General features: G+C 45.2%; 58 protein-coding genes and 2 tRNA genes (1 of these 60 running past the window's edge). 31 read left to right on the top strand and 29 right to left on the bottom strand.

Annotated elements, in window-relative coordinates:
- From OEV42_04650 to OEV42_04555, 20 genes are all read left to right on the top strand, one after another.
- On the top strand, positions 1–118 hold the 3' portion of the coding sequence (locus tag OEV42_04650) for a hypothetical protein (protein ID MDH3973551.1). Its footprint begins 137 nt before the window's first position; 118 of the gene's 255 nt are visible here — the last part of the coding sequence; the start codon falls outside the window, past its left edge; its stop codon occupies positions 116–118.
- Positions 119–329: 211 nt separating this feature from the next.
- A complete protein-coding gene (locus OEV42_04645) occupies positions 330–752 on the top strand; it encodes a hypothetical protein (protein ID MDH3973550.1) in 423 nt (140 codons plus the stop codon).
- Positions 753–1053: 301 nt separating this feature from the next.
- Positions 1054–2493, top strand: coding sequence for a phage tail sheath subtilisin-like domain-containing protein (locus OEV42_04640; GenBank protein ID MDH3973549.1), 1440 nt, complete (start codon positions 1054–1056; stop codon positions 2491–2493).
- 19 nt (positions 2494–2512) lie between these two features.
- Positions 2513–2905: a hypothetical protein gene (locus tag OEV42_04635; GenBank protein MDH3973548.1), complete on the top strand. Its 393-nt coding sequence runs from the start codon at positions 2513–2515 to the stop codon at positions 2903–2905.
- 9 nt (positions 2906–2914) lie between these two features.
- On the top strand, positions 2915–3739 hold the full coding sequence (locus OEV42_04630; GenBank protein ID MDH3973547.1) for a hypothetical protein: 825 nt from the start codon (positions 2915–2917) through the stop codon (positions 3737–3739).
- On the top strand, positions 3739–4998 hold the full coding sequence (locus OEV42_04625; protein MDH3973546.1) for a hypothetical protein: 1260 nt from the start codon (positions 3739–3741) through the stop codon (positions 4996–4998). Before OEV42_04630 ends, OEV42_04625 begins: the two co-directional genes overlap by 1 nt.
- 3 nt (positions 4999–5001) lie before the next feature.
- Positions 5002–6036, top strand: coding sequence for a hypothetical protein (locus OEV42_04620; protein ID MDH3973545.1), 1035 nt, complete (start codon positions 5002–5004; stop codon positions 6034–6036).
- A 56-nt stretch (positions 6037–6092) separates the two neighbouring features.
- The gene (locus tag OEV42_04615) at positions 6093–7622 is read left to right on the top strand and encodes a hypothetical protein (protein ID MDH3973544.1); all 1530 of its coding nucleotides are present in this window, start codon (positions 6093–6095) and stop codon (positions 7620–7622) included.
- On the top strand, positions 7609–8910 hold the full coding sequence (locus OEV42_04610; protein ID MDH3973543.1) for a peptidoglycan-binding protein: 1302 nt from the start codon (positions 7609–7611) through the stop codon (positions 8908–8910). The genes OEV42_04615 and OEV42_04610 overlap by 14 nt, the downstream gene beginning before the upstream one ends.
- A gap of 61 nt (positions 8911–8971) precedes the next feature.
- Complete coding sequence (locus OEV42_04605) at positions 8972–9607, top strand: phage baseplate assembly protein V (GenBank protein MDH3973542.1); 636 nt, start codon at positions 8972–8974, stop codon at positions 9605–9607.
- A 2-nt stretch (positions 9608–9609) separates the two neighbouring features.
- Positions 9610–10053: a hypothetical protein gene (locus OEV42_04600; protein MDH3973541.1), complete on the top strand. Its 444-nt coding sequence runs from the start codon at positions 9610–9612 to the stop codon at positions 10051–10053.
- 76 nt (positions 10054–10129) lie between these two features.
- Positions 10130–10351 (top strand): hypothetical protein, encoded by a 222-nt coding sequence (locus tag OEV42_04595; protein MDH3973540.1) that lies wholly within the window; start codon positions 10130–10132, stop codon positions 10349–10351.
- An 11-nt stretch (positions 10352–10362) separates the two neighbouring features.
- Positions 10363–10776, top strand: a complete 414-nt coding sequence (locus tag OEV42_04590; protein ID MDH3973539.1) for a DUF2634 domain-containing protein — start codon at positions 10363–10365, stop codon at positions 10774–10776.
- A gap of 66 nt (positions 10777–10842) precedes the next feature.
- The gene (locus OEV42_04585; GenBank protein ID MDH3973538.1) at positions 10843–11316 is read left to right on the top strand and encodes a hypothetical protein; all 474 of its coding nucleotides are present in this window, start codon (positions 10843–10845) and stop codon (positions 11314–11316) included.
- Positions 11317–11340: 24 nt separating this feature from the next.
- Positions 11341–12900: a hypothetical protein gene (locus OEV42_04580; protein ID MDH3973537.1), complete on the top strand. Its 1560-nt coding sequence runs from the start codon at positions 11341–11343 to the stop codon at positions 12898–12900.
- A 7-nt stretch (positions 12901–12907) separates the two neighbouring features.
- Positions 12908–14398 carry a baseplate J/gp47 family protein gene (locus tag OEV42_04575; protein ID MDH3973536.1) on the top strand — a complete coding sequence of 497 codons (1491 nt, stop codon included), beginning with the start codon at positions 12908–12910 and terminating at the stop codon, positions 14396–14398.
- Between the two features lie 41 nt (positions 14399–14439).
- On the top strand, positions 14440–15921 hold the full coding sequence (locus OEV42_04570; protein ID MDH3973535.1) for a hypothetical protein: 1482 nt from the start codon (positions 14440–14442) through the stop codon (positions 15919–15921).
- Complete coding sequence (locus OEV42_04565; GenBank protein ID MDH3973534.1) at positions 15914–16915, top strand: hypothetical protein; 1002 nt, start codon at positions 15914–15916, stop codon at positions 16913–16915. Before OEV42_04570 ends, OEV42_04565 begins: the two co-directional genes overlap by 8 nt.
- A 45-nt stretch (positions 16916–16960) precedes the next feature.
- Positions 16961–17218 (top strand): hypothetical protein, encoded by a 258-nt coding sequence (locus OEV42_04560; GenBank protein MDH3973533.1) that lies wholly within the window; start codon positions 16961–16963, stop codon positions 17216–17218.
- A 17-nt stretch (positions 17219–17235) separates the two neighbouring features.
- A complete protein-coding gene (locus OEV42_04555) occupies positions 17236–18024 on the top strand; it encodes a hypothetical protein (protein MDH3973532.1) in 789 nt (262 codons plus the stop codon).
- 133 nt (positions 18025–18157) lie between these two features.
- Here the strand turns inward: OEV42_04555 and OEV42_04550 are convergent.
- Positions 18158–18254 (bottom strand) — tRNA-Sec (locus OEV42_04550).
- A 153-nt stretch (positions 18255–18407) separates the two neighbouring features.
- On the opposite strand from OEV42_04550, the gene OEV42_04545 reads away from it, so the two are divergent.
- Entirely contained in the window at positions 18408–19922 is a 1515-nt protein-coding gene (locus tag OEV42_04545) for a 4Fe-4S binding protein (protein MDH3973531.1), read from the top strand.
- A gap of 118 nt (positions 19923–20040) precedes the next feature.
- On the opposite strand, the gene OEV42_04540 is transcribed toward OEV42_04545, so the two are convergent.
- The 5 genes from OEV42_04540 to OEV42_04520 all read right to left on the bottom strand — a co-directional run bounded on the left by OEV42_04540 (position 20041) and on the right by OEV42_04520 (position 26204).
- The gene (locus OEV42_04540; protein MDH3973530.1) at positions 20041–21393 is read right to left on the bottom strand and encodes a sensor domain-containing diguanylate cyclase; all 1353 of its coding nucleotides are present in this window, start codon (positions 21391–21393) and stop codon (positions 20041–20043) included.
- A 305-nt stretch (positions 21394–21698) separates the two neighbouring features.
- Complete coding sequence (locus OEV42_04535; protein ID MDH3973529.1) at positions 21699–23399, bottom strand: carbon starvation protein A; 1701 nt, start codon at positions 23397–23399, stop codon at positions 21699–21701.
- Positions 23400–23441: 42 nt separating this feature from the next.
- Entirely contained in the window at positions 23442–24299 is an 858-nt protein-coding gene (locus OEV42_04530) for a hypothetical protein (protein ID MDH3973528.1), read from the bottom strand.
- A 35-nt stretch (positions 24300–24334) separates the two neighbouring features.
- Positions 24335–24583: an RNA chaperone Hfq gene (hfq, locus tag OEV42_04525; protein ID MDH3973527.1), complete on the bottom strand. Its 249-nt coding sequence runs from the start codon at positions 24581–24583 to the stop codon at positions 24335–24337.
- Positions 24584–24692: 109 nt separating this feature from the next.
- Positions 24693–26204, bottom strand: coding sequence for a zinc-ribbon domain-containing protein (locus OEV42_04520; GenBank protein ID MDH3973526.1), 1512 nt, complete (start codon positions 26202–26204; stop codon positions 24693–24695).
- 179 nt (positions 26205–26383) lie between these two features.
- Here OEV42_04520 and gloA point away from each other — a divergent pair, with 179 nt between their 5' ends.
- Positions 26384–26761 (top strand): lactoylglutathione lyase, encoded by a 378-nt coding sequence (gene gloA, locus OEV42_04515; protein MDH3973525.1) that lies wholly within the window; start codon positions 26384–26386, stop codon positions 26759–26761.
- A gap of 24 nt (positions 26762–26785) precedes the next feature.
- Here the strand turns inward: gloA and OEV42_04510 are convergent, their stop codons facing one another.
- The 7 genes from OEV42_04510 to OEV42_04480 form a co-directional block, all read right to left on the bottom strand.
- A complete protein-coding gene (locus OEV42_04510) occupies positions 26786–27148 on the bottom strand; it encodes a Rap1a/Tai family immunity protein (GenBank protein ID MDH3973524.1) in 363 nt (120 codons plus the stop codon).
- Between the two features lie 59 nt (positions 27149–27207).
- The gene (gene cmoB, locus OEV42_04505) at positions 27208–28170 is read right to left on the bottom strand and encodes a tRNA 5-methoxyuridine(34)/uridine 5-oxyacetic acid(34) synthase CmoB (GenBank protein MDH3973523.1); all 963 of its coding nucleotides are present in this window, start codon (positions 28168–28170) and stop codon (positions 27208–27210) included.
- Positions 28163–28897: a carboxy-S-adenosyl-L-methionine synthase CmoA gene (gene cmoA / locus OEV42_04500; protein MDH3973522.1), complete on the bottom strand. Its 735-nt coding sequence runs from the start codon at positions 28895–28897 to the stop codon at positions 28163–28165. The genes cmoB and cmoA overlap by 8 nt, the downstream gene beginning before the upstream one ends.
- A gap of 165 nt (positions 28898–29062) precedes the next feature.
- Positions 29063–29428, bottom strand: a complete 366-nt coding sequence (locus tag OEV42_04495; GenBank protein MDH3973521.1) for a cupin domain-containing protein — start codon at positions 29426–29428, stop codon at positions 29063–29065.
- Between the two features lie 129 nt (positions 29429–29557).
- A complete protein-coding gene (locus OEV42_04490; GenBank protein MDH3973520.1) occupies positions 29558–30655 on the bottom strand; it encodes a tetratricopeptide repeat protein in 1098 nt (365 codons plus the stop codon).
- A gap of 59 nt (positions 30656–30714) precedes the next feature.
- A complete protein-coding gene (locus OEV42_04485; GenBank protein MDH3973519.1) occupies positions 30715–31257 on the bottom strand; it encodes a hypothetical protein in 543 nt (180 codons plus the stop codon).
- 242 nt (positions 31258–31499) lie between these two features.
- Positions 31500–33020: a sigma 54-interacting transcriptional regulator gene (locus OEV42_04480; protein MDH3973518.1), complete on the bottom strand. Its 1521-nt coding sequence runs from the start codon at positions 33018–33020 to the stop codon at positions 31500–31502.
- Between the two features lie 376 nt (positions 33021–33396).
- Between OEV42_04480 and OEV42_04475 the strand changes: the two genes are divergently transcribed.
- From OEV42_04475 to OEV42_04450, 6 genes are all read left to right on the top strand, one after another.
- Positions 33397–33792 carry a hypothetical protein gene (locus OEV42_04475; protein ID MDH3973517.1) on the top strand — a complete coding sequence of 132 codons (396 nt, stop codon included), beginning with the start codon at positions 33397–33399 and terminating at the stop codon, positions 33790–33792.
- Positions 33789–35135, top strand: a complete 1347-nt coding sequence (locus tag OEV42_04470) for a B12-binding domain-containing radical SAM protein (GenBank protein MDH3973516.1) — start codon at positions 33789–33791, stop codon at positions 35133–35135. The genes OEV42_04475 and OEV42_04470 overlap by 4 nt, the downstream gene beginning before the upstream one ends.
- Positions 35132–38581, top strand: coding sequence for an acyl-[ACP]--phospholipid O-acyltransferase (locus OEV42_04465; GenBank protein MDH3973515.1), 3450 nt, complete (start codon positions 35132–35134; stop codon positions 38579–38581). Before OEV42_04470 ends, OEV42_04465 begins: the two co-directional genes overlap by 4 nt.
- Positions 38578–39216, top strand: coding sequence for a dual specificity protein phosphatase family protein (locus OEV42_04460; GenBank protein MDH3973514.1), 639 nt, complete (start codon positions 38578–38580; stop codon positions 39214–39216). Before OEV42_04465 ends, OEV42_04460 begins: the two co-directional genes overlap by 4 nt.
- Before the next feature lie 10 nt (positions 39217–39226).
- Positions 39227–39976, top strand: a complete 750-nt coding sequence (locus OEV42_04455; protein MDH3973513.1) for an alkaline phytoceramidase — start codon at positions 39227–39229, stop codon at positions 39974–39976.
- 214 nt (positions 39977–40190) lie between these two features.
- A complete protein-coding gene (locus tag OEV42_04450) occupies positions 40191–41735 on the top strand; it encodes a YiiX/YebB-like N1pC/P60 family cysteine hydrolase (protein MDH3973512.1) in 1545 nt (514 codons plus the stop codon).
- A 39-nt stretch (positions 41736–41774) separates the two neighbouring features.
- On the opposite strand, the gene OEV42_04445 is transcribed toward OEV42_04450, so the two are convergent.
- From OEV42_04445 to OEV42_04430, 4 genes are read right to left on the bottom strand one after another with little or no spacing between them, the layout of a single operon-like run.
- Positions 41775–43184 carry a glycosyltransferase family 2 protein gene (locus OEV42_04445; protein ID MDH3973511.1) on the bottom strand — a complete coding sequence of 470 codons (1410 nt, stop codon included), beginning with the start codon at positions 43182–43184 and terminating at the stop codon, positions 41775–41777.
- Positions 43184–44260 (bottom strand): HEAT repeat domain-containing protein, encoded by a 1077-nt coding sequence (locus tag OEV42_04440; protein ID MDH3973510.1) that lies wholly within the window; start codon positions 44258–44260, stop codon positions 43184–43186. The genes OEV42_04445 and OEV42_04440 overlap by 1 nt, the downstream gene beginning before the upstream one ends.
- Positions 44217–44987 carry a YaiO family outer membrane beta-barrel protein gene (locus OEV42_04435; protein MDH3973509.1) on the bottom strand — a complete coding sequence of 257 codons (771 nt, stop codon included), beginning with the start codon at positions 44985–44987 and terminating at the stop codon, positions 44217–44219. Before OEV42_04435 ends, OEV42_04440 begins: the two co-directional genes overlap by 44 nt.
- A complete protein-coding gene (locus tag OEV42_04430) occupies positions 44984–45376 on the bottom strand; it encodes a response regulator transcription factor (protein MDH3973508.1) in 393 nt (130 codons plus the stop codon). The genes OEV42_04435 and OEV42_04430 overlap by 4 nt, the downstream gene beginning before the upstream one ends.
- A gap of 133 nt (positions 45377–45509) precedes the next feature.
- Here OEV42_04430 and OEV42_04425 point away from each other — a divergent pair, with 133 nt between their 5' ends.
- The 3 genes from OEV42_04425 (at position 45510) to OEV42_04415 (ending at position 48127) form a co-directional block, all read left to right on the top strand.
- Entirely contained in the window at positions 45510–46808 is a 1299-nt protein-coding gene (locus tag OEV42_04425) for a 1-acyl-sn-glycerol-3-phosphate acyltransferase (protein ID MDH3973507.1), read from the top strand.
- A gap of 115 nt (positions 46809–46923) precedes the next feature.
- Positions 46924–47853, top strand: a complete 930-nt coding sequence (locus tag OEV42_04420) for an alpha/beta hydrolase (GenBank protein ID MDH3973506.1) — start codon at positions 46924–46926, stop codon at positions 47851–47853.
- A 197-nt stretch (positions 47854–48050) separates the two neighbouring features.
- Positions 48051–48127 (top strand) — tRNA-Met (locus OEV42_04415).
- 6 nt (positions 48128–48133) lie between these two features.
- Here the strand turns inward: OEV42_04415 and OEV42_04410 are convergent.
- The 12 genes from OEV42_04410 to OEV42_04355 form a co-directional block, all read right to left on the bottom strand.
- On the bottom strand, positions 48134–49300 hold the full coding sequence (locus OEV42_04410; GenBank protein MDH3973505.1) for a site-specific integrase: 1167 nt from the start codon (positions 49298–49300) through the stop codon (positions 48134–48136).
- A 108-nt stretch (positions 49301–49408) separates the two neighbouring features.
- On the bottom strand, positions 49409–49849 hold the full coding sequence (locus OEV42_04405; GenBank protein ID MDH3973504.1) for a hypothetical protein: 441 nt from the start codon (positions 49847–49849) through the stop codon (positions 49409–49411).
- A gap of 29 nt (positions 49850–49878) precedes the next feature.
- Positions 49879–50070 carry a helix-turn-helix transcriptional regulator gene (locus OEV42_04400; protein ID MDH3973503.1) on the bottom strand — a complete coding sequence of 64 codons (192 nt, stop codon included), beginning with the start codon at positions 50068–50070 and terminating at the stop codon, positions 49879–49881.
- Between the two features lie 115 nt (positions 50071–50185).
- A complete protein-coding gene (locus OEV42_04395) occupies positions 50186–50500 on the bottom strand; it encodes a helix-turn-helix domain-containing protein (GenBank protein ID MDH3973502.1) in 315 nt (104 codons plus the stop codon).
- A 744-nt stretch (positions 50501–51244) separates the two neighbouring features.
- Positions 51245–51628 carry a hypothetical protein gene (locus OEV42_04390; GenBank protein MDH3973501.1) on the bottom strand — a complete coding sequence of 128 codons (384 nt, stop codon included), beginning with the start codon at positions 51626–51628 and terminating at the stop codon, positions 51245–51247.
- Between the two features lie 33 nt (positions 51629–51661).
- The gene (locus tag OEV42_04385) at positions 51662–51928 is read right to left on the bottom strand and encodes a DUF5659 domain-containing protein (protein ID MDH3973500.1); all 267 of its coding nucleotides are present in this window, start codon (positions 51926–51928) and stop codon (positions 51662–51664) included.
- 111 nt (positions 51929–52039) lie between these two features.
- A complete protein-coding gene (locus OEV42_04380) occupies positions 52040–52786 on the bottom strand; it encodes a hypothetical protein (protein MDH3973499.1) in 747 nt (248 codons plus the stop codon).
- 92 nt (positions 52787–52878) lie between these two features.
- Entirely contained in the window at positions 52879–53274 is a 396-nt protein-coding gene (locus OEV42_04375) for a transcription factor IIS helical bundle-like domain-containing protein (GenBank protein MDH3973498.1), read from the bottom strand.
- A gap of 366 nt (positions 53275–53640) precedes the next feature.
- Positions 53641–54687, bottom strand: coding sequence for a tyrosine-type recombinase/integrase (locus OEV42_04370; GenBank protein MDH3973497.1), 1047 nt, complete (start codon positions 54685–54687; stop codon positions 53641–53643).
- Positions 54688–54689: 2 nt separating this feature from the next.
- Positions 54690–55010, bottom strand: a complete 321-nt coding sequence (locus tag OEV42_04365; protein MDH3973496.1) for a helix-turn-helix domain-containing protein — start codon at positions 55008–55010, stop codon at positions 54690–54692.
- Between the two features lie 10 nt (positions 55011–55020).
- Positions 55021–55596, bottom strand: a complete 576-nt coding sequence (locus OEV42_04360; GenBank protein MDH3973495.1) for a hypothetical protein — start codon at positions 55594–55596, stop codon at positions 55021–55023.
- A gap of 27 nt (positions 55597–55623) precedes the next feature.
- Positions 55624–57671: hypothetical protein (locus tag OEV42_04355; GenBank protein MDH3973494.1), on the bottom strand; the 2048-nt coding region annotated here is incomplete at its 5' end.

Genomic DNA, 57671 nt, shown 5'->3' with positions numbered 1-57671 from the left:
TAATGCAAACCTACCGAATGGTCATAATCCTAATCCGGTTACACAGAACCTGTTAGGAATTCAAAATCAAGCTGATCAGCTGGATGCCGACCCTGGACAAAATTATAGAAATATATAAGTAATAATTTCAGGTGACGCTTCTACTAAAGGTTTTTGAACTTACATTTCTTTTTGGCATCAAGCCGGTCAGTTTAGGACTCCTTTTGTACCCACCATAATTAATTTTCCAAGGCAAAAGAAGCACCAAAACAGAGGGTACAATGAAAAATGGCGGGTATTACACACCTAAACATAATCTCTGCAGTATATAGAAAGTAAAGGAGATAATAATGATTCACTTACCAAAAAATAAAGTCATAAATTATTTGTTAATAGTGCTTTGGTGCGTTTCAAGTATTTTGATTGTTTCGTCAGTTGAGTCATCAGCTAACGAGATATCATGTGAAAGCCTTGATAAAGGCAAGCAAATACAAAGAGTAAAAGAAGAATGTGTAAAAGCTCATACAGAAATGAAAGAAATATGTGACGAGATAGAAAAATGCGATGACGATGACCTTGATAATGAAAAGCTGGATAAAATTCAAAAATTTAACGTTTGTATTGAGTCCAGAAAAGACGTGATGGAATTTTTCGATGGCCGCTATTTTACCAATAAATTTATAAGGGCAAATAAGAAGGATATAGAAAAAGCCCGAAGAGGTCACCAAAAGCAGATCAGCAACCTTGAGAATGCTATAGAAAACTGCGAATAGATTCGAAGGGTGGCAGAGCCCACCCGAAAAAAACCTTAACTATGGGACCGGAAAATGTGACGGTTGTACCGGCTCAATAATCAGGTAGTTTTCATCCGGAAACTATAATAAATAAAGCTATGTTTTCAATTCGGAAAGGAGGGATTTTTTGCAAGGTCAAGGAAATCAAGGGTTTGCGCGGAGATGTACTACTGTACATCGCACAAGCAAAGCCGAAGATTGACGCAGAGATTGCGAAAAAGCACCCTTTCCGGATGAAAACTAGGTAACATTTTAGAGTTTATGAAAAGGAGGTTAAAAGATGACCAGGATAATACCCGGTGTTCAGGTTGCTGTCGTTAAGGAAGTAGTTCCACCCCAGCTTGCGCCGTCTGGGGTGCTGGGCCTCATCGGCATAACCGAGAAGGTTCCCGATGAGACCGAACGGGCTTCAAGTTGGAGCCGTTTTGTTGAAGTATTCGGGCCGGGCAGCGCCTATAGCATGCCTGAAGCGAAACAGGCGCTGCAAAACGGCGTTTTTGAACTGGTTGTAATTCCAGTTGGAAAAGATAAAGGAACAAAGGCTGCTGTCCAAATTTACGCAGATAAAGATAAAAAGAAAAAAGCCTTTAAGCTGGTGGCCAGAGCGGCAGGGCCCTGGGCCAATGATCTAAAGGTGAAAATTACTTCACGTAAAACAGCTGACGATAAGAACGTCTTTGATCTGGAGATGGAGAGACCCGGTTCAGGCGAGTTTGAAATGCATCGAAACCTGAGCATGAGTCCTTCCATAGGAAAAGAGGCGAATCCACGTTATGTCGGCACAGTTTTAAAAGATGTTACAGACAAATCAGGTAATGTAACAACTTATGGCGCATCTGCCATCGTAACAATTGAAGATATTCAGGACAAAGTACAAATTCAAGAAAATCTGCAACCCGATGATGTTGTATACAAGCTTTCAGGAGGTGCAGATGCAGGAGAGAAGGACTACTGTGATGCCCTGAAAGCGCTGGTAAACGAACCGGATGTGGACATGGTACTTGCCTCCATACAGGACGCAGGAGTAAAAGCAGAAAAGGCCATCAAGATCAACAGCGAGATTATCGCCCACTGCCAGGTAATGAGCGAGGACAGCAAGGGGCGCATCGGTTTTGGCCAGGTAAAGCGTGACATGAAGCCCAAAGAGATGGTGGAAATGGCCTCCAACCTGGTTTCCGACCGATTCGTCCTGCTGGCGCCTTATGGTGTGGCCGGCGCCGTGGCCGGAATGATCGGGGGCCTCAATTATTATTACTCTCCCACCTTTAAGAATGTCTCAGGTCTCGGGGCCTATTCCTCAGGGCTTGGGCTGGAAGATCAGCGCACATTGCTCAAAGGAAATGTCGTTCCTGTTGTGAAAGAGCGTGGCCGGGGCATCATTGTCCTTCGTGGACTCACAACCGACGGGGACCAGATCAGTGTTCGCCGTGTGGCAGACAGGGCCGTTCGCGGCGTCAAGATGATTGGCGAGCTATTTATCGGCCGCTTAAATACAGAAGATGGCCGCGGCGCTTTGAAGCAAAAACTGATTGAATTCCTTGTGCAGATGGAAAAGGAAAATGCCATTGTGCCGTCGACAGACGGTTTAGACCCTGCTTTCAAAGTGGATGTTTATTCATCACAGGCCGATTTTGCAAAGGGAATTGTGAGAGTGGATATGGCCGTCCGTCCCGTCCGCGCTATTGATTTTATTTATGCCACCGTACTTGTACAGGTTTGATTAAGGAGGTAATTGAGATATGCCAACCGTATTTTCAGCAAATAAAAGCAATCTTCTCGTTGATGGAGAAATCATCGAGGGTTTGCAATCATTGGCCTTTCGCGTTGTAACGGAGCGCGATGATATTCGGGCCGTCGGCAGCAGTGAACGGATCGATGTCAACTTCGGTCTGCGCACTGTTCAGGGTGAAATTATCATTCATTCTGCCGACCCGCTTCTTGATGTCCATCTCGAAAAACAAACTAAATTCCAACTCATTGCCAATCTGAAAAAACGGGATGGTGATGATGGCGCCAAACGCACCTATTCCTTTGATGACTGCTTTGTCGAATCCAAGTCTTTAAGTATGAGCGCAAGCAGCACGGCAGCCACTACTTATCTCTTTAGCGCTACACGTGTCAGAGAAGAGTAGGATTTCATCATGGGGGCAGCGACACAAACAATTGTAGTGGATGGATGTTCCTATGCCGTTTCTTTTACCGGTTTCCATGAACCGATGGAGGTTTCAATAAAAAAGGGGAAATCCTTTACCTTTCTACCCTGGACCTATGGTGACCATCTGAAGGCATTGCGGCAAAGCATAATCCCTGTGGCTAAGGGGCTGGAACTTTCAAGGGACCGGTTTTGCCGGCTTGTTCTGTCCCGCTGCTGCCCTGATTCGGATAGCAGCGATGGTCTGGCCGGTCTGGCTCTCTGGTGGGCCGGCGGCGTTGAAACTGATGAGACCTTGTCTGCTGAATCGAATAGAGACGGTTGGCTCGATCTGGGACCAACGCGAGTTCGATTAAAGAGCTGGAGCAATGCCGAACGGTTTCAGGCCTTGTCGGACTGTTTGATCGATGACGAAGGGGGAGAGTCCATCGATGCAGTTGCTTACCTCGATGCAATGGTTCGCGCCAGTATCGAAAAGATGGAACCGCCAATGGATCCCGGCGAACTGGATCCTGCTGCTGCCGCCAGATTAATGACGGCAGCCGTTAATCTCAATGCGCCTGAACAACTCCTGCCGCAATCGGTCCTGGACGGTGATTCAAAGATTCTGTCAGGACATGCGCGAGCTACCGTGAAGTTATGCGCATCTCTCGGCTGGACACCCTCCCGGGTCTGGGCAACACCCGCCGCCGAGGTTGATCGCCTGATAGCGCTCATTGATTTGATGGAACCTGAGGAGCCTGCTCAACACCCGCAATCATCGGGCCTGAGCCAATATGCCGATGCCGTTGTATTCCACTTTGAGGACGACTGATGACTGACAATTTCCATATTTCGAGTGAAAATCTCGTTGCCCGACTGCTGGAGCCCTTTCGCCGCTCTCTCCATGAGGCTGTGGGGCTCATGGATCGGGAGATTGATGAGGACCGTATCATGGAAGGGGAAGAATATATCAATGATGCCCTAAACCATCGGCAAGAGGCATTGACTCAAACTGCCGGTAGCTGCGCCCCTCCTGTGCCTGGCAATGGTCTCTCCCCGGAGAGGCTGGAATTACTTTCTCATAACGAAAAGTGTATTTCAAAAGAACTCATGACGGCTGAAAGCCAAAACCTTCAGAGCAATGCTAATGAAGCCTTTAGGCGGCAAAACGGTCAAAAAGAAACACCCTTATCTGTTCCTTCCTCTCCACCTGAAAGGAAGGGCTCTCCTCCTTCGGATAACCCTTCTGAAAGTAAGCCTTCACCGGGCCTAAAAAACTTTCGGCCATTAAAAAAAGGAGGGGGGAAAACTGAAATACTTCAATCTGCAGGTGATGATTCCAGACTTAATTGCCAAAACAGCCCGTCTTTAGTCCCCCAAAAGGACGGTTCTCAATGGCTTCCTTACAGGGTTCCCGTATTACCGCCTCTTTCCGGTCTTTCTGAAAATGTTTCCGGACAAGGCGCGCCTCTTTCAAAAATAAACAATATAGAGAAAACAAATTCCAACTTTCAACAGGGCCGGCGGCGTGACATTCCGGCCGTAACCGACAGAATTGAGACTCAAATCGAGTTTAAGGAAGGGGCATTGAATAATAATAAGATAAATAGCCGGCCGGAAAACCGTAAACAACCCAACAGGCCTGTGGGTGTTCCCTTAAAGCCGGTCCCTGTTTTAAAAAAAGAGAACGCCAATAATATAAACGGGATAACTCAGCCCTTACTTCCTCCGGGGGCAGACCATCGGGCGAGTCAGGTATCAACAGGCAACACCGCAAATAATCTGTTAACACCTTCCACCCGCCCGGCCCGCTCAACACCGGAAATTCGGCAACAATCGGAAGGCATTGCAAAAGGGATTGAACCCGTGCTGGAAAAGGCCTATGACCTTACGCAACAGTTCTTTCCGGCGGTACCTGAATCGGATTTTTCTGAAGATAGCACAACGGGAGGCCGCGTTAACAACACCTTTAATGTCAATGTATCAATGTCGTCGGACAGTGGCCTCACCATGAGTCAGCAGGACGATCTGGAAGGGGCTCTCGTCCATATCCTTAGGTTGGCAGCCAGGCGGCAGGGGCTGGAGGTATAAACAATGCCCCTTGATTTGAGTTATACCGTAACCATCGGTTCTCAACAGGCCGGCAGTAACAGTAAGGAAGGAGATCGCCTGCTTAAGGGATTGTCAACCCGTTTGGGCATGGACGGCGGTTGTGGATGCTGCATTGTTGAACTGGCAGATGTTGAATATGAGCCGCCCCTTCCCGGTGATGCCCTTACGGTAGAACTCGATGGCGGTGATGGGCCCATTCGTGTCTTTACGGGGGAAGTAGACACCGTGAAAAGGACAGCTGCCACCCAGTGTATTACCGCTTTTGACAGCATGATTAAACTGGGGCAACTGGAAATAGAGTCCGCTTATGAAGAGATGACCATCACCGACATTGTCGGCGATATGATCGGCCAGGCCGGCATTGCGCCGGGCAAACTGGATGAATGCCCCGGCCTGCCGTCATTTATCGTGTTCAAAGGCCCCGGCGCTCTCCATCATGTAAAGTCACTGGCCCGGTTATGTGGCCGGGACGTTTATTCCGACGGTCAGGGAGAGATCAACTTTACAGGGCCGGAAACAACGGGAAAAGAGCATAGTTTTGAATATGGGCTTAACGTGCTGGAAGTGGCCCTGGAAAAAGTTCCTGCCCTGCAAGACAGCATCGAGGTCTTGGGAGAGGGGGCCGCCGGCGCCGAGGGAGCAGATAAATATTTCTGGCTGACCCATGATCTTTCATCAGTGCAGCACAACGCTGAAATTGATGATGAAGGTAACGTGACATCAGGTAAATCCGGTGATTTCCCTCTTCGGGAAACGCAGGCCATACTTCGTTCCGGTGAAGCCGTTGAAACGATTGCCCAGGCCCGCATGAAGGCCGTTGCTGCGCGACTCCTTTCCGGCTTTATCAAGGTTTACGGCAGTCCTGCTGTCATGCCCGGTGACAGGGCTGTCATTAGCGGACTGCCGGATAACTATAACATTGCCCAGGCTTTTTCCGGCGGCAAAGGACTTCGGGTCAGAAATGTGAGGCATCAGTTAAACCTTCAAAGTGGTTTCATAACATTTATTGAATTTTAGGGATTTGTAATTAAGAAAGCCGATTATTACAAAAAAGAGCTATTGACCATTAAATTATGAGTATTCGAATCGGAAAAGTGGAATTGGCCGGTGTTCAGGATGTTTACACTGAAGAGAGCCACAATCTTGTTGAACAGCGAGTCCCGGACCAACAGGGGAGCGTGTTTCAGGATCTGGGGCGGGAACCGCTTACTCTTATTCTGGAAGGCCTTCTCTTCGGTTCGGATGTACTGCCCGATCTGGAGAAATTGCGTCAGGCACAGGAAAAAGCCGATCCCCTGCCCATGGCTGCCGATATCGCCGTCGGCACGGAGTTGACGGACGTTATCATCGAAGATCTAAAGGTTCGGCAGGTGGCCGGTTATGCATCGCGGTACCGATTTTATTTGCGATTGCGCGAATATATTGAACCACCCCAGTCGCAGGCTCAGGCCGACGCTGCTGTAGACGACGCTGTTGCTGCCGATGCCGACAATTGGGCCGAGGATTCCATGGCCGCATCTGCTGTGCTGGAAAATCCCGCCCATCTTTCCGGCGCCCTGGCAGAAAATCCGGAATTGCTCGATCACATGAACGCCGATGACCTGGCAGGGGCATTGGCAGATAATGTGGACTCACTCTCCGCTGATGATTTGGGTGGCACCTTTAAAGCGGTAGGCGCCCTTGATCCCGACAAAATGGGGGGAATGCTTACAGGCCTTAAGGAAAAAGGCGCCCTTGGCGGTTTAATGGAAAAATTTGCAGCTGCCGGCAAAAGTTTGAAAGAGATACTCTCAGGTATTGATTTGCAGGGAATTGTAAAAGGGATGGTGGCGCTATTTACTGTCGGCACTGAATTGATAGGCCTCTTGAAAGAGGTGTGGAAGGATATGCAGGACGTCTGGAAGAACATGAGCGGTCAAAATATTATGTCGGGCCTGGAGGCTTTTTTGAAAACGGCAGTAGAAGAACTGGAAAAGCTGATCCGTGCTATTACGAAACTGGTTCAATCTCTGAATAAGGTCGTTATCGCCTTTAAACCCCAAAAAGAGGGTGATCCATCACCAATTACAGCCTTAAAAGATCTAAATTGTGGAACAGTGGTTATAAAAATACTGACGCCTGTTATAGAAACACTTCGTAAAATCGAAGATGCCCTCGCCTGGATCGGCGCTCAAGTAATCCAGTTGGCAGGCGTCTCGGCCCTTCTTGGAACGATGCGACCGGTACTGGCTGGCGGCGTCCGGTTAATTGAGGACATTGGAGATCAGGCAATGACTATTGGCGCAGCCGATAAAGAGGGTATGGGTGGACTTAAAAGTTCGGTTTCAAGCGCAGGAAGCTCATTTTATAATGTGCTGGAAAAGGGTCAGACAACACTGGACAGTTTGCTGGAAACAGGTGAGAGCTTGCTTGGTTCCGATCTTGACAGCACAATTTTCCCATTAAAACAGGCTTTTGGGGAATTACGTGTAAATATTACCGCCTTTAAGCGTGAATTTGAACGTCCATCAGGGGGAGAAAGTCAACTGCAACCATCAACGATGCAACAGGCTACAGCAGAAGGCAGACCAAAACAAATAGAGGAGAAAAATGATGCTAACTGAAAATGAAAATCAAACAGAAAATGAAAATCAAGTGGAAGCAACCGAGACAACGGACGAGACAGCAACATCGGACAGCACTGCAATCGTTCTGCGAGGCAACACCCTGCCGGCAAGCGATGAACAACTGAAAACACAAAATGCGCTGGAAGCCGTAGCAAAAGGAGATGAGCATGTTAATGCCTTTACAGCCATCGCTTTGATGCTCGGCAATATGCGAAAAGATCTGGAGGGTGTTAAGCGTGCAGGACAACTGCCACGCTGGATGCGTGTGGTCCGGGTGCGCGAATTCAAGGGGGACGACGCCACCAACATGATCACAAATTACGGCGTGATTCCCATTACCGGTGGTTTTATCCAGGTCATTGGATTTCTGGCCGAGTTGACGCTAAAAGCCCAGGAATTGCTGACTCAGGCCGACGGCGGGAAGGCCCTCTTAGAAGTTGGTGCCGGTATGATTAAAACCGCTGCCAGCGATCCTTTCTTTAATGCCGTAACAGAAACGGTGGGAATCGAAAATCCGGGCGCAAATCCCCTCAAAACGATTGGTCCCGTAGTGGACAAGGCAATGAATATTATTGACAAGATTCCTGATCCGGAAGATGTGAATATCATTGCAAAAGAACTGTATCTCTTACTGGCAGTGGAGCAACTTGAATTGCCATTTGATGCTCAGGGAAATGTGGATACGAGCAAACTGCCTGCTGCAGAGACGCTGCATGTCGATTTAAACAGGACAGGAAAGGTCCGGTTGATGGGCTGGGGACTTGATCAGGGCATACCCTTTGGCGGCCTTTCGGGCAGCATAAAAGTTAACCGCCTCGGCAGCCGGCGTATCTGGGAAGCGGCCAACGCGGCGGACCTTCCCGAAAAGAGCTTGCTTGAATGGCCCCACCAGGATAATAAAATTCCAATCTATGAATTTAACTACGGTGAAGATTCTGCTGCAGAAATAGCTGAACCTCAAAAAAATGACATTGAGGAAGCCAACGCTCTTCTCACAAAACTGGAATATCCCAGAGATATCGGTTTTGATGAATCTGTTTTTAACAGCGCCTTTGCCCAACGCCTTCGTAAATTTCAGAAAATGAACGCCCTTGTTGTTAATGGCCGCCTTGATAATTCCACCATTAATCGACTGATGAACCTGGATTTTGAAAAGAAGATGTTAAAGAGAGCCAAAAAATATGATGCATTAATGCTGGAAGCCTTTGATGACAGTAAAAATGAAATGCCTGAAGCGCCGCAGCCGGAGAAGACTTCCGCAGCGAAAACAACGAAGAAAAAATGAGCAGCAAAAAAGGAATTAACTGGTATAAAAAGGCGAGAGATTTTTCAAGACGGAATGTAAATTGAGTGACCCCGTTTCCATTATCCGCGCCATTGTCCGTGATGAGTTGAAATCCCTGCGGCTCGGTGATCTGGCTATAGTGACGTCCGTCTTTCCTCATGCCGAAGGGGATGAAAATAATTATGAATGCAGCGTGAAGCTCCGTGAAGGGGATTTAGAACTGCGCCGGGTGCCCATGGCCACACCTCATATGGGCATGGTCAGTGTGCCCAACGTAGGTGATTTGGTGCTTTTATCCTATGTCGGGGCCGACCCCAACCGTCCCATTGTTGTGGGGCGGCTTTATAGCGACAAGGCCAATCCGCCGGAGCATGACGAAAATGAATGGCGCCTCAAATATCCCTTTGAAGGGGAAACGGAAATTGCCATCGATAAAGAAGAAGCCATTGTTCTGACAGCGGGTAAAACGGTTGTTACCGTCGAAAAGGATGGCGCTGTACAGATTACCGGAGAAACAGATTTGCAGATTGAAGTAAAAGGCAATGTCGATTTGAAATGCAGTGATTGCAAAATCGATGCGTCAGGTAATGTGGAGCTCGGTAGCGGCGGGGCCGGTGTGATTACCGAAGATAGCCACAAATGTTTTTTTACCGGCGCGCCGTTAATGGGATCAAAGAGTGTGAAGGCAAAGGGCTAGCTATGCCGGCGCCGCAGGCATCACAACTGGAAGGCATTGCCACCGGGGCAATGCAATCGGCCAATATTGCCGGGGAAAATGCCGCAGACCTTGGCAAAGCGCTGGCTCAGGTAACGGCTGACGCATTAAACCTGTTTTTTGCCCAGGCCATGGTCATGCCCGGCATTCCGGCAGGTGTCGATCCCATTTCAGGCAGCGGAAGCACGGCAGGGCCGGGCATGTTAATGCCGCCGCCTGCCGGCGGCCCCATGGGCCCGCAACTGCTGCCGTTGGCCCAGGCGGCCTTAAGCGCAAAGGGCATTAAAGGACAAAATGCGCCTGCACTGGCTGCTGTAATTGCAGATGCCCTGGCTCAGGCAATTATGCTGTTTACAACACAGGTTCAGGTTGCGCCGGGCATTGCCGTTGCCGGTTTTGTAACGACCGGTCCCGGCAGTTTGATGTAAGGAAAGAAACAATATCTAATCCGGGATAAACCAATTTTGACCCCACCCCTCCCCTTGACAAGGGGAGAGGTGGTTAGTGAGAAGCGCTATGCCTGCACCGACAAAGAGCCAGCTGGAACCGATTGTTAAGGGTTTGATGGCTGCCAATGGATTAAATGGAGAGAATGCACCCGATCTGGCCGGTGCTATTTCCGAGGTAGTGGCACAGGGGCTCACCCTCTTTATGAGTCAGGCAAAGGTAGCGCCGGGCATTGCCAGCCCGCCGGGCGCAACAGCGGCGCCGGGCAAGTTAATGTAAAAAAGGAAAAAATGTCCGACCCCTTAAAGACTGATATAGGCCTTGACTTTGCCCAGGACGGTTCCATTGATCTCGCAATGGAAGCAGGACAGGCAGAGTGTGTGAGTGGCAAGGAAAATCTCGTTCAGGCCCTCAAACTCCGGCTGCTCATGTATCGCGGTGAACTAACGGGACTGGGCCACCCCCGCCACGGGACAGTTATTCGTGATCTTTTGGGTGAACCCATGACCAGCGCCAACCTGGAACTGCTGCGCCGTTATGTGCGAAAAGCCATTCTTGCCGATTCCAGAGTGGCCAGGGTGGAATCGATTGTTGTAATACCCCGGCGTGACCTTTCAGGGGCTGTAGATGTAACGGCCGTCGTCAGGGCAATTGAAGGCAGCAGCGCTGAAATTGAGCTTACAATAGATGAAAAGCAATCGTAATTTAATGGTAATAATTATTTTATAAAACAATCAATCATAGCTTCTTCAAAAAGGGAGTACAGGACAATGGCTTTAAAAGAAAAACACAAACTGGAAGGGCGACTATTTATTTTTTTGCACGATCTGACAGATAGGCCCGTCGGCCGGTATAAAATCGACAACCTCATAACAAATAGAGGCAGAAACCTGCTGGCAACCTTTCTGGCCGGTCAGATTGAAGGACTGTCACAACTCACCATTGCTGTCGGCAGTGGTGATGATACTCCAATGACGACAGACACAGCCTTGAATAAACAGGTAGCTGAAGCAAAGATTATAAAGGACCATATCTCTACGGAGCTTAATGATGACGAAGTCAAAATCACCTTGAGAGCAACCTTGCCGCCGGCGGAACAAGGTGAGGAACAATCTCTTCAGGAAGCCGGTATTGTTATCGGCCTCACAGACGGCACCAGGGTGCTTTACAACCGTACCGTATTTCCTGTGATTACGCGGACCGATAGCCTCAAGATTTCATTAAGCTGGGAGTTATTGTTCTAACGATCCTTTTAAGGGAGTTTTGCTTTGACAAAAATGCAGGCCGGCAGCGATGACATAAATATAACGGAAGGGCCAGGGCAGAGTAAAAGTCTGACCCTTTCTGCTGAAGGGCATATGATTGATTTTTGCCTGCCTGCCAACAGAGAATTTTTATCGGCCAGGGTGGAAGTAAAAGCTGACGGCGGTGTAAAGAAAGTGGAGGGCAAAGCCGGCTCTGTTAATGGAAGTGTAAAATCATGGCCTGTCAGAGGGATTAGCTGGATCGTCATTGATTGGGACCATGATTGTTTATTAAATGAGTTAAAGATTAATCTCGATAAAGCGTTAAAAGGATTAAAGGTACGGATCAAGGTATTTGGCAATAATGCCTGGACGCCGTTAATGCCGGTCGATCTTTTTTCAGTTTCAAAGGCGGCAACAAGCATGAATTTTGATCCCGTAAAAGCCGGCCGGCTAATGCTTGAATTCACGAAAGAATCCGATACAAAGGGCGTATGGGAACCTTCAACGGTAAATGTAAGCAGCGTCGAGATTTTTGCATCTACCTTGCCCGTTGATCTCGAAGTAATCCTGGATGGTGAGCCGCTGTTAAGTCATAAAGGCATGATTACCGGTGGTGAAAAAATTGCAATCCCCTCTTTTGCAGAGATGGCAAACGATTATTTATCCAGAAATCCCGGCACAAATACCGTTCCTTTAATGCTGAAAAATGCCATGCCCGCCGAGATTTCCCTTTTGCTGTCGGATGTTCGACTGGCTGGAATCATCCGGCAGTTTGCATCGGGAAGAGATAGTATAGAGCTCCATGTTGGTTATGGAGAAGAGATCCTGGAAAAAATAGCTGTAAAGAGGTCAAAAATAGTGCAGATACACTTTGATTATGAAGCTGACCTTTCGGGGGAAAGGTTGCTTCCTTACGGGCAAGAGAAAAAGGCGCCCCTTATGGCCCATCTCTGTGATGACCGGCACTCGGCAGCCCAGAGTTTTTCGCCTTTGCCTGAAAATGAAGCGCTTGTTGGAATTGATCTTTATTTACGACCGGCCAGGCTCCCCGTTACTGCAATGCTGGCGATCCATTTGGACGAATCAGGCAGACCGGCAGGCAGTCCCTGTCCTGAAGGAATGGTGCCCTTCAGGATAGAAGAAAAAGCGGCAATATCGCAGTGGGTTCCACTTCGGTTCCATGCACCCTGTTCACTCAATGGGAACAAGTGGTGGGTTATCGTGAGCGTTGAAGAGGGTGAGCTGCACTGGCATCTGGACAAAATGAAAGACGGTGACGGGCAAGGTGAAGTCTTGAACCAGATCAAGGGCCACCCCTGGCAACCCCGTGGCGCCTATTGGGGCCGAACAAGAGTTATCACCAGGGGTAATACAAAACCGGAGGTGACCTTCAGCCTGAGTCGTGGAAGCCGGTCAATTATCGTGAAGCGCCCATCGGGGCAGGTTCATTTAAGTGATGAAGAACTGGAAACACTCAACGGGGACAATTCCGATGAAGTGAAACTGAAGATCAAAAGCAGCGGAAATGGTTCGCTCTTTATTAATAACCTCGGCATTCGTACAGAAATTACCCAAGAATAAATAAGCTATGAAACTTTTCGATGACATAGATGTGAATTTCAGATCCATTGTGGAGCGTATAACCGATTCGATGATACAGTCGGGCTTGATCAGTGATACGGAAACAGGAAGTGTTGCCAAACTAATGGCCGAGAGTTTTGCCCGGGAAATGGCGGTATTTTACGCCATCCTGGAAAAATCACATGAGGCAGGCTACCTGGAAACGGCGCAAGGCAAGGCCCTTGATAATGTTGTTGCTATTTTGGGAATGGAGCGAGCCAAAGGTGATTTGCTTAGAGGGCAGGTTGTCTTCAGCAGGCGAACACCGGCGCTGCAAGATATCGGCATCCCTGCGGGCACCAGGGTAACGGGCCCGGCCATTGATGGAAAAGCGCTGCCTTTGCTGGAAACGGTGGAACCGGCCCGTATTGGAAAGGGGCAACGCTCTGTAAATATAACCGTGCAGGAAATCCCTAATGAGCGGGAGCATGACTTTGACAGCCTGTCGCCAGGCAACCTGAGCATTTTGCCACGCCCCCTGATGGGTGTGGAAAATGTGAGTAACAGGGATCCCATTACCTGCAGCGGAAAACCGGAAAATGACGATCACCTTCGGGTACGGGCATCAGCCATTTTGCGTCAGGGCCAAAGGGGAACGGTTGAAGCCATTGAAGCGGCATTGAAAGGACTTGGCATTGAGACGGTCAAAGTGGTGGAGTCGCCCGGCGGATTGAGCGGTTACATCGAGATTCATCTCGATGATCCCCAAATGCGGCAAAATCCTGACAGAGAGGTGGCTGTCAGGCAGGCTATCCGTGATGTTAAAGCCGCCGGTATTTCCGTAGAGCTTAAATTCCTGCAGACAATCTATTGTCAGCCTGTCATCACTATTACACCCGCTGATGACGATATGGCGGAAGACGCATTTGAACAGCTGTCTGAAAAATTAAAAGAGGATATTACAAGATTCATCAACGGAACTGCTCCCGGAGCAGTTCTTTCCAAAACCAAATTAAATGCCATCGTTGTGAGCCATCAGGATGTTTCAGAAGTTGTTCATATGGAAATGAAGGCGCTTGTTATCGAGTTTAATGCGGCCGGCGATGAAAAATTAGTATGGAAAAAAGATGGCTGGCAAATTGATGAATTGGAAAATACCACTATTGATAATGACCGATGGCCCGTCATGGTCGTTCGCAAATGGCCTTTAAGGGCCGTCATAAACCTGACCATGACAGCGCCGCAAGATAAAGAGAAAGGACAAACAAAGGCACTGCTGCAAAAAAGCGTTCGTCAAATTACCGATGATTATATCAATACCATTATCCCCACAAGGAAGGTCGTTTTCAACGATTTACAAAGTTTGCTTGCCAGGCACATAAAAGGCCTTGTTCTGGAGCCGACCTGGATTATCCACCAATGCGACGGTTCAGTTGAGGAGTTAAATGAAGAACATGCGGTTTCACTTGAAAACGGTGAGAAATTGATTGTCGACCGAATTGATGTAACGATTAAGTAATTTTTTATAACACTTTAATTTGAGGACAATATTTTTTGATAATGAATAAAAATCCCTATGCCGGCAAAATGAGGGGCTATCTGCCAAAGGCGATGCAAGAGGGGGCTAAAATTTCAGCCGTCTTTTCCGCATTGGCCGGGGAGATGGTGCGTATGGGAGAAGGCTCAAAACGACTCATGCGTTCCAGATGGTATCACCATGCCCGTGGCTGGCATGATCCCGGTGACAACCTGGCTGCCAAAGGGACAACCGAACTGGGCCGCATTGCCGGCCTTTTCGGGCTTTTTCCGGGGCGAGATGAATCGGCTCCCCACTTTCGGCAACGGCTGGGCAAATATGTCCACATTCACAGGGAAGGATTGGGCAGCGCCCGGTCAATCCTGAGACTTGCAGCGCTCACCTACCGGGCAAAGAGTGATCCCCAAATAGAGTGGGAAGGTAATATTGCTGTTGCCAGGTTTACCGTTGCCGACGGTGACGGCAAACGGACCCTGCGCCTCGAACTGGAAGAAAATCCCATTGAGCCGAGTTGCATTACCTTTGAAAAGATGATTCCCGGTAAATCTTATAGTATGACTAACCATACACTTGACGCGGCTGCACCGGGGCTGATTTTAACAACGGATCAATCCCTGGACAGGATCATCTCTGTCCCCATGCTGATTCATAAAGAAAGCGGTATCCGGATTTTATATGTGGGCAAAATTTCATCGGGAGCCGAATTGCACTTGCAAAGTGATGGGCCGCCTCTGCTTCTTCGAAACGACGCCCTTCAAACAGGGGGGCGCTGCTTTGACGGTGATAATTCGGTTTTTGATACACCTGAGGGTAAATACGGCGTTCGTTTTGGCGGACCAAGAGTACTCATGACGGGGCAGGGATCGAGGTTCAACGAGACCGAAACTACCTTCGGCAGCGCCAGGTTTGCCGCTTTTAGCGATCAATTGAACTTTCCATGTCTGCAACCGGGAAAAAATAACTGGATCTATCGCACCGTTAAAAAAGAGGAACTCCAATCATACCTGACGGGCCGCTCCGACAGGGAAGAACTGTTGAAAAATGCATCCAGTGACGATGGACCACCCATCGATCTGACACTCTCCTGGCAGGGACGAAGACCGGCCTGTTTTTCGCTTAGAATTCCCGGAGATTATGTCCCTCCCTTTATGGAAAATTTCAAACAATTACAGGCGGCGCTCAACGGCATGTTGCTATATGGCCGGGCAGCCGGCGTGCAGGCCCGGCTGGAGCCGGTATTGTGGTTTCGGGACAGGTTGCATATGGAAGACCGGCCAGGAATGACAGAAACTGATCTCTCAATTTCAGGCGAACCAGACAACATAAATCTCGATGAAATGATGAAGCCGCCCGCCCTGTCACTGGATTTTAATGATCAACTGCTGCCGGCGGAACGAATGGCAACATCGGGCATATTTAATAATGCCCGCCTTGATTATACGGCATTTGAAGCTGTAGACGAAATGGAAGATAAATCCCCCAATAAGGAGAGAGAAAATGAGTAAGCCCTTTATTGAACGAAAAGCAGGTGATTTCATTACTGCCCAGGACTGGAATGAGATACAAATAAAAATCCGTGACTTTCTGAACAAGCATTCCCATAACGGTGATGATGATCAGGGAGGCAAACTGGATGGCGCTGCTGTTACAGAAACGACGGACCTTTCTGTAAAAAGTCTGGCCGTTGCCCATATCTTATCGGCCAAAGGAAAAGCGCTTTCCATAAACTGCAATACGGGAATCGGTTTTGAGGCGCCGCCAAAGGCAATGCTGGCTGTAAACGGCGGTTTGCATGTAGGTGGTGCTGCCGATCCGGGTGATAAGAATTTACTTGTTGATGGTAATGCTGAAATAAAGGGCAAACTGTCTGTAAATGCAAATGTCGGTATCGGAACATCTAATCCAAAAGCTAAACTCGCCATTATGGGTGGATTGCATGTGGGTGGAGATTCTGATCCGGGTAATAAGAATTTGCTCGTTGATGGTAATACTGAAATTGCAGGAAAGTTAACGGTTAATGGAAATACAATCCAGGGGAGCACCGGGAGAAATTATTTTAAGGATGCAGAGAAGAATGACGGTGGAGGTTTGCGGGTTGGTGCCGCTTGGGGAATGTATGGTATTTATGCTCAAATAGGCCAGGGCGTAGTAGGGGGTAAAGATGGTGTTAACCTTCAACACAACCTGCTTGTTGTAAAAAGTAAAGGCAACGTGGGTATCGGAACAACTGATCCAAAAGCTAAACTCGATGTAAATGGCTATATCTTTGAGAAATTGGAAGTAATCAAAACCGGTAATAATGATAAGTGGGCACATTCAAATCACCCCATAATGAAATTTTTTAAAAATAAATTGTCCGGCAGGCCCGTTGGTACAATGGTACGGGCAATACAGGATCACAAAAAATGGCGGGGACACTATTGGCAGGGATGGGTCGATTGTGACGGAAAGATACGAGTTATTCATAATTATCATAATACGCCTCATGTGGCGAAATAGGATGAAAGTAGAAATCCTTCACCAAAAGGCAAAAGGAGGATATTTTTGAAAGAGAATCTAAAGAAACGTCTTAATAACCTCAAATCTGAATTTGAATCCGGACGGAATATGCTTGCGGACCTGGAAAAACGACAGGAAGAGCTTCAGAATACTTTGCTCCGTATCAGTGGTGCAATACAAGTTCTGGAAGAAGAACTGGTAAAATGCGATGATGATAAATCAAGGGCGGAAATTGCAGATATAAAAAGTATTGACGAAACCCGTTCTAAGGAATCAGATAACAAAGTGGCAAAAGCCGGATAAGCTGTGGAGGGAAAGTATTGCTCGCCTTACTTGAAAAAAAACTGCATGCTGCCGTAAGGGACGTCATTGATGACGCCGTCCCGGTGGTTCCGGGTCCCGCCGCAGAACCTGCGACAAACGTCAAAGAGGTGGTGCAAGTGTCGGTATGTGAATTTAAAGCGGCCATCCCACCCACTAATGAAGAGATCCTGACCGCCCGTGGACGCGCGCGGACTTCTCATCGTCATGTCTGGGATGCAAACGGCAAAAAAAGTAATTTTACGCTGCCTGAAAATATACCGGGAGAGGTGGTCGAGGTTGAAGCCCCACCGGGTCATTCAGTTACCCTGGGTGACGACTGCTTTGTCGAAAACCGGACCTTATGCTTTTACCATCCTCCGGCAAAGGGCAAGCCGGGTGTTAAAGCCGTTCTGCAAGGGAATCCGGCCAAAGGGTACCGCGAAACCCGCCCCTGCCGTATTGCAGTCAACCTGACCGTCCGGGCCGGGAAAATTAACGATGCCGACGCCTTGTTTACCCGGTCCCTTAATGCGCTTTTGGCGGCCTTTGTGAACATGGACACTCTCTATTCACCGGAAGATGAGAGTGGTGTCAATATGCGTCTTTTAAAACCGGCCGCCCTTCCGGACCTGATTGAAAGAAGCAGCCATAAAGCAGGCAGCACCCACTTTTACCGTGTTACTGCCGGCATTGCCCTCTTGGGCGAGCTTGAAGTTTCAGTGGCCCTTGGCGCTGAAGAGCCCCAAGCTGTTATTGAAAAAATCCAATATGAAACACAACCTGTTAAAAAGGCGGCAGAGAAATAAGAGGGGAAAAGCCTTACGTTCCCTTCAAGTAGAATCGAAAGTTTTGACAGTCTCTTCATTAATCTCACCTACTCCGGCAGCAGTACTTTTCAGCACCGGGAGAAAGCTTAAGGGATTAAAATTTAGGAGAACTTGGCGGAAGGGAGCGGGAGTCGAACCCACCATCCCGGCTTTTCACCAGGACCTCCGGTTTTGAAGACCGGCAGCACCACCGGATGCTTTTCCCTTCCTCCTTTGATATTCAGTGCCATAAGGATATCGACAGGCAGACCAAAAATCAAGTCCATTAAGGTTATTGAAAAGCCTTTTCCTTTAATCTATACTTTTTCATGTCCTTTGTCTTTAATGAAGACTTCCTGAGAGGAAGTCTCCGGGAGATGGTAATGAGAAAAATCCTGAGTCTTCAAAATTTAAGGCGAATTTATTCACTCTTTTTCTTTCTCCTTTTTCTCATCCTCTTGCTTATAACAGACTACAAAAGCATGAAGGGCTATGAAGTCTCCCTCTTTCTTCAGATCGATCCTCTCACTTCTGTCCTTTCCTTTCTTACCAGTGGAACGATCTATAAAGGTCTGGCCTGGTCTCTAATCATTATCACAGGCACGCTTCTTTTGGGACGCTTTTTTTGTTCCTGGATTTGTCCTCTCGGTATTCTCAATCAATGGACAAGCTATATATTTAATAAAAAAAAGGTAGTCCACTATCTTGAGGGAAATACCTATGGCGAGAGCTTCCGCTTTAAATATTACCTTCTGATTTTTTTGTTTATACTGGCCATGCTGGGCAGCCTGCAAACAGGCCTCTTCGATCCAATTGCGCTTACGGTGCGTTCTTTTGTAACAGCCGCCTTTCCGGCCTTCAATCGTGCGGGAGGACTGATTTATCTGAAGCAGCCTTTATTCTATGGCGGCGTTGCCATTGCCATAATATTTGTAGCCATCCTTTTTGCCAACCGTTTTATGACCCGGTTCTGGTGCCGAACCATCTGTCCCCTGGGGGCCTTTCTGGGGTTCATATCGCTATTATCACTTTTTAGAATCCGAAGGGATGTGGAAAAGTGCACCGATTGCCGAAAGTGTGTCCATCATTGTCAGGGAGGCTGCGATCCGCACTCCCAACTTAGAGCCAGTGAATGCCATGTTTGCATGAACTGCATTTCTGCTTGCCCTGAGGGCGCTTTGCGATACGGTCTTCCTGAGCCCTCGACTTCCATTCATCAACCCTTCGATATAAGCCGCAGGCGGCTTATTGAAACAGGGGTAGCCTCCTTTATTTTCTTCCCCATGATGAAGTCATCCCTTACAGGAGAGAGAGAGTCGGCCCCGGGCCTGATCAGACCCCCGGGTTCTCTGGAAGAGAAGGACTTTCTCAAGCGCTGTATCAAATGTTCCGAATGCATGCGGGTCTGCCCCACCAATGTTTTGCAGCCGGCGTTATTTGAAAGCGGCCTTGAGGGACTCTGGACACCCATTCTTATTAACAAGATCGGCTATTGTGAGCATAATTGCACCCTTTGCGGCCAGGTCTGCCCTACGGGCGCCATAAGAAAGATATCGCTTGAAGAAAAACTGGGGAAAAAACCCTATGAAAAACCTGTCAAGCTGGGTACGGCATTTTATGACCGTGGACGATGTTTACCATGGGCTATGGACAGGGAATGCATTGTTTGTGAAGAAGTCTGCCCTACTTCACCGAAAGCTATTTGGTATCGTACAGAAGAGATCAGGGCCCGTGACGGATCAAAAAAAACCCTCAAACGGCCCTATCTCGACCCTGATAAATGTATAGGCTGCGGTATTTGTGAAAATAAATGCCCTGTTATCGATAAGCCGGCTATCCGTGTCACATCCGTTGGTGAAAGCCGGTCCAAAACAAACAGGATGATTCTTAAAGGGTGAACAGGCTGCTATGGAAGGATTTCATGGTATGCCATGGAAAGGAACCTGCATAAAGGGAAGGAAAAGGGAGATCAAATCTGCAATTGAATTTATGAGGGGTAAAAGCCGTTGAAGAAATTTACTGTCTAAAAGCGATAGCCTTGTTTCTTCCTTCTTCTTTTGCCTTGTAAAGTGCGATATCAGCCCTGTTTAGCAGTGATCTCTGCATCTTTGCGTCCTCGGGATAGGTAGAATAACCGATACTTACCGTCAGGTTACCGAGAGGCTGTTTTTCCTGGTTGGCAAATTTTTTGCCTTCAATAGCCTTCCTTACCCTTTCAGCGCATTTGCCCGTTTCAGCCTTGTCGGCTTCAGGAAGAATAACGGCAAATTCTTCGCCCCCATATCTTGCCAGAATATCGATATCCCTGATGCTTTGAAGCATTGCGGCGGCAACATCTTTAAGAACATCGTTACCCTCAATATGACCGTTGGTGTCATTATAATGTTTGAAATGATCGATATCGATAAGCATAACTGAAAGGGGCCGTGAATAGCGCTTGGCCCTTTTCAACTCTTCAGTGAGAAGGTGGACAAAGTGCCTGTGATTATGCAGTGTCGTTAATTCATCGGTTATGGCCAGTTTTCTCGTTTTTTCGAGAAGTTGCAGTTTTTCGATAGCTGCTGCCGCCTGCGTTGCCAGCAGGGCGATAATAGATTCATCTTTCGGGGTAAATTCCCTCTCTTCAAAATCATCGACATAAAGAATACCGATTGTCTTTCTTTCTGCGATAAGCGGTGTTGCAAGAAGAGATTTGATATTTTCCGCTTCCAGGGCCGGTCTGTCAACCTTTATGAGTTCCTTTATATTTTTTATGGCAACTGTTTTCCCCTCATTCAAAATATGATCTGATAAGCCCCCCTTCTCTATATCCCATGAGGTTTTGGTTGTAAATGAATCACTAAAACCGACGCTGGCCATCAGTTCCATTTTACCTGTCGTTTCATTATATAAAGTAATACTGCCTGCAGGCATGTCGGTTAGTCTCATGGCATACTGTATAATGGTGAGCAGCATGTCTTCCTGCTTATCTGAGGAAGAAAGCATGATCCCGATATCATAGAGCATATGCTGCTCCTGCAGACTTCTTGATATCTGCTCCTCACTCTTTCTTCTTTCGTCGACCAGTTTAAAAAGAAGGTTAGCGCTGAGGCCTCCCAGTATTTCCGTATGCGCTTCTTTTCTCTGGTAGAGATCATCCGATATTTCCCGGCTCCCTGTTACATTAATAATAACCTCGGGTGAACAGGTTTTAAGTAATTCTTTGTAACTGTCAGAGGTAGGAATTCCAAGCTCTCTCGCTTTAAAAATAGCCGGTGCATCCGTTTTGATGTCGGCGACACCGAGGATTTCTATATTCTTGTCTTCATTCAGGATGGGAAGCAGCAGCGCTCCGCCTTCCCCTCCACCAATAATCAACACTTTTGGCATAAGTCCTCCATAAGCCTTTCAATAGAAGCTAATAATACAGAAGCAAGTAATATGCCGGGAAATACCCCTTTTTCTTATCGCTGAAAGCGATAAGAATTAGAAAAAAGCAGTTTCCCTTTAAAAAATGACACAAAAGAAAATAGAAATAAAGTAATTTTGCTTTTAATCCTTTTTATTGATTGATTCTATGCTGTCCCCCGTGGCTGCGTTAAGCCTTATGAAGAGTCAGGCCGTCATATTACGTAAAGAGGATGACTGGCATTCAAGTTTTTTCCCGCCTTTTTGATCCAAATGATGAACGTTCTTTATGCCTCGGCAATGGCTTCTTCATTTTTTTCAAGATTTAGAAAAACAGACAAACCTTCATAACCGACAAAAAGGGCCAGCGCCACAAGAATGAGTGACAGGTTGCCAAGAAAATAGTCCGGGCTATCTCCCGAATAGAAGTTGAATGCCTGCCATAGCAGAGCGGCTATTGTCGTGATAATCATAAATAAGGCCGGAATGAGGGTATATTTGAGCGGTTTTTTTACTCCTACCAGATAAGAAGAAACAACCATAAGAGCCAGTGCGGCAATGAGCTGGTTGGTTGCGCCAAAAATGGGCCATATTTTGGTATATCCACTTGAAATTCCCAGCACGTATGAGGGAACAATGACTAATAAAAGAGCGATGTATTTATTTGAAAAAACCGGAACCTTGCGGCCAACGGATTCCTCGATGATAAACCTGGCAATTCTTGTCGATGAATCAAGTGTAGTAAGAATAAAGGTTTTGAGCGCTGTCATTGCAATCATTGAAGCGATAGAAAAACCGAGAAAAGGGAGCATTTGACTAACGATACTGCCGAAACCATTGCCGAATGCCACGACCCACCCTCCTGAAGTCATCACTTCCCTGATACCATACCTGACCATGTCTGTGTTTCCATCAAGGGGCGGTGTCCAGTAAAGACCGGCGCCGACAAGCACCAAAGTCATGACCGCCAGGAAACCCTCAAAAAGCATACCGCCAAAGGCGATAGCTTTGCCATCCTTTTCGCAGGAAAGCTGCTTTGATGTTGTTCCGCTGGAGACGAGACAATGGAAACCCGATACAGCGCCACAGGCGACAAGAACGAAGAGCATGGGCCAGATAGGCCCCTTTGATTCCGAGAAAACCGTTACTACCGGTGGAGCGTTCATTTCAGGGCGTACGAAGAGAATAGCGGCAAAGCCGATAAGCATAGCAAGATAGAGGTTGAATGTGGCTATATAATCCCTGGGTTGCAAAAGAATATTAACAGGTAAGACAGAAGCAAGGGCCGCGTAAATCATCAGGATGGCAAACCAGATATTGATAGGTGAAATTCCCCCAATGCCCTCTTTGGGAAAAGCTACGGGATTATGGTATCCAATATAAATAGCCATTGCGTTGATGGCCACTACGACTATGGTTGCAGGCAGCAGGGGAACATTTCTCACATAAACTGCCCAGCCGAATATGATGGCGACAGGAACAAGGGCAAAGGTTGGAATAACCATGCCCGGCTGAGCTACCAGCGTATTGGCGCCTACCATGCCAAAGACGGTCACGACCAGAACAAGGGCGAGGTAGAGAAAAATGGAAAAGATATTTTTCGCCCTTCTGCCCATAGCCCGGTCAGCAATATCCGCAACGGATACGCCCTTGTTCCTGACAGAAAGCATAAGCGTGAGATAGTCGTGGACAGCGCCAATGAAAACATTACCGACAGCTATCCAGGCCAACGCTGCAAGCCATCCAAAATTAACAAGTGCAACGATAGGTCCGATGATTGGCCCTGCTCCTGCAATGGAGGCGAAGTGATGGCCAAAAAGAATTGATTTTTTTGCGGGGACATAATCTACACCATCTCTTTTTGAAAAAGCCGGAGTTTCATTATCTCCCGGATTGACGAGTTCCCTTTCAATCCTCCTGGCGTAATACCGGTAACCGAAGAAATAAAAAAAGAAAAAAGCGGCGATGATGATGTAAGAAGAATTCATACTAATGAATTGAGAATTTGTATGCCCTAAAAATCAGGGCCATCAATCGATCAGGAGGATAACTCTACACTCCGCAAGCCAGCTCATATTGCTTGAGGGATCTTTAATTTTTGCTTCATCTTCCCGGGAAATAACAAGATTGACGCCATTTAAACCGGACTTTCTTAAGGCCCGAATAAGGAGTGGCCTGTCTGCAACCCTGCTGCTCCTTTCAGCATACTCTACCTTGCTGCTGTAAGCAACCAATCCCCGGGAGAGAAGCGCTCCCCGCTTAACAACAGAGGTACTGAAAACCGCTCTTCCATATTCATTAAGCACTTTAGGAGATAAGGCAGGCTTAAGTTCCAGTCCCCTTGCATCTATAATAAGGCCTGTATACAGCTCTTCCCCTCTTGCCGGTAACTTTACATCACTGCCGCCCTGGATCATTGTCTCCATGAGCAGGCCCTTCAAGGGCAACTCAATGGTTATCTCCATTCCCCCATCATCAAGCGGGTTCTTTTCAATAACCTTTGCTGCCCTTACTATTTCATGCATTTTCTTCCGAATATAGCTGGAACCTTCCATGTAATTCCCAATAGTGGAACTTGAATCTACCCGAATGGATTTCATCGTTTCGATGATGTTTCTCATGGCCTCTATTTTTGCCAGACGAAGTGTCTTCATTTTTTTCACGGCAACATTTGCCGAGTTGTCAGTTGCCGATTCATAGGTTGCGCCTTTTGATCTGACAACACCTTTTACCCAGTCAATTTGGCCCCTTTCTGTTTCCTGAATAAAATGATCTTCAGCGCCGGATGCATTGGCTTTAGCTGCATATGACAGGGGTAACAAGAAAGTGGCCGTAAGAATTAGAGCCGGTGGAACCTGCTTTAGCGATGAAATAAAATAATAAACCATAGAGATATTATCCTTATGAAAAAACCAGATTTTTGTTATTTTTCATGGAATGAAATTAAAGTTTTCATTTTTTCCGGAATTAAAGGGGAAACGGTTGCTATCGCATGTTTATAAATGAGATGGGCATCTCCGTTTTCCTCAACAACACAACTGTAATTATCGAAGCTTCTAATATAGCCTTCAACATCTTTTCCGCTTATTAGAGAAAGCCTGACTTTTACTTTTTCTCTCCTTGCCTGATTAAGAAAGTGATCCTGTACGTTAATTTGAACCCTGGCAGCCATAATACCTCCAATAAGATTGAAAAAATTAAAATAAATATAAACAAAAAAACATAGATTATCTTATAACAAGCTGTTTTATCAAGAACATTTTGCTTATTGCAGCCATGCCCTACCGGATTTTTTGCATGGCATCTTCCGAGCCTAAAACCTGTACATCAAACTCTGCCAGAGCATCAGGTATATCATAGAGTATTACCATAAAGGGAACGTCACTTCCCGGTGCAATATTGCTGTTGATGAGACCTTTGCCCAGCCTGGATTTCATTTGCGACCGGACTTTAGCCCTGGTAAAAGATGCAATATCGTCCTTACTAAAGATATTTCCGCAGTACGCATCTTGCTGCATAAGAACTTTACCGGCTCCATCGTAAAGACCGGCTCTTATTTTTATGAAATTTCTCGGCCCGTTAAATTTATTTACCGCCTTTCCTTCAATAACAAATGCCAGGTCATTTTTATCTGTCTGAAGATAATAGCCATTAAGATTAGTAATTTCTATCTGCCCCTGTGGCCCTAATTCTGAAAGGCCCGCCTTTGCAAGCAAGTTATCAATGACTTCTCCGACATTATAGCCGCCAATGTTCATGTCCCTTCCACTGGTTGCCAAATAATAACCGCCCCCTCCCAGGGCGATGATCAGCAAAAGAACCAAAGCCATCGGGGAAGTACCTTTCTTTTTCCTGGCTACAGGTGTCTCTTCTTCTGTCCATTCTTTTTCTTCTTCCCATTCCGGTCGTGGCGGCGGTGGTTGCGGGACTTCTTCTTCCATAGCTTGTGGCTCGGGTGCGGCTGTCTCCGTTTCCAACTCGCCACTCGCATCCAGGTCGAGATCTCCAAAACCGGGCGCCTCAGCTTCACCGGCGCCTTCACCTTCGAGTCCGAAGCCACCGGCCTCGCCTTCACCTTCGAGTCCGAAGCCACCGGCCTCGCCTTCACCTTCGAGCCCGAAGCCACCGGCCTCGCCTTCACCTTCGAGTCCGAAGCCACCGGCCTCGCCTTCGCCTTCGAGTCCGAAGCCACCGGCCTCGCCTTCGCCTTCGAGCCCGAAGCCACCGGCCTCGCCTTCGCCTTCGAGCCCGAAGCCACCGGCCTCGCCTTCGCCTTCGGGTCCGGCCTCTGGACCCGGCACTTCACTCTCAGGCTCCCCTGGAGTGGCCTCTCTGCTCACTCCAAGGCCGAAGTCTTCTTCATTTATCTCAAAATCATCTTCAAGATCTTCTTCTCCTTCTCCTTCTTCCCCCCCTTCCCCTTCACCTCCCAGATCACCCCAGGTAAGGTCCTCTTCTTCTTCTTCCAGCCCCCCCCCAAAGCCTGACAGATCTTCCTCTTCCTCTTCTCCGAAAATATCTTCTTCGCCGGGAAGTTTGCTTTCAGTTTCTTCCTCTTCCTCAAAGCCAAAATCTTGACTTTCTTCTTCTTTTTCAGGCATCGATTCTTTAAACGCTTCCTTCTCCACGGGAGGGGTTGCTGACGGCGCCTGCTTTTCTTCGACAGGCGGCGCTTCCTTTTTTACCGTAAAAATATGTTTGCATTTACTGCACCTTACTTTGGCGCCTTTTTCCGTGATTTTGGAATCATCAAGTTTGAATTTGGATTGGCACTGATCGCACTGAATAATCATATCGAACCTTCTCGGGGGAATTTCAAAATAAGTCACTAATATATCATGGTAAATACTAACAGATTTACCTAATAAATCAAGGATTTTCATCTGCAATATAAAAACTGTTTCCGGCCTTGACAGCAGGATGTCCGTATAGTTGAATCAAGATTATAAATTATGTGCGGAGGACGGTTTATATGGAAATTTTACATACCATGGTCAGGGTGGGAAACCTTGACAAATCAATAAGGTTTTATACTGAAGCAATGGGAATGAAACTGAGGCGGAAAAAGGACTACCCCGGCGGGAAGTTCACCCTTGCTTTCGTCGCCTATGGCGACAGCGGTGGCCATGAAATAGAACTAACATACAACTGGGACCGGTCAACTTATACTATGGGTGATGCTTTCGGGCATATTGCCGTAAAAACTGACGATATTTATAAAATGGCCGACCATATAAAAGCGCTGGGCGGTAAAATAGTGAGAGAGCCGGGCCCCATGAAGCATGGGACGACAGTCATTGCCTTTGCTGAAGATCCCGATGGTTACAAAATAGAGCTTATTCAGAAATAACGGGAAGAAGTAAAGTGGCGGACTTCATTTGCAGGGGTATGCGTCTTTAAGGGCCTGCAATAAGAATTCCGCTTCATTCTGGTGAGGCTTGGGGGAATGCTTTCTTTCGTATTCCAGATACATTAATCCGATTTTACCGTAAGTTACCCTCGACGGCTTACAGAACTGCGGTTTAATTTTATTTTCCATAACCAAAGCTTTATGCGCTTCAACAACGCCTTTTATAAAGGCGACACAGGAGATAGTAACTGCCTTGGCATCTTTGGAAAGTTCTTCTGAATCCACTTCAAGAAATTCGCAGAATTTCAGGAAATTGACTTCCATTGCTCTGGAATAGCCGGGATAAAGAAAAAGCATTAATGTGATCAGCAAGCAGATTTTCTTCATTATTCATCTCCCTCCATAAGCAAGGCTAGCTTAATATTGATTTGTTATCAAGAGGTTTTTCAGTTTGTTTTTTTCCTGGCCTTTATGCAGATCCTTACCGGCGCCGGATAGCCTTCTACCGTTTTCGAAGGGTCCTTTGGGTCGAGGAAATCATCGAGGCTTTCCCATGGCGCATACTCCGTTGCTCTTTGTTCTTCCGAATTTGTTTTATCGATAGAAAAACATTCCACATCTTTAAAGCCTGCCCTTTTGACCCAGTTTGCCAGACAGTCTGCCGTGGGAATGAACCAGACATTTCTTGCTTTTCCATAGCGGTCTTCAGGAAAAATTGCAAAAGAGCCTTCACCGGGGATTCCTATTCCTTCCACAATAAGCTCGCCTTCCGGCTTCATGGCCTCCCAGATCCCGGTCAAAATCTGGATAGGGTTTCGGCTGTGGTAGAGGACTCCCATGCAGAAAACGGTATCAAACATGTTTTTAAAATGATGCACATGTTCGGCTCCCAACAGCTCGAACTTAAGGTTGGGAAGAGAAGCGAAACGATTGACCATGTTGAAAATATACCTGAATCTCGGCATAGGATCGAAGCCTATAACAAGCTTGGGATCGTAATGGGCCATGCGGAACATGTAGTAACCGTTGTTACATCCTATATCAGCAATGACCTTTCCCTTTAGTGGGGACAGGTGTGGATAGATGCGGTCCCACTTAAAGTTGCTTTTCCATTCCGAATCAATGAAGTGATCAAAGAGCTTGAAGGGTCCTTTGCGCCAGGGAAGGAGGGTCTTAGCTGCTTTTAAAAGCGCTTCAAACTGTTCTTCCGTCAGCTCTTCCCGTTTTCCTATGGTTATGGTATCGCCTGAGAGGTCTATATATTTGCTGCTGAACGCCGGCAGAGTCTCGACTGCAGCCTTGAAAGGGAGGGCGCCTTTTTTTAGCATCCATGTGTCCCTCTCTGCACGAAGCCCGTTGATTTCCTCGATCTCGATCCGGTCGGCAAAAGGTTCCAGGTAGTTATCCATTGCTTCTGCCCTTAACAGCGATAAATGAAGCGAAGTTAAACCATTTGAAGAAAAGGGACGGGTTTTTAAAGCCGCCCTGCCTCAGAAGATCCAGTTCACTGTCTACAGTAAAAGGAATGAGCACCTTGTCGAGGGCCTCTCTTTTTTTAGCGATTTCCAGGTCGCTGTAACCCATTTTCTTTTTGAATTCATAATATTTATCGATAAAAAGGTTGCTCATCTCTTCATCCTCTTCCAGAACCTTTTCCGAAAGGAGAAGAATTCCGCCATCGACAAGTCCGTCATATATTTTTTTAATAAGTGTGGGCCTGTTTTCGGGGGTAATGAACTGGAGTGTGTAGTTCATGATTACAACACTTGCATTGTTAAATTCTACATCATTAATATCACTGCAAAGTAGCTCAACTTGATCCTTGAGACCAGCCTTTTCCACTTTCTCTCTCGCCTTTGCTATTACCGGTTCCGATGAATCGATACCGGTAATAAGTAGCTTTCTATCACCGGCCATGCTACAGATATTGATGATCGTCGTTGCCGTAGAGCAGCCGAGGTCGTATATTCTAGTCCCCTCCTGCCAATATTTAAGTGACAGTTCGGCAATAATGCGTTGCACTTCGCCGTAAAAGGGAACGGAGCGAGATAGCATATCATCGAAGACTTGTGCTACTTTTTCGTCAAACTTAAACTCTCCCTGTATTTCAGAAGAGTCGAAAATGTTGTCTTTCATCAGTTTATTTCCTGTGTGAATTTGGAGTTATGATAACGTTTTTTTGGAAATAAATAAAGGTGGTGGTGAATTCATGCTTCCCCCTTTAAGAAAGGGGGATTGAGGGGGATTTGAATAGGGCAAACGGCGGGTGGCACAGGCTTACCCGCCTTACGGGCCTCTCTTTTACGCTGCTTTTAATTTACTTCCGGAACTGACGGAATCCATCTTTATATAGATGAGTAACATGGTATCTGAACCGGTATTCTCTACTTCATGGGCTTCATTTGGCTCAACGACAATACATGTACCTTCTCTTACATGGCGTTCCTCCCCGTTACAACGAATAACACCATTCCCGGATCTAATAAAGAAAATCTCATGAATATCCGCATGCGTATGAATTGGAATGATTTGCCCGGGAGCAAAAATAACCTGTCCTACCTTATCAATATGCGGAACATCGCCGGCATGGAGTATTTCAAGTTTATTGACTTGCGGGTTGTGAATACTTGGAATTTTATCTAAATCAGTTGTTGAAACAATCTTCATGGCTGTCTTTTCCTTTAAATATTTTCGGGATAAACCGGTGCAGGAGCCTGGTGCAAGATAGGATGCAGATTTTTGTTTTGGTTGGATAGCTCATACGGCGGCTGGCGTAAGCTTACGTACTCTACGATCCTAACGGCCTGTTATAATGAAACTTGTATCATAAATGTTTTTATTCTTATTTAAAGTCATTTTCCCAGTTAGATTGTAGGTGCCATATATGCTACCACCGGAAGGGCAACAATTTGGATCGTTTTCATTTGCAATAGTTACAGTATAATTCATCTCATTGTCAGTAAAATTACTATAGGCTTTCCTTACATATTGATTTTTCTTCAGTCCTTTTATGTATCCATTATCTGCTCTGTCAAAAGGAATTTTCTGCCAAGTATTGTCAGGTAAAACACAGAAAACAGTTTCTTCGGTATAAAGGCCGCTACCAGGTAATTCTTCTAAAAGTTTAACAAAATGATTGTCACCATATTTAAATATTTGAAATTCGTCATAATGACTGCCAAGCAACTCTAATACTTTCTTAAACTTTTTTTCAACCTGAGCCCAAACAATAACTACTATCCCTATAGAATCAATTTTAATATTATGAAATGTTATTAAATAATCAGGTCTTTCAGTATCATCTAAAATAACTTCTTTTTGGAACATGAGTTTTTCATTGTTCATCTTTAAGTCATTTTTTATTTCATCTAATGAATATAAATTAAAGTCAAGGTGATCGTTTTTTATTTGATTAATCTTTTTTATAATATTATCTCTGTATTTGTAATTAGGATTTAAATCTAAAAGAATTTCATAGTTTTTAATAGCCTGCTGAAAAAAATCGCTATCATAATACAAGTCGGCAAGATTTAGATAAATAGACCACCTGTCAGGAGCTATCTGTTTAGCTGACTGCAAATAATATTCTGCACTTTCGTACCAATCATATTGATAATAGGCAAAGCCAAGGTTGTTCAAAATTTCGGCCTTCATTGACGCTTCTATCGTTTGGTTCAAATCAATAGCACTAAGCCATAATTCAATTGCTTTCTGGATATCACCTTTCCATAGCAGCTTTTTTGCCTTATCATTTGTTTCTTTAATGGATACTTTCTGGGGTGAACTTGTTGTTTGAGCAAATGTATCTCCCGATAAACATTGAAAACAAATAAATAATCCCATGAATAGCAATGTATATTTATACTGTTTCACAATAATGTTTTTCCCTTTCACATATTACCTGCAGTAATCAATTCTGTGGCGGGTGGCGCAGGCTTACTCGCCCTACAAGGCTAAATTTCAGAGGGTCTGATAACTTGATTAAGCCCAATATTTCGTAACGCTTCAGCATTTTTATGGAAGTTATCATCTCCGGTTACTAGTATATCGTTGCCATGATAAATGTGCGCCCAGGCAATTTGCACATCGCACTTTTTGTTTCTCCATTTTCTCTCGGAATATTGTACTTGTTGAGGGTTCTGAATTGGTGTGCCTGGGAAAAGGATGTTATGTACTTTTTCTTCTAATTCCTTCGCACCTGGAGCCGCACCCCATATTGTATGACCCCAAAAAGAAACTCCCCCATATAGCATTGGTAGTAACATTTTTGTATCTTCAAGATCTGCTGCAGACAGCTTTAATAAAAAATCATCAAATGTTTTACTGGTTTTGCCTCCCTTCTGATTCTCAGACGCGCTTATAGCAACGACAAATAACTCGATATCGTTATTTCGGTGCATTGAAATAAGTTTTTTCAAATGAATTGCATCTGCTCTACCTTCTTCAAGATCAATTATGCAGTTTGTATCTAAAGTGTATTTCATACGCTCTAACATTTATTTTATATACCTTCTATCCGTGCGTTAACTTATACCAGAGATTCCACAAATATCAAACATGTGATCGAATAAACAGGCAAATTTAAGCTTTTTACAGAATAAATATAGTCTCAGAATTTTAAGAAAGAGATTTAAATCCCTCCAACCTCCCTTTACAAAAGGGAGGGATTCTAGCTTCCCCCTTTAGAAAAGGGGGGGGTATGCCCCTTAAGGGTATTGAGAGGGATTTTGAAATGGAATTAATTGTCCTCCCCCGCATCAACCCTTGCCTTCACCGTCCGCCGATCAAGGCCCAACCTGCGCCCCGTCTCCTGGTAACTTCCCGTTTGTGAATAGACAATTGAACAGTACCTGTTCAGTAGTTCTTCCGCCGTTAATGCAGCTGACTGGATTTCTGCCAGGAACTGCTTGTCCTTATCCGTATTGGATACCGACTGAGGGGTATATTCATTTCTTATCATAATATTTCTGATACACTGCTCCAGCTCCCGAATATTGCCGGGCCATCGGTAATAGCGACCCAGGTTGCTATCGATCCAGCCGACCACTTCACGTGCCAGGGGCTCGGCCTCTTCACCCACCTGTCGTTTAGCGATAAAGAGAACCAGTGTTTTCAGTTCATCCTTCGATTCCCTTAGCTGATCATAGAGAGAGGGCGTTTTAACAATGTCAGAACAGAGGCGGTAATAAAAATCGCTCCTGAAATTTTCCTCTTCCATTTCTTTGGAGAGATTGCGGTTGGTGGCGGCAATGATCTTTCCCTTGAAAGTATAATTCTTTGTATCGCCAAGACGCTGAAAAGTTCTTTCCTGTAATACGCGCAGGAGTTTCACCTGTATGGCGGCGTCTATTTCTCCTACCTCGTCGAGAAAGACCGTTCCCCTTGGAGAGCAGCTTTCAAGCCATCCGGCCCTGTCTTGAAGTGCTCCTGTAAATGCCCCCTTTTTATGTCCGAAAAGTTCCGACTCGACAAGTGTCGGCGTAAGGGCAGAAATATTGAGCGGCAGGAAGAGCCCTGTAAAGTCGGCTTCAAATCTTCCTGTTTGCTCATCAAAGGGGATATATCTCGACATACCGATGGCCCTTGCTACCAGCTCTTTCCCCGTTCCCGAAGGACCTGTAATGAGTGTCGTCATATCACCCATAATGGAATAAAGCGTTTTTTGGTAACGTCTAAGGTCGTGAGTAAATATGGATTGCCAGACAGAGGCTCTCAGTTTTGTGGCAGCATGGGAAGTTCCGATAATGTGGCTGAAGATATGGTGAAAGGCACGTCTTAGCTGGAAGAAGCATGCGAAAATATGAGGACTATCAATGGCATCTTTAAAGTTGGGAAGGTCAAGAAAGGAGGAAGCGTCTTTCCTGAAATTAATAAAAAAAGATATTTTCCCTGCACATTTCCCTTGCTTCTCCGCTTCATCGATAATGGCCTGCAACTGTTCATGATAACGGTGATAGAGGAGAAAGAGAACCATGTCAGTATAAAGAGCCATTTCTTCCTTGTTTCCCTTTTTCCCTTCTTTAAGCAGCCTGCACTTTCTTTTTAAAAAATCCTCCATAAGGGTAATGATTTTAACAAGGTTGGGCCTCTCATCGTAGTGGCCGGCTTTTATATTCCAGTGGGCCTCCCCTTCATCGAAATTATCTCCAAGAGCTTCTCTTTCATATTCAATTCTTTCGGGTAAGAAAGGGTTACAGTAGGCAAGTTTCGAGATGGCACGCCCGAAGGATAGGTCTTTATCGTCGAATAGCTTTTTCATGGTTTGGCTCCTCTTTAAATCTCCATTCCAGGAGTGAAATAGCGTTTATCAGCTTTGTCTGGCTGGATAATGTTCAACCCTGGTGGGAGGGGGAAAGGTGTAAATTGCTAGAAGCTTTCACCCTCACCCCAGCCCTCTCCCATCAAGGGAGAGGGGGTAAAAGCAATACCGCGTTCATTTGAATATGGGCTCTATCTGTTCACCAAATGTACACCTCTTGTCAATCATTGTCAATTCACTTTGGGGATTTTATAGTGAGATTTTAACTGCAATTAGCTAAGTAGTTAATAATCAAAGCTTAATTTTGACCATGTCTGCCGGCACAGGAGATGCTCTATAAATTAGTCAAAGAGAAACTTTATCGGGAGGCAATGAAATGGGAGAGCTAAATATTACATTCGGATGGTTATGGATTAACGGAGGTATCATATCGGGCATGATCATGGGGCTTTGGTCTTTCGCCGGGCCCGTCAAGAGCCCGGCAGGATTAGAGGATTATTCATCCCTGCCCAGGCGCTTTGTTCGTCTCGGTCACGTGGCATTTATTGCTCTTTCCATTATTAATATTCTGTACGGCAGGGAGCTGGCCAATATCAATCTCTCTCCGGAGCTGATGCAGCTCGGTTCTTATACAATGATTTTTGCTGCCCTTGGTATGCCCCCTGGCTGCATGGCAGCGGCCTATAAGAATTCACTGAAATATTTTCTTGTCCTGCCTGCCACGTCATTTATGGTGGCCGCGTTAATTATGGCCTGGGGGGTGCTGCTATGAAAATCTGTTTTCTTGCAATGAGTGGGGTACGCGTTAAATCAAAGGAGCTTGCAGCGCTTGGTGTTACACTGCCAGGTTTTGTACGCAGGGGAAAGGTAATTTCATCTATGCCGAGCCTGGGACTTTTGACGCTCGCTGCCTGCACACCGAAAGATATGGAGATTGACTACCGGGAAATAGAAGAGGTATCACAGCTTGAAGGGATGGGAAAGTATGATCTCGTCGCCATATCTTCTTTTGCTGCCCAGATTTATGAGGCCTACAGGGTAGCCGATATTCTGAGAAGAGAAGGAACGACTGTCGTTATGGGGGGACTTCATGTCTCCTCTTTGCCCAAAGAGGCGAAGGAACATGCAGATGCCGTTATTATCGGTGAAGGTGAAGCAGTGTGGGAGCATGTCATTACCGATCTCAGGTCCGGAAAGCTGAAACCCTTTTACAGTTCCTTTGAAAAAGCACCCTTTGATCTTTCAAAGGCACCTCTTCCGCGTTTTGATTTGCTCGATATCGACAAATATAACAGGATTACAATACAGACCTCCAGGGGCTGCATACACAATTGTGAATTTTGCGCTTCCTCCAGGCTTATCAGTCCATGGTACAGGCAAAAGCCTGTAGAAAAAGTCATGGAAGAAGTTGACAGGATTGTCAAAAGGTGGGAACATCCTTTTATAGAATTTGCCGATGACAATAGCTTTGTAAATAAAAAATGGACGCAACATTTTTTAATGGCGCTTTCTAAAAGGAAGGTCCGCTGGTTTACAGAGACGGATATTTCTATCGCTGATAACGATGAAGCGCTCCACTTGCTCCGTGAAAGCGGCTGCCGCCAACTGCTCATCGGCTTTGAGAGTGTTTCTAAAAAAAGCCTTAATGGAATCGACAGCAGCAACTGGAAGCTTGCCGGAAGGGATAAATATCTTGAGGCCATCCATAAAATCCAGTCGAAAGGGATCTCGGTAAACGGTTGCTTCATAACCGGTCTCGATGGCGATGGGCCTCACGTTTTTGAAGAGATAAGGGACTTCATATTCGAGTCCAAACTCATCGAGGCCCAGGTAACGGTACTTACCCCCTTTCCGGGGACAAAACTATATGAGCGGCTTCGCCTGGAAGGACGCCTTTTAAAGGAAAAATACTGGGACAGCTGTACGCTTTTCGATGTCAACTTCAAACCGAAGAATATGTCCGTACATGATCTTGAAAAGGGTCTTCTCTGGTTGTTTCGTGAAATCTATAGTGAAGCGGCCTTTTCAAAGAGAAAAGGGCATTATATGAATCTCCTGAGAAATTTGAATGGCAGCGACGGCAATAAGATGATGAAAGGGGTAAAGGTATTATGAAATCGAGAGAAATCTTTCAGGGAAAAAGTTTTACGGGCCTGTTCATATCGCAGGCGACAGGGGCATTTAATGATAATGCGCTGCAAATGATCATTTTTGGAATCATCCTCACCATTATGCCCGCAGAGATGTATGACTCCTACCTTGCTCTTCTCGGGGCGCTGCTCATAGCGCCCTTTGTGCTTTTTTCTCCTCTGGCGGGCTGGTTTTCAGATCGTTATTCAAAGAGAAAGGTCTTAATTATTTTTAAAGGAACAGAGTTGTTCCTTCTTGGCATAGCCCTTGCCGCTTTATCTATGAAGAGCCTCTATAGCCTCTTTTTTCTCGTTTTTCTAATGGGAAGCCAGTCAACATTTTACAGCCCTTCCAAATACGGCATTTTAAAGGAAATCGTTGAGGAAAAAAGGCTTGGTCAGGCCAATGGAATTATTGATATGGGGACATTTCTGGCCATAATCGTCGGGATTGTGGGCGGATCATTTTTATTTAGCGCCTTCAGTTTAGCCGATGGGTATAGCGGCCTTGGAAAACCCATAATCATTCTCTCCCTCATTAGTATGACAGGCTTATTCTATACGTTAAGAGTCGACCATGTTCCTTCTTCTACCCGTGAAAACTTCAATGTTAAAGATTTTTTCCATAATCTCAGGGCGCTCAAAACCAATCGGACACTCAGGCTCACAGTGATAGGTATTTGCTATTTCTGGTTTCTTGCCGCGCTCTTCAAGATGCTGCTGCTGCTTTTTGCCACCCAGGAAATGGGACTAAGTAAAGTTTCCCAGGCGTCGCTGCTTCTGCTCTATCTCTGCGCAGGCATTTCAGCAGGCTCCCTTGTGGCGGCAAAGCTATCGAGATACCGCGTAGAACTGGGGCTTATTCCCGCCGGCTCCATTGGAATGGGCCTGACTTGTCTCGTTCTCCCTTCTATATCAGGAAATTACTTTTTTGTAATGATTGATATTGCCCTTCTCGGTTTTTTTGGAGGTTTGTTTCATGTCCCCCTCAACACCCTCCTCCAGATTGAAAGTGATGATAAAAACAGGGGACGTTTTATTGCCCTTACCAACTTCTTTTCAAATCTCGGCATGCTTATTTCCTCGGGCGCGCTTTATCTTCTTTCCCATTCATTCCAAATTTCTTCCGGCAATATCCTCTTTGTTTTGGGTCTCTTCAGCTTTGCCGTTTCAGCCTATGTTTTTTATCTTCTTCCCGAAGCTTTTTTCAGGCTATCCCTCGGATTCCTTACTCACACTATCTACAGGATAAAGACCGTCAACGTCGACGTCATTCCCGAAAAGGGCGCCGTGCTTCTCACACCTAACCACATGAGTTTTATCGACGGCCTGCTCCTGCAGTATGCCATTCCTCACAGAAAGGTGAGATTTGTCGTTTACAGGTCTTTTTTCGACAAGCCTGTTGTGGGCTGGTTTTTAAGGATGGCAGGATGCATTCCCCTGTCGGAAAAGGCGTCAAAAGATGCCATGGCGGAAGTAGTAAAATCACTCGAAGCGGGTGAAGTGGTCTGCATATTCCCTGAAGGCTCTATTACGCGCATCGGCTTTATGCTTCCCTTCAGGAAAGGCGTGGAGCTTATTCTCAAAAAGGCGCCTCAAGATACTGCCGTTATTCCCGTCTGTTTCGATAAATTATGGGGAAGCATTTTCTCTTTCAAGGGAGGAAGGTTTTTCAGGAAAATACCTGAACGTCTCCCTTATCCCGTAACGGTCCTTTTCGGTAAGGCTGAAGACGTGCATGTTAAAGCCTTTGACCTGAGGCAAAAAGTGTCGGAACTCGGCAGTGAGGCCTTTGCCGCCAGAGGGAAGGAGTACAGGACCCTCTCTGCACACTTTATCAGGACAGCCAGACGATTCATGTTCAGGAGTGCCCTGGCCGATACGAACAGCAAACCGCTCAGTTATTTTAAGCTCATGACGGCTTCTATCCTTTTGTCAAAAAAGATGCGGCGCCGATGTGGTGAAGGAGAGCTGATAGGGATCATGCTTCCCTCATCGGTGGCAGGGGTGCTGACCAATATAGCCGCCGGCTTTTCAGGAAATGTGGCCGTTAACCTCAACTTCAGGGCAGGCGATGACGCCATAGCAAAATATATTGAAAAGTGCCGCATGAAAACAATTATTACATCAAAGCTTTTTGTGAAAAAAGCAGCTATTAACAAGCTTGATCAGTTTGTCTACCTGGAAGACCTGATGAAGGAGGTCACTAAAGGAGACAAAGCAGGAACCATGCTTGCCGTTCTTCTCCTCCCCTCGATAGTACTGGAAAAGCTCTTTTGCCACAGCAGCGCTTCACCGGAAGACAGGGCGACGGTCATCTTTTCAAGTGGTTCGACAGGTGATCCCAAGGGGGTAGAGCTTAGTCATGCTAACGTCATATCCAACGGTGACATGGTAAACCAGGTGCTTCAATTCAGGCCTGATGACAGGATGCTCGGGTCACTTCCTTTTTTTCATTCCTTCGGCTATTCCATCACCTTCTGGCTGCCGCTCCTGAAGGGCGTATTTACAGCCTATGTGCCTGATCCCCTCGATGCTAAAAAGGTAGGAGAAATGGCGGAAAAATATAATGTATCCGTCATGCTGGGAACACCCACATTTTATAGCCTTTACACGAGGCGTTGCAGTGAAAAGCAATTCAAGAATATTCGTGTCGCCATTGCAGGGGCTGAAAAGCTTCGGCAAAGTGTGGCAGAAGCTTTTCATAAAAAGTTTGGATTCTCTATTGTCGAGGGGTACGGCGCCACGGAAATGTCGCCTGTTATTTCCTGCAATGCCCCTGACTTTAACGAAAAAGGGATTAAACAGAAGGGAACAAAGGCGGGCAGTGTAGGGTTGCCGCTGCCGGGGCTTTCAGCCAGGGTGGTTGACCCTGAAGATTACGACAGGGAGCTTGACTATAACAGTGAAGGAATGCTCCTAGTCAAAGGTCCTAACCTCATGAAGGGTTATCTCAATGATAAAGAAAGAACGGCCGGCGTCTTGCATGACGGCTGGTATGTTACAGGTGATATTGCAAAGATCGATGAAGAGGGATTTATTCATATAGTAGGAAGGCTGAGCCGTTTTTCAAAAATAGGGGGAGAGATGGTCCCACATGTACAGGTGGAAGAATCGATTAATAACATTCTTGGCTTTAGCGAGCCTCTCGTTGTCGTAACTGCCGTCAGTGACGAATCGAAGGGAGAAAAACTGGTTGTCCTTCACCTTCCTGAAGCGACGCCAAGTATCGATGCCAGGGGAGTTATGAACAAGCTCAAAGAGGAGGGATTTCCCAACCTCTGGATTCCAAAAGAGTTTTATGAAACCCCTGAATTCCCCATACTGGGATCTGGAAAGCTCGACCTCAAGGGGCTGGGTAACCTTGCGAAGGAACTGGCTCAAAAGGGAACTTCGGCAAAAAAGGGGCCCAAAAAGGAGACTGAAAAATGATGTTGCCGCAATTGATAAAGATCAATAAAAAAAGCAAATGGAGGAGCGGATTTCTTCTCTTTATTATAAGTGTTGCCTTCCTTTTGCCCGCAGCTTTCGCTCCCCCGGCCCCTGGAGAGAGGGCCAGACCTGAAAAATGGGCCCTTCCCATAAATGAGAAAGGCCTGCCCAATTTCCATAAAGTGTCCCGGCATCTCTACCGGGGGGCACAGCCTGAAAAGGAAGGCATCCCCATACTTAAAAAAATGGGGATAAAAACAATTGTCAATTTGCGAAATTTTCACTCTGATTTGGATGAAATAGGCGATGTGACCATCGGCTATGAAAGGATTCCCATGAATGCCTGGAGCCTTAATGAAGCCGATGTTATCGCCTTTTTGAAAATCGTTACCGATAAGAGCAAGACCCCTGTTTTTGTTCACTGCCTTCACGGCGCCGACAGAACGGGTATGATGAACGCCGTTTATCGCATGGCAGTACAGGGGTGGAGCAAAGAAGAGGCGCTAAAGGAAATGGTGGAGGGAGGCTATGGCTATCATGAAATATGGAAAAATATTCCCCGCTTTTTGGATAAACTGGATATTGAGACGATAAGAGAAAAGGCGGGGATTTCCAAATCAGCGGCTGCAGATTAAGGTAAGAATAATGAATAGCAAAGATATTTTTTTAATTATTTTCTCCTCTGTTCCTGTTGTCACCCTTTTTGTTCTTAAAAGGCCCATAGCACAAAATAATAACTACCATATTTTTGCCGATAATCGGAGGATTTTTGGCCTGCCCAATGGGATGGATGTTCTTTCAAACAGCGCTTTTATTTTTACAGGTCTCTCAGGGATTGCCGCTTTGCTCACAATCAATAACGGCGGCGGCCATATTACGGGGTTTACTTCTTATCTGACTTTCTTTATCGGCCTTTGCCTGACCGCTTTCGGTTCGGCCTGGTATCACGTAAAACCTGATAATAAAAGGCTCGTCTGGGACCGTATCCCCATGACCATTGCCTTTGCCGGCTTTTTTTGTTCAGTGCTGTCGGAGGTGGTGAGTGCCGCAGCAGGAAAATTTTTGCTTTTGCCCCTGCTTATGGTTGGTGTGGTAAGTGTTTTCTACTGGGCCTGGAGCGAAAAAAAGGGGCGAGGTGATCTCAGGCCTTACGTTATTGTCCAGTTTTTGCCTATGGTACTTGTTCCTGTCATACTTGTTTTTTACGATACCCATGCGGCTTACTGGCCCTATATTTTATGGCTTCTTCTTTTTTATGCACTTGCTAAAATGTTTGAGTATTTTGATGAACTTGTTTATTCATGGGGGAATGTCGTTAGTGGACATACGCTCAAACATCTTTTTGCGGCGGCGGGGACTTTGAGTATTGTGGAGATGCTAAGAAATAGCTTTTAAAACGCCAGGATTTCTCCCTTTGATTCGAAATGACAAGAGAGGGGTGAAGAGCTTTAACAAGGTTAATCATGCTGTCATTTCGACGAGGTACGAGGAGAAATCTTAAAAGCTGGATACTCGGAGGAGTCTATGCTTCATGCCAGAGGGAGCAGGTTCAAAGCAACAAGGGAAAAACAGGTTTGTAATGACATTACTTAATAAGGAGGCCTAATCCATGAAAACCCATCTCAAATACAGGGAAAGCTTATTTGCCGCCGCAGCCATTTTATTCCTCCTTACGGGCACTTCCCTGGCTGAACTTGCCAACAACTCTTTAGGAGCAAAGTCAACCCCGATTCCCGATGAATCCTGCCAGGGGCATATAGAGAGGCATCACAGTGGAAGCCCTTATCAAATCAGAGCATCCCTGAAAGAGGAATTTGCAGCCTACCTCCCCCTGGTAGAGCAATCTCTCGTTTACAGGGAGGAATCGATCCGGCTGGCGGCAAAACTGAAGGCAAAAATTGCCGCCCGCAAACCGCTCAACGGTGAGGACCTGGACACACTTAACAGGGGAACAATAGCCCATCTTGAGCTTAGAAAGAAGCTCTACCGGCTGGCAGAGGCCCATGAATGCTGGACCCGGTGGAAGAAGGAGGATTTCAGGGAAAAGGGGATCGGCAAAGCGGAACGCCTGGAAGGAGTCATGCTTTCCCTTTCAGCAGCCATGGTACTTTACGATAACTATCTGCTTGCCATTTCCATCTTCGATGAAGACGAAAAATTGCGCCGCTTTCTTAATGAACGCGACTCGGGCTACAACATAAATGCCGCTCAATTGGCAAAGATTACGATCAGTTACAACTCGGCCTATAACAGGCAGAGAGTCAGGTCCGGCATCTACTTTTACGAAAAAGAACTGGAAAAGGCGCCCCCTTCTTTTCTTGAAGATGAAGACAGGGCTTATCTAAATACACTCATTACCCAGAGCCCTTCCTACAATATGACAAAGGAGTTTTCTCCGCTTTATGTTCTTGGAAGAAAAGTCCGCTTTCTCTCAGCGATGACGACGGATACGCTCAATAGCCTCGGCAAGGACGGCGTTAATCTCTTCAGCATGATTTTCGGCAATACACTCGGTCTTATTGAGTCAAGAAAGGGCAAACTCTATGGCCGTTTTGATGTTCTGGAAAAGCTGGAGCAGGAACTAAGGGCCGGGGATATTTTGCTGGAAAAAACCCCTTTCCGCCTCACTGACAAATTTATCCCCGGTCACTGGGGACACGTGGCCATCTGGATTGGAACAGAGGAAGAGCTCAAAGCGCTCGGCATATGGGATCATGCTGTTGTTCAAAAATACCATGAACAAATCCAGTCGGGCCGCAGCGTGGTGGAGGCGCTCAGACCAGGCGTGGAAATGAATAGGCTTACCCGCTTTTTAAACATTGATGATATTGCTGTCATACGTGGAAAGGAAATGACGAAAAAGGAGAAGGGCGAGACAATCATAAGGGCCCTTCGCCAGGTCGGCAAGGAATATGACTTTAATTTTGATGTAGAGACGACGGACAAAATCGTCTGTTCCGAACTGGTTTATACCACCTTTACGGGAATAAAGTGGCCTACAGGGAAGACCCTTGGACGCATCACTATCAGCCCCGATAATGTGGCCTCCATAGTGATAAATGGCGGCCCCCTCAAGCTGGCGCTTTTATATCATGACGGAAAGCTGGTAAAAAAAGGACCGCTGCGGCAAATGGCCTCATTGATGACCCAATAAGCAGGGAGAAACCGTGAAAATCTCATCAGGTATTTCAGATTATCTGCTCCAGCTTGCTTTTCTTTTCATTTCACCCCATTTTTTTTCTTTTGAATAAAGCCACCTGAAAATTCCCTGAAGACGCCAGATTGTATTGAGCTGGCGGTATCCGAAATTTTCAATAAAGGCGGCTATGATAAGGATAATAATGTAAGCTCTTTCCTTGTAAATATTAAAAGACAGGGCCTCCAGGAGAAGCGCATTGATAGAAACGAAAAGTCCAAGGCCGACGGAAAGAATAAAAAAGGCGGCAGTGGCGTCAAGCGATATGAGTCCTGAAATATAGGCAACAATGATAAATAAATAGCCTGCAAACTCGATGACCGGACCAAACCACTCAAAGATGAGAAAAAAAGGAAAGGCCAGCCAGCCGACAGCCCCGCTTTTTACGCTAAAAAGAAGGTTTTTGTGCCGGTAGAGGCTGTCGGAAAGACCCTGCTGCCAGCGGACCCTTTGATTTTTCAGGGTCTTTAAATCTTCCGGCGCTTCCGTCCAGCATATGGGATCGGGCAAAAAAGTGATGCGATAGGGAATTTTTTCTTTGCGGTATTTGTTGTGAAGTCTGACGATGAGTTCCATATCTTCTCCTACCGTGTCCGTTCTGTATCCCCCCACGGCAATGACGGCCTCTTTCCGGAAAATACCAAAGGCGCCCGAAATAATGAGCAGGGCATTAATAAATGACCAGCCGAGACGCCCAAAAAGAAAGGCCCTCAGGTATTCCATAATCTGCACGAGAGAAAGAACGTTCGACGGAAGGCCGACTCTTGCGAGAAAGCCGTCGATTACTTCGCATCCGTTGGCAACGCGAATGGTCCCGCCTGTAGCAATAGTTCTTTTGTCTTCCATAAAGGGTTTAGCCGCCTGGTAAAGGCTATCGCGCTGGAGTATGGAGTCGGCGTCTATTCCGCAAAAAAGAGGAAACCGGGAATAGTTGATTCCACAGTTTAGTGCATCCGATTTACCACCGTTTATTTTGTCGACAACGATCAGGTTGGGATAATCGACGGTATGGTAAATGCTTTTGACCTGTTTTGTTTCGATCGCCACTCTGCAAACTTCCGGAAAAGGTATCAGTGAAAAAGACGCCATCAGTTTTGCAAGGGTCCCATCTTTCGAACCGTCATTTACGACAATGATCTCATATTCCGGATATTCAAGCTGCAAAAGGGAACGGATTGAGACGACAATCGTCGATTCTTCGTTATAGGCGGGCACAATGATCGTTACGGGAGGCTCGAAGCCTGTGTAATCATCAATCCTGACGTCAATATTTGAAAAACGCAGGTATCTTTTAAGAGAGATAAAAGAAGCCATATTAAGCAGAAAATAGCTTCCGCTATGGATGACAAAATAGAAAATGAAAAACCAATGCAACATGTAGGCGGCGCCTTGCAGATCTATCTGCATTAGCTTATCTCCGCCTTTGCAATCATCCGGTTCAACATGTCCCTGCCATAGCGGTCTTTGCACTGATTACTTATCGCTTTAAGTTCAGCTTGAGTGACAAAAGGAAACGACACAAGCGACCTGGCAGCGTGATACCTGACCCACCACTGCTTGTCGGAGAGAAGGGACGTAAGAACGTCCATATCCTCTTTTTCTCCGATTCGCCCCAACACTGCCGCTGCCTTTAGTCGAATGAGGGGGGAAGGGTGAGCGGTAAATCGCCTTACATCTTCTATCACTTCCGGATGTTTCAGGATATGCAGGCAGGCGGCAATGACCTCTTCAGGGGCCGATGGATTTAAATATTTTTTTACAATGCCCCTGATTGTTTCATTGAGGGCGATTGACGAGAGTTTGATAAGACGGGGCCTTGATTTGTCATCCGCTTTGAAGACGGCATCGGCAAGAGAAGATGAAAAATAGTTAGCATCCGTTTTTTTTAAAATGCATACAATCCTGGAGTCGGGCCAGTCATTTCTCAATCTGATGGAGTCGCTTATGGCCTGAACTGCCTCCCGGGGCCGGATTTGCACCATAGCTTCGGCTGCGGCAAGAGAAAGATGGTTGTTTTTATGGGATAGCATGCGGCATAAATCGTTCCATACGTAGGAATCCCTCAGGTTGCCAAGTGTCATAATGCCGACAAATTTTCTCTTCAGCGATCTTCCTCTAAGCATTTTTATAGCATCTTTATCAAGCCTTAAACGACGGAGCAAAAGATTCAGGTTTTCACGTGCATTCCCTTTCAGAAAACCGTGGTAATGGTTCCAGAGAATGAGAAAATCGGTTACATTGGCGCTTCCTAGCACAGGGAGGTTTTCCGGCGCTTTTTCCATTATCTCGGAAAAGATGGGGCGCCACTGCCGGGCAAGCTTTGCTTTTCTTTTCTCGCCCAGAGATCTTAGTCCGCTAATGAGAAGCACCTGGAATGAAAATAAAAGGGAGAGAAGCATAATGATCATGCCGCCTGCCAATGCCATTTTAATAAAAGGGTCAGAAGCGGTAGCGAAGGCCGGCAAGTAAACCATATCTGTCATAATGATTCCCCTGTTTATGGAATGTCGCGCTGTAGCTGATTCCCCAGCGCTCATCAAGCCAGTGACGCCCTGTAAAGGCAGCGCCCTTTACCCAGGTTGTAATAACCTTTGTGCCGTCGATATTTTCACTCTCCTCACCTGCCGACAATCTTATTCCTGTACTTGACTTCCTGCCATAATAACGGTCAAAAGCGACGGCATGACTAAATTCGGTGTCTCCTTTTTCTACCCTGGATGAATAAAGTGTATAGGCGAGACGATAAGCACTAAAATAGTGTTCAATACCGACGGAACCGAATGTTACATCCGATTTATCATAAAATCTTTTTCCCATGCTCATACCGGCAAGCCAGCCATTTGCCAGGATACTGCTCAAGCGGCCCGTCATTGATTTTTTGGGCAGCACCTCATGGGAAGAACTGCCTGAAGCTTCAAAAGCGACAGTATGCCTGTACCCAAGGGGCAGACTTATTATGCCGGCAAGTTCCCTGTCAGTCAGGGAAAAGCGTCTCGTCTGCCGCGCCTGAAGCAGCAGGAAGCGACGAACACTGTCACCTCTTTTTACTTCCAGGTACGTGCTTCTCCAGGGAGAGTGGTCTTTGGTGAGCTTTTCATAGACCGTTCCGGCTTCTATCTCTGTATAAGGTTTTTTTTCCGATGAAAACAAGGGGAGGGGAGAGGCGCAGATTAGCAGCAGAATCAAAAAACATAGGAGAGAGTGTTTCATTTTTCCATATATCTCCGGACCCTGGCAATCAGTTCAGCGGGGTTGAAGGGTTTGGTCATGTAATCATTAGCTCCCGCATCGAGTGCTCTTACAACATCGCGCTCCTGTGTTTTAGACGTGAGTATGATAACGGGAACGTTTTTCCAGTCCCTTTTGCTGCGAATCTTTTCTACAAGCTGGAAACCATTCCGGTAGGGCATCATAAGGTCGAGAATAATGATCTCGGGAGGAAGCATTGAATCGATGCAGCGGGCTGCCTGACGACCATCAGAGGCATAAATGACCTTAAAACCTTCCCGCTCCAGCACGTGCTTCACAAGGAAGGCAAGATCGTCATCGTCTTCTGCGATGAGGGCGCTTTTGGAGATGGAATCGTTTTTTGTGTTCATTTCCTGATATTTTATAATCATTTTAAGGGGATATGATAAAGCTAGCAGATGAAATGGGTAGAGTCAATTTGCTGTAAAAAATAATTTCATTGATAAGAGGGTAATACTATAATATAAATTTTACAGGATCCCCATGATGAAAGAAGCAAAATCGAACAATCTTGTTGCATCCGATGCGCGAAGCAGGCCGAAGCCTTTCACCTTTCGGCCACCCGGGCGTAATGGTGCCGTCATTGCCCTTATCAAGTTTTTCCTTCCTCTGCTGCTTCGCAAAATTCCCAAAGTTACGCAAATCGACATTAACGATGAGGGTCTTGTCCGGCTTGAATCGCTAAAGGGCAAACGCTGCATATTAACACCCAGCCATTCGGGAGGGTACGAGCCTTATCTCATTATGCATCTGTCAAAGCTGCTTCGCCAGGACTATAACTATCTGGCCGCCATGGAAGCCTTTGAGCGTTCCCCTCTTGTGGGCTGGATATTGCAGCGGCTGGGAGTCTACTCCATTATCCGCGGCACGGCAGACCGCCTCTCTTTCCAGATGACGAGAAAGCTTATTGCAGAGGGGAGGCGATGGCTTGTCATCTTTCCTGAAGGACAAACGTGCTGGCAAAACGATACGGTCATGCCCTTCCAGGAGGGGGTGACACAGCTTGCTTTCAAGGCCTGTGAAGAGGTGGTGAAAAAAGAGGATGATCCTTTGCTTTACTTTGTTCCCATCACCATCAAGTATATTTATATAAATGATATGCACGGAGAAATTGATGACTCATTAAGGAGGCTGGAAGGGCAGCTCTTTCACTCGTCTATTGATGGTATGCCCTCCCGATATGACAGGCTTCGGCGTATTGGCGAGGCCCTTCTATCGGCAAATGAGAAAAAATACGGTTTAAAACCTCATAGCGGGGATGATCTTGACAGTCGCATTCAGGCAATGAAAGAATTTATAATCTCCCGTACCGAAGCGGCCCTAAATATGAGTCCCAGGCCGGGTGATACCCTCCTTGACAGGATACGGGCCGCTTTTAATGCTGTAGACAGGATAGTCCATGTAGAGCCCCAAGGGGCGGATTATGAAAGGAAACTTCTCGAAGAGAACCAGCAAAAGGCGAGACAACTCTATGATGATCTCTGGCGAACCCTTGAGTTTGTCGCTATTTACGATGGTTATGTAAAAGAGACCTTTACCGTGGAGCGTTTTATGGACGTTCTTTTTCTGCTTGAAATGGAAGTCTTTGGCAGAAGAGAGCTCTGGGGCCCGCGAAAGGCCGTTGTCAGGATCGGAGAGCCCTTAAACTTGAAGGATTATTTTGAGAAATACGGTGAAGACAAAAGGGGGGCTGTGGGAGAGGTAACGGCGCTTCTCGAATCGGGAATAAAGGGGACCTTTGAGGCCATGGCAGGGATGGCGGCGCCGCTCAGGGATAGGTAAAGAGACAGCTTTGATGTTTTGTCATTTCGAGTACGCCCGAACGAAGTGACAAGTGCCCTTGGGGTGAAAGGAGAAACCTTTATCACGAAATGACAATATATTATTTACTCAAAGAATGGACCTGGTAAGCAGCGGTGACCTTTTTAAACGGGATTTAACCAAAACAAGAAAGCAGCCTGTGCCCCAAAAAATAGAAACCTGGAAAGAATTGCTGGAAAGGATTGAAGAACCTTCCACCATTGATCTCTATTATGAAGAAGAGGGCAGTGGAGAAGAGACGCTTCTCTTAATTCACGGTTTCGGGCAGAGCCTCTATACCTGGAGGCACCTTATGCCGCCGCTTTCAAAAAAATACCGCCTGATTCTTGTCGATCTCAAAGGCTTCGGCAAATCACCTAAACCGAAGGATGGCCGTTATACTCTTTATGAGCAAGTAAAGCTTGTCCTCCATTTGATCAAAAAACTCGATCTTTCGAGGCTCACCCTCATGGGGCACTCCTTTGGCGGCGGAGTTGCTCTCATTACAGCCCTCTATCTTACGCTCTTTGATAAAGGGAGGGTGGAAAGAACGGTGCTTATCGACAACCCTGCCTACGAGCAGAAATTGCCTCCCTTTGTCTCTATACTGAAAGTCCCTGTCATAAGCGATCTCGGCATGGCCCTCATTCCCGCAAAAATACAGATTCGTTCCCTTTTGAAGCTCTCCTACCTTCATGAATCGACTATTACCAATGACGCCGTTGCCGCTTATGCAAAACCCCTTTACACACCCGGCGGCAGGCAGGCCCTCATCAACACGGCAAGGCAGATGGTCCCTTCCGACCTGTCCGGGCTTTCAAAGAGGTATGAGAAGATCGATCTTCCCGTTCAGTTAATCTGGGGGGCTAAAGACGCAATCATTCCTGTCGGGATTGGACTTAAGCTGGAAAAGGCGTTGCCTCATGGGTGGATCAAGGTCTTTCCCGACTGCGGGCATGTTCCGCAGGAAGAAAAACCGGAAGAGACATTTGAGCTTATTGAGGCCTTTTTAAGCTCAAAGCATTGATTTTTTTCAGCATTGACAGGCCTATTGCATCTTAAGCAGGCCATAAGAAATAAAGGAAGCGGCATGACCTGCCTGAAACCCATCAGTCACACTTGAAAGGTAAAATGACAGGGCCTGTCTAAAAAAGGGGGAGGCCCCGGACCCCAAAACCACCTTGACATATGGAATAAAATAGCGTATCATCTCTTTTCACTTGTCGCGGGGTGGAGCAGTCTGGTAGCTCGTCGGGCTCATAACCCGAAGGTCGTTGGTTCGAATCCAGCCCCCGCTACCAATAACATCAAGGGTTTGCAACTACTGCAAGCCCTTTTTTATTGGCAGCTTCTAACGTTCTTCTAACACAATCCAACGAACTATCAGAATCCTCCACAAAACCCAGCGCACTATCAAGCTTCATTGCCTGTTCTTGATTGACTTCTTTGATAAGGTGTCCATACCTGTCAAGGGTAGTCTGAATTGAGGCATGGCCTACTTGATTCTGAATGTATTTAATATTCTGTCCTTCCTCAATCCTTAGTGCTACATTCGAGTGCCTTAGATCATGAAACCTAATCTTTCTGAGCCCAGCCCTTCTTAATGCTGGTAGATACTCCCTCTTTACTATTGAATCAGGATCAAAGGGCGTACCTTTAGAAGTGCAAAATACTAGATCATCTTCACTAAGCGGACATGCAAGCTTATGTCTCTTTAATGCACTTACTAGAGAGGGTGTTAGATCAATTCTTCTGACAGAAGACTTTGACTTAGGAGAGATTGACTTCTTTGAGGTATTACAAAAAGCACGTCTCACATGAATCTGTTTATGGTTCCAGTCTATATCACCCCATTGCAAGCCTATCAACTCCCCTCTTCTCATACCTGTTAGAACTGCTGTTAGAAAGAACGGTTTAAACTTGGTTGCTACATGATTAAGAAAGAGGTTAATTTCTTCCGGTGAAAAAATGTCCATTTCCTCTTTTTCAACTCTTGGCCGTTCTACACATTCAGCATAATTGATTTTCAGATATCCCCACAAGACAGCATGCTTGAACATTTTTTTTAAAGGCACTATTTCATTGATTACGGTCTTAGGTTTTACACTTTGAAGCCTCATTGCCACATACCTTTGAAGTCTGCCAGTATCAAGCTCTGATAGGTAATAATCACCCATTACCGGAATCATATGCTTATTGATAATGTCCTGATAGCTTTTGAAGGTAGAAGGCTTGGTTTTGGTCTTGGCATAGGAGTTTAGCCATAACTCGGCAAATTCGGCAAAGGTTGCTTTCTTTAGCTCCCTATACGTGCCGTTATGGACTTCTCCCATTAGCTCATTGAGTTTGATATCTGCCTCTTTCTTTGTTTGTCCGGCAGGCACCCATTTGAGCTTTTTCTTGCCTGTTTTGGGATCGGGTATCCTGAATACGATATAGTAGGATTTTCCCTTTTTTTGAATGCTTCCTCTCATACTGTTAGGCTCCTTTCTTCATACTGATTGTTTACTTTCTTGAAAAGGTTACTTAACTAGTTCACCTCCTTTCCTTGATTATTTGAAGTAAATGATATTGTCTTTGTGTTACTTTTTACCAAGGCTCTTCATTTCGAAGTTAGTTACATACATGCCTTGACATATTTTTGTGCCTAGAAATTTTTCATCAAGAATTCGATTTTCAATAACAGCTGCATGTTGAGCCGTATTAATAGCAATATATTCTGAGCCAGTTGACGTTGCTATATGCAAAAGAGGTGGAGAATCTAGAATGATATTATATTCATTTGAACGGCTCTTTTTTTGTGCCGTTGTAAATTGGAATGAACAAGTAAATTTGTCAGATTTTCGGTTGCAAGTCATTAGTACTGGATCAGCGTCAGAAACTATCAAGCTCTTATCAGATAAAACGAGATAACCTAAAGTCATTTTGCAATCCTCAAAATGAATAAGAAAGTCTGGTTCGTCTGCAATCACAAGATTTGTTAACAAAATAAACAATATTAAACTTATGGATACTGATTTCATTCCCACCTCCATTTTTTAATGATTAATGTTTACTTAAAGAACTCTTCCATTTTTACCCCAAGAGCGTCAGCCAATTTTTTTAACTGTGTTGCCTTTGGCTCCCTTCGGTCAATCTCATAGTTGCCTATAGTGGTTATATGAAGACCTGTCTTGTCTGCCAGTTGACTTTGAGAAAGCCCCTTGCTCTCTCTAATCTCTTTTAGATTCTTTCCTTTAAACATGATTTCCATATATTTATTTATAGACAATTGTCTATTGAAAGTCAAGGGGAATATGCTTTTGCCCTTCGGGTAAAGAACCCGATTCCTACTGTAATTAACCCTTATTTATAGGTAGTTATTGCTTACTTTCTAACTTCCTTCTAACGGAATTTGCCTGTTTTTTTATGCTTCCTTGCTCATACTCACATAGCCATTGATCAATTTTTGATTTCCTGAACCGCTTATACTTTCCTATTTTGAAACAGGGGATATTTTTATTTTCATATACCCACTGAGTGCCTACCTTGAGATATTTGGCTAGCCCTTCAACATCAAAGATCGTGTCATTGTCTGCATGGTTAGCTAATTGAGGCAATAAGGCATCAACTACCTCTTGAACTATTTCCTCTTTTAACTGATTGAGGTCAATATTTAATTCTGCCTTTATCATCCTTTAAACCTTAGGGGGGTACATGGGCCAAAACAAAACAACATCACTATAGATAATTGCCCTTTTCTGGGTACGTTATATTTTTTAAAAAATGGCTCAAAAACGGTTGTTTTTTCTTAAAAAAACATGAAAAAAACAATATAGAGTAAGCCAACTTATGACTTTATAACCTCTTGTTAAATAAAAGCTTTTTTTATAGTCATTACTGTTGGAATTAAACAAAAACTATGAAAATGGTGCTTTCTGCCTAAATAAATCAAAATTATTACCTCAACATCTACAAAGCAACCCTCGCTATTTATCAACAAATAAAATCCAGTCTAAAAAGCTTGAAACGATAGTTTTTAAGGATTTCACGGTAAACTTTTATAAGGGTGATACTGATATAAAGGGCAGCTTTTCTCTCCCCTGCAATCTACCCTAGAATCTTCTTGACCATTGCAGTAATAACAGTTTGCTAATATTGCCTCTTTTCTAGTAAGGCTTTTGCCTTCTTTCCATTTTCTAAATTCAAGTTGTCCTTTTATGATTCCCATGAGAGCAGATTCCTTTTTCTATGTTAAATTCGCTAAGTCATTCCTTAATTATTTTTGTATGTATATGGCTATATCTATAAAGGTGTTTAAAAAATAAAGTTGTAAAGTTAAGAAAAACATCCCTAACAGTTTAAAAATTAAAGTTATGATTCTGTAAATATGACTTTAGTGTTTAAATTTTAAAGTTATACAGCTTTAAAAAATAAACTTACTCTTGTTTTTTAAAACCTCCATAGTTCCATTTTTTAAGAGTTATAAGTTCAAAATCATCAGTGCCATAACGCTTCCACCTATCCGATAGACCAAAGATGTTGCATTGCTTCATCATACCGCCTTGCCTAACCATATCGATAAAGCCTTTTTCTACAAGTTCGACAAGGCACTTTCTCAACGTTGCGGATGAAAGCTGGCCATGCATTTCATTGTAAGTAAGGGAAAGGTTACGGTCGTTATTGCCGTTTCTTTTCCGCTTAAGTTGGATAAAGACTTTGATAGCATTTGCTGAAAGCTTCTGCCATGCAGGGCTATCAATCATTGGGTAGGAAATAGGCACAAACTGACCGCCTATTTTTTCTCTTTTACTTCTTCTCATACTCACAGAATCTTGCCCTTTGTTAGAATTAGATCATCTCAAATTGCCTGTTTGAGTAAATGCAAGAGCGCGTAAAGCCCGATAGTTTTCAAAAAGTTTTTTTGCTGAAGCTTCGCCTGTTTCGTTCAAAAATGAAGTAACCTTGCTTTCGGTATCTCTTTGCTTTTTAAAATGGAAGATAAGGCGTTTTGGGCCTTGCAGGGATGTTTCTTTTAATTCATGGCCGATAGTAAAAAGATAGACGGCAATGCCTAGATCAACGGTGGAATAGAGATTTGATTTGGTAAGATGTGATTTCATAATATCCCTCTCATACGTTATTTTGAAAACAAAAAAGCCAGAGCAATTTTTCACTCTGGCTAAATCATAAAATAGATATTCTAAAAAGTCAGGGGTGCGAAATATGATGTTTCATACCACTATCTTTTTAATTATTATTTCCAGTTTCTTTTTCATTGGGAATGCATCTTCTGGGAATTGTTTCAGGTAGTTTATTTTGCCTTCTTTGCTGTCCATATCGGGAAACTCTATTACGCCATTTTCACATAGAGTGCGGATTATCTTCTTCCACTTCCTTTTGTACCTATCCTTGATTGTTTCTTCTGAAATTTCTTTTAATTTGTGACCTGTTTTGTTCCAGTCAGGATTTTCTTCTAGCCGTCTTGCCGTCATATTGCAAGCTTCTTCAATAGTGAAGTTAAAGAAAGTATTTAGAACAAAAACATCAAGGCACAACATTTCATCACGCCTCTCTTCCTTATCTTTCTTATAAAGTGGTGCCTGGCCTTGACATGTATTTATTTCAAAAAGTTCATCAAGGCTTTTGGTCCCTCCAAGACTTATCCAGTCACTAATGACTTCCGACATAAAATTAAGTACCCACATTGGCGGATATATACCTTTTTTATGTGCCACACTAAATGCTTCAAAAGTATAGATAGGATTGTTTGTGTTTTTAAATGCCATTCCTAATTGAGACAGGTGATTTACTTCGTCGCTCGGATTTTCTATGTTTTCACGAGATATTCTAAAATGTGCGGGCCAGCCTTGCAATTCTTTTGGGGGCACCTCGATATCAGGGGGGTGTTTTGTGAAGTAAATGAGATCAGCTATGTTTTCGGGTAATTTCCAATTTTCCCATTCTTTCAGCTTTTTCATACTGGTTTCTATAGTGTACTGTTCAAAGTAAAATCCGTAGCTCTTTGGGTATTGCAAAATTGTTTATTAGAGTTTGGTTTGTACCACCAACCTCACTCTGACTTAGTAAGCTCTAACACCTTCCATCTTTGCAAAACTCGTCTTGCAAGTTTTCTCACTTTCCGATTAGGTTCTGATTTTCCCATTAGTTCAACGGCTTTAACTATGTTGGGAGGTGGGTTGTCAATGTGATTTAATAAGCTTAATGCAAACATTCGATCTCTGGCACTCCGTTTTGCAAGTGCTTTGCCGAGATAAGGAACCACTTCTTGCCTATAACCAAGGTTCCATAAATGCTTTATGGCACTCATACTCCCCCTATCCATCTGATGCATGAGGTCTTCAACATGAGCAGCTTGCTCTTCATGTGTCATTGGGGCTTTTTGAGTACTTGCACAAGCACTGAATAGCAGAACAATGGTGATTAAAATAAACTGGTAAGATTTCATCTTTGTATCTCCAAAATATAGAAAATAAGCTTTCTAAGCATAAACTATAAAAGAACTTTATCAATACAGGGACTGTACTGCAACTATATTTGAAAATGTATTACTTCCTGAAAATGATGACCTTCTAACATTCTTCTAACCGAATTACAAATAATAAGCCTAAAAAAAAAAAAAGGCCTTACCCTCAAAGCCTTTTAAGTCCTTGAAAGTAAAGCCTATTAATAGTGCTTGTTTATTTCTGTTTAGTCCTGTATTCGGCTCATAACCCGAAGGTCGTTGGTTCGAATCCAGCCCCCGCTACCAATAACATCAAGGGTTTACGGATTTCCGTGAACCCTTTTTTGTTGGAAAATACCTAAATTGTGCTCAAATTGTGCACATTTTGTGCTCACTCTTCTCGTAAACATCATCCAACATTTCAATGCCGCCCCTTAAGCTTTCGGTGTAGTGGTGGGCGTAGCGCTCAACCATCTGGATTGACCTCCACCTTCCAAGTTTCTGGACTGTGTATATGTCAACTCCGTTTTGGATGAGCCTGGTAGCGAAGGTGTGTCTTAGGTCATGGAACCTTAGCCTTTCAATGCCTGCCTTATCAATGGCTTCGTTGAAAGCTCTTCTAAGATTGCTGGCATCAAGCCTTGTTCCAGCTTCACTAAAGAACACAAGATTGTTTTTGATTGATCTTACCTTGTTTCTGGCGATTAAAACTTCCAAGGTTCTTGCATTGAGGGGGAGGGTGTCTCTGCCTCTGTTTTTCTGCTCATATATGGAAATGGTTTTTCTAAAGAGATTGACTCTCTTCCATTCAAGGTTAAGAATCTCGCTCATCCTTAAGCCTGTGTTAATGGCAAAGATGATAATCTCTTTTAGCCAATCAGCAGATACCTCAAGTAGAAGCTCTTCCTCTTCAAGAGAAAGCCATCGTTCAATGAAATTGTCTTCTCTCTCCTTAGATACAAGGCATACTGGGTTTGACTTGGCCCACTCCCACTCTTTCATTGCCATATTAAAGGCGTGCTTCATCAGTGAGAGTTCATGATTGACAGTCTTAGGAGACGCCCCCTCGCTTCTTCTCAACTCCTTATAAGCAGAGATGATCTTAGGAGTTATCTCTACCAGCTTATAATCACCAAAATAACTGTTCAGGTGATCAAACAGGCTCTTGTCTCTAACATAGGTTGTCTTTGCTTTCTTTGGAGAATACTCCTTGTAGTATTTATCAGAAAGCTCGCTGAAAGTCCTGTCAATGTTTGGGTCAATGTCTAACCATTTCCCCTCTGCAATTTGTGAAAGAACCTTGGCATGAATTTTCTCAGCCAACTTCTTTGATGAAGTCTCGCACGAACGGCGTATAAGTTCTCCGTTATGCCTAAACCTCATCCACCAAGTCCGGCCCCTTTTATAAAGTCCCATAATCACTCTCCTTTCTGTGACCGTGACTTAGACCTGGCTTCCCGTTGACAAGAATTATATCGCGTTTTATTAGTATCTGCAATGGCTTTTTTTATTATATTATCAATACTTACATCATTTAATGACTTGCTTCTTATCTGGATTTTAGGCTCGCTTTTCTCCCTGAAACCCTCCAACCACTCCTTAATTTCTACAGGCACAAAACGCAAAATCCCGTTAACCTTCAAGCAGGGAATCTTTCCAGACTCCGCCCAGGAATAGACAGTCTTGACCTTGCAGTTCAAAATCTCTGCAACCTGCTTTGGTGTGAGAAGCGAATCCATCAATACTCCTTTACTGCATTGACTCCCGATAACGTCTTATGACTTCGATGTGCATCCTTATTACTTTTTGGTAGTTGGCGGCAAGCAGGTATGGTGACATCATCTCTTCTCCGGGGATCATGTATTTTGCGTACTTGTTAAGGTATTGCTCTATAACTTCGCATTGGACTTCGAAGTCGAGCGGGCTTATGTGAGTGTCGATAACATATGAAATATGTTTTTCTATCGCGTCATTTTTTATCTCTTCAGCAAGAGCATCGATGAGAGCGATCATGCCCCCATGACGGCCTCGAATGGCGTTCTTTACCCCTTGGACGTAGCCTCCCTTGCTTTTCTCCATTATTTTTTTCACTTCATGGTGCGCCCTATTATTAGGCATATTTATGCTGATGTTGAACATTGCGCAAAAGTGATACCTGTAGTAATCGCAAAGGATTTTCATGCACTCCTTATAATCCTCGGGTATATAGACTTTTACAGTCCAGTTCTCCCGGATGATATTATGCAAGTACTCTATCTTTCGTCCTATGTAATCCGGGTGGAGCTGGTCGAGTATCTTATCAATCAAACTGCTTTGTCCTGACATGGTTAAAGTCCTCCTTTTCATATTGTTTTAGAATGAGTCGTAGAACCTCTTCTTTTTATCCGATACTTCCCTTTCTTTTTGCTTTTCTATTTTCGTGTAGTAGTGCTTTCTGCTGTACTCAATTATCTGCTCACGTACAGCATCTGACGAGCCTGTTACGGGCTTGAACGAATCAATTTTGATGATCTCTTTTCCAAGCCTTGCAACGGCCTCTCCCACACCAAGGCTTACCAGTTCTTCAGGCTTTACCCTGTTATCAAGCACCCTGGACAATCGCTTCGCATCATCAATGTTAATGCCAAAGGCCAAGAGGTTGTTTACGGAGAAGAACGCTTTTTGCGAATCCTCACTAAGCTGACCAGTATTCTGCAAAGCCAGATGAATACTGCAACCGTACTTTCTCGTTTCATTCAAGAATCCGTCATATATTTTTTCATTGAACCTGTAGCACTCATCAACAAAGATGTGACAGGGCCTCCTCTCCTCTGGCCTCATAGAGGCCCTATGAAAAGCCGCTTTTTGAATCTGAGATAAAAGCATGGTACCAAGCTGAAAAGAGATGTCAGCACCAAGAAGCCCCACAGGAAGCGAGGCGAGCAGGATGTGCCCCTCATTAAGAATCTTGCTCATATTCACCTTATTCTCTTTTTCTGATAGAATCATCCGGCTTCTTGAGTCTATTAAAAGGCTCGAGACCTTGCTGGTGACAGGAAAAAATGCTTCATCCCTGTAATTCTTAAACTCATCCTTGAAGAATCGAATAACTTCAGGGCTGTCAGATCTTTCAATAACCTCTCGCCTCATAGTCTCTCCACCAGGAGTCCTAGAGAGAAGCTCGGGTAAAGCAGAAAGGTTCTCACCTAATAAGAAGATCGCGTAATAAGACACGGTCAGAATGTGCGCTTGCCTCGGTCCCCATGAATCAAACAGGTTTTTTGAACTGTTCACATAATCGGACGTGAGACGTCCGATGTCTTTAATATCCTCAAGGTGGAAAGGATTGAACCCTATAGCGTATTCGTCATCAACAGGGTTGAAGTAGACAACCTTCTCTACTACGGTTGAAAGCTTCGGTGATGAGAGCAACTCCTCAATGAGGTCTCCGTGAGGGTCAAGGAGTACAGCCCCCTCACCCTTATCAACGTGATAGAAAAACTGATTTGTTATCGAGCTTGTCTTGCCCGAACCCGAACTTCCTATGCGAAGAGAGTTAAGATTATTTGATGATCCAGGAATGCAAATGACGGCCTTCTGAGTTCCTGCCGTGCCTATCGGAATTCCAGACCTAAGCACAACAGGAACAATTACTCCATCATCATAAACAACGGGGATATCAAGCGCTTTGACTTGCTCATCTGGCAAGTGAAAAAAGCATGAGGCAAGCTCTGACGAGTTCATCACCATGCCCGTCATATAAGACTCTCTACTAATTAACATCTCAATGAGTCTTTCTTTACTGATGGCTTTTGATAAAGTTTTAAGATCATGAAAACCAGCTCTTCTGCCTTGCGCCTGCAGCCCTCCAAGGAAAGGCTGCAACAACGAAGACTTGAGAGGAGAAGAAAAGAGCACTCTGGGTCTCACGGCAAAGAAGGGCTTTCTCAAATCCTTCATTTCTCTTTGAGATCTCCTCCCCGTTCTCAAAGCAGACTCTGCACTAATACAGCTTTTAATGCTCTTAGCCCAGTCCTGAGAGCAGGGCTCAAAGAGTAGCTGAAACACGGCAATACCATCCGAGGGAATCGCAGAGAATGCCTTAAGCAGGCTTGTCAAAGAAGGTATAGACAAGTCCTTGTAATCGAGCATCCTTTGATAATAGGGCTTTTCATATAAAAGCTCGAACAAGGAAAAACCATCAACAGAGGTATCTTTAATTCTCCCTAGCGGATCATCTGCCTTCTCAAGGCTAATCTTAGGACTGATGTTTTTAAGCACTCCTTCTATTGAAGAGGACGGGTGGCTTTTAGGGTATCCAAGAAAATACTCAATCCCTGACTCGCAACGTACTATCTCAAAAGAGAACAGGCCAAGGCATCCACCAAGACTGCAAAGAGCGCTATCAGTCTCTGCCCAAG

This window comes from Deltaproteobacteria bacterium, from assembly GCA_029860075.1.
Lineage (GTDB): Bacteria > Desulfobacterota > JADFVX01 > JADFVX01 > JADFVX01 > JAOUBX01.
This window is presented reverse-complemented; position numbering and strand designations above follow the sequence as displayed.

Excerpts from the sequence above, each read along its gene's own strand:
- OEV42_04645 (MDH3973550.1), top strand. The coding sequence starts at position 330 with ATGATTCACTTACCAAAAAATAAAGTCATAAATTATTTGTTAATAGTG.
- OEV42_04640 (MDH3973549.1), top strand. The coding sequence starts at position 1,054 with ATGACCAGGATAATACCCGGTGTTCAGGTTGCTGTCGTTAAGGAAGTA.
- OEV42_04635 (MDH3973548.1), top strand. The coding sequence starts at position 2,513 with ATGCCAACCGTATTTTCAGCAAATAAAAGCAATCTTCTCGTTGATGGA.
- OEV42_04630 (MDH3973547.1), top strand. The coding sequence starts at position 2,915 with ATGGGGGCAGCGACACAAACAATTGTAGTGGATGGATGTTCCTATGCC.
- OEV42_04625 (MDH3973546.1), top strand. The coding sequence starts at position 3,739 with ATGACTGACAATTTCCATATTTCGAGTGAAAATCTCGTTGCCCGACTG.
- OEV42_04620 (MDH3973545.1), top strand. The coding sequence starts at position 5,002 with ATGCCCCTTGATTTGAGTTATACCGTAACCATCGGTTCTCAACAGGCC.
- OEV42_04615 (MDH3973544.1), top strand. The coding sequence starts at position 6,093 with ATGAGTATTCGAATCGGAAAAGTGGAATTGGCCGGTGTTCAGGATGTT.
- OEV42_04610 (MDH3973543.1), top strand. The coding sequence starts at position 7,609 with ATGATGCTAACTGAAAATGAAAATCAAACAGAAAATGAAAATCAAGTG.
- OEV42_04600 (MDH3973541.1), top strand. The coding sequence starts at position 9,610 with ATGCCGGCGCCGCAGGCATCACAACTGGAAGGCATTGCCACCGGGGCA.
- OEV42_04590 (MDH3973539.1), top strand. The coding sequence starts at position 10,363 with ATGTCCGACCCCTTAAAGACTGATATAGGCCTTGACTTTGCCCAGGAC.
- OEV42_04585 (MDH3973538.1), top strand. The coding sequence starts at position 10,843 with ATGGCTTTAAAAGAAAAACACAAACTGGAAGGGCGACTATTTATTTTT.
- OEV42_04575 (MDH3973536.1), top strand. The coding sequence starts at position 12,908 with ATGAAACTTTTCGATGACATAGATGTGAATTTCAGATCCATTGTGGAG.
- OEV42_04570 (MDH3973535.1), top strand. The coding sequence starts at position 14,440 with ATGAATAAAAATCCCTATGCCGGCAAAATGAGGGGCTATCTGCCAAAG.
- OEV42_04565 (MDH3973534.1), top strand. The coding sequence starts at position 15,914 with ATGAGTAAGCCCTTTATTGAACGAAAAGCAGGTGATTTCATTACTGCC.
- OEV42_04545 (MDH3973531.1), top strand. The coding sequence starts at position 18,408 with ATGAGAAAAATCCTGAGTCTTCAAAATTTAAGGCGAATTTATTCACTC.
- OEV42_04540 (MDH3973530.1), bottom strand. The coding sequence starts at position 21,393 with ATGCCAAAAGTGTTGATTATTGGTGGAGGGGAAGGCGGAGCGCTGCTG.
- OEV42_04535 (MDH3973529.1), bottom strand. The coding sequence starts at position 23,399 with ATGAATTCTTCTTACATCATCATCGCCGCTTTTTTCTTTTTTTATTTC.
- OEV42_04530 (MDH3973528.1), bottom strand. The coding sequence starts at position 24,299 with ATGGTTTATTATTTTATTTCATCGCTAAAGCAGGTTCCACCGGCTCTA.
- hfq (MDH3973527.1), bottom strand. The coding sequence starts at position 24,583 with ATGGCTGCCAGGGTTCAAATTAACGTACAGGATCACTTTCTTAATCAG.
- OEV42_04520 (MDH3973526.1), bottom strand. The coding sequence starts at position 26,204 with ATGATTATTCAGTGCGATCAGTGCCAATCCAAATTCAAACTTGATGAT.
- gloA (MDH3973525.1), top strand. The coding sequence starts at position 26,384 with ATGGAAATTTTACATACCATGGTCAGGGTGGGAAACCTTGACAAATCA.
- OEV42_04510 (MDH3973524.1), bottom strand. The coding sequence starts at position 27,148 with ATGAAGAAAATCTGCTTGCTGATCACATTAATGCTTTTTCTTTATCCC.
- cmoB (MDH3973523.1), bottom strand. The coding sequence starts at position 28,170 with ATGGATAACTACCTGGAACCTTTTGCCGACCGGATCGAGATCGAGGAA.
- cmoA (MDH3973522.1), bottom strand. The coding sequence starts at position 28,897 with ATGAAAGACAACATTTTCGACTCTTCTGAAATACAGGGAGAGTTTAAG.
- OEV42_04495 (MDH3973521.1), bottom strand. The coding sequence starts at position 29,428 with ATGAAGATTGTTTCAACAACTGATTTAGATAAAATTCCAAGTATTCAC.
- OEV42_04485 (MDH3973519.1), bottom strand. The coding sequence starts at position 31,257 with ATGTTAGAGCGTATGAAATACACTTTAGATACAAACTGCATAATTGAT.
- OEV42_04480 (MDH3973518.1), bottom strand. The coding sequence starts at position 33,020 with ATGAAAAAGCTATTCGACGATAAAGACCTATCCTTCGGGCGTGCCATC.
- OEV42_04475 (MDH3973517.1), top strand. The coding sequence starts at position 33,397 with ATGGGAGAGCTAAATATTACATTCGGATGGTTATGGATTAACGGAGGT.
- OEV42_04470 (MDH3973516.1), top strand. The coding sequence starts at position 33,789 with ATGAAAATCTGTTTTCTTGCAATGAGTGGGGTACGCGTTAAATCAAAG.
- OEV42_04465 (MDH3973515.1), top strand. The coding sequence starts at position 35,132 with ATGAAATCGAGAGAAATCTTTCAGGGAAAAAGTTTTACGGGCCTGTTC.
- OEV42_04460 (MDH3973514.1), top strand. The coding sequence starts at position 38,578 with ATGATGTTGCCGCAATTGATAAAGATCAATAAAAAAAGCAAATGGAGG.
- OEV42_04455 (MDH3973513.1), top strand. The coding sequence starts at position 39,227 with ATGAATAGCAAAGATATTTTTTTAATTATTTTCTCCTCTGTTCCTGTT.
- OEV42_04450 (MDH3973512.1), top strand. The coding sequence starts at position 40,191 with ATGAAAACCCATCTCAAATACAGGGAAAGCTTATTTGCCGCCGCAGCC.
- OEV42_04445 (MDH3973511.1), bottom strand. The coding sequence starts at position 43,184 with ATGCAGATAGATCTGCAAGGCGCCGCCTACATGTTGCATTGGTTTTTC.
- OEV42_04440 (MDH3973510.1), bottom strand. The coding sequence starts at position 44,260 with ATGACAGATATGGTTTACTTGCCGGCCTTCGCTACCGCTTCTGACCCT.
- OEV42_04435 (MDH3973509.1), bottom strand. The coding sequence starts at position 44,987 with ATGAAACACTCTCTCCTATGTTTTTTGATTCTGCTGCTAATCTGCGCC.
- OEV42_04430 (MDH3973508.1), bottom strand. The coding sequence starts at position 45,376 with ATGAACACAAAAAACGATTCCATCTCCAAAAGCGCCCTCATCGCAGAA.
- OEV42_04425 (MDH3973507.1), top strand. The coding sequence starts at position 45,510 with ATGATGAAAGAAGCAAAATCGAACAATCTTGTTGCATCCGATGCGCGA.
- OEV42_04420 (MDH3973506.1), top strand. The coding sequence starts at position 46,924 with ATGGACCTGGTAAGCAGCGGTGACCTTTTTAAACGGGATTTAACCAAA.
- OEV42_04410 (MDH3973505.1), bottom strand. The coding sequence starts at position 49,300 with ATGAGAGGAAGCATTCAAAAAAAGGGAAAATCCTACTATATCGTATTC.
- OEV42_04405 (MDH3973504.1), bottom strand. The coding sequence starts at position 49,849 with ATGAAATCAGTATCCATAAGTTTAATATTGTTTATTTTGTTAACAAAT.
- OEV42_04400 (MDH3973503.1), bottom strand. The coding sequence starts at position 50,070 with ATGTTTAAAGGAAAGAATCTAAAAGAGATTAGAGAGAGCAAGGGGCTT.
- OEV42_04395 (MDH3973502.1), bottom strand. The coding sequence starts at position 50,500 with ATGATAAAGGCAGAATTAAATATTGACCTCAATCAGTTAAAAGAGGAA.
- OEV42_04390 (MDH3973501.1), bottom strand. The coding sequence starts at position 51,628 with ATGAGAAGAAGTAAAAGAGAAAAAATAGGCGGTCAGTTTGTGCCTATT.
- OEV42_04385 (MDH3973500.1), bottom strand. The coding sequence starts at position 51,928 with ATGAAATCACATCTTACCAAATCAAATCTCTATTCCACCGTTGATCTA.
- OEV42_04380 (MDH3973499.1), bottom strand. The coding sequence starts at position 52,786 with ATGAAAAAGCTGAAAGAATGGGAAAATTGGAAATTACCCGAAAACATA.
- OEV42_04375 (MDH3973498.1), bottom strand. The coding sequence starts at position 53,274 with ATGAAATCTTACCAGTTTATTTTAATCACCATTGTTCTGCTATTCAGT.
- OEV42_04370 (MDH3973497.1), bottom strand. The coding sequence starts at position 54,687 with ATGGGACTTTATAAAAGGGGCCGGACTTGGTGGATGAGGTTTAGGCAT.
- OEV42_04365 (MDH3973496.1), bottom strand. The coding sequence starts at position 55,010 with ATGGATTCGCTTCTCACACCAAAGCAGGTTGCAGAGATTTTGAACTGC.
- OEV42_04360 (MDH3973495.1), bottom strand. The coding sequence starts at position 55,596 with ATGTCAGGACAAAGCAGTTTGATTGATAAGATACTCGACCAGCTCCAC.